Genomic DNA, 55221 nt, shown 5'->3' with positions numbered 1-55221 from the left:
GTGGTGTAGGCGAGGCCGCGCAGCGAAAGCACCGCGACTTCGGTCGTCCCGCCGCCGATGTCGACCACCATCGAGCCGACCGGCTCCGTCACCGGCATATCGGCGCCGATAGCGGCGGCCATGGGCTCGAGAATCAGATAGACCGCGCTCGCGCCGGCGTTGCTTGCCGCATCGCGGATCGCGCGGCGTTCGACCGAGGTCGAGCCCGAGGGGACGCAGATCGTGATCTCGGGATAGCGGAACAGGCTCCGCTTCCCATGCACCTTGCGGATGAAGTGCTTGATCATCTCTTCCGCGATTTCGATGTCCGCAATCACGCCGTCGCGGAGCGGACGGATCGCTTCGATGCTGTCGGGCGTCTTGCCCATCATCATCTTGGCGTCGTCGCCAACCGCCTTGACCCGCTTGATTCCGTTGATCGTCTCGATCGCGACCACCGAGGGTTCGTTCAAGACGATGCCCTGGTCCTGAACGTAGACCAATGTGTTCGCAGTTCCGAGGTCGATCGCCAGGTTGGGAGAGCCGAATTTGAACATGTTGGAAAAGAAGCTCATGCGGTTGCGTGTTTCCGTAAGTGTTTCGGGCCCTTGCCGCAGATGCCTGCGACTGCCGTAACCCGCATCTGACAGGGACGGCGGGTCCTTACCCAAAGCTGCGGAAAAAGGCCAAAAGAAATATGACGAAACTCGGGGGCAAATTTCACTGCCGGCCTCGAATTCATGGCGCTTCGCCGCTAGGCCATGGCATCCATGCCGCAGATACGCCGCCTGCCCGAGAATCTGGTCAACCGCATCGCCGCGGGCGAAGTGGTCGAGCGGCCTGCGGCCGCGCTCAAGGAACTGGTCGAGAACGCAATCGATTCCGGCGCCTCCCGGATCGCGGTGAAGATCGCCGATGGAGGCCTCGCCCGGATCGAGGTGACGGACGACGGGTGCGGCATGGCCCCGGATGAAATGGAGCTCGCTCTCGAGCGTCATGCCACCTCCAAGCTGCCCGACGATGCGATCGAGCAGGTCGCGACGCTCGGCTTCAGGGGGGAGGCGCTGCCCTCGATCGCCAGTGTCGCGCGCCTCACGCTGGAGAGCCGTCCGCAAGGCGTGGCGGATGGATGGCGGCGTGTGGTCGATCATGGCAAACTGCGCGAGGATGGCCCGGCAGCGCTGCCGCCCGGCACGCGAGTGCGAGTCGAGAACCTGTTCGGCAAGATTCCCGCACGGCGCAAGTTCCTGCGCACGGCGCGCAGCGAATACGGTGCCTGTCACGAAGTCGTGCGTCGTCTCGCGATGGCGCGGCCCGACATCGCCTTCACCTTCGAACATGGCGACCGGCGCATCCTCTCGCTTCAGTCCGGTCAACCGCTGGGTCAGCGAGTGGCGGAGATCGTGGCGCGCGAGCTGGCGGACAACGGCGTCGCTATCGATCTCGAACGCGGGGCCATGCGGCTAACCGGGATCGCGGGTCTGCCGACCTACAACCGCGGTGTTGCCGATCACCAGTATCTGTTCGTCAATGGACGCCCCGTGAAGGACCGGACGCTGACCGGCGCGGTGCGCGGCGCCTATGCCGACATGCTTGCACGTGACAGGCACGCGGTCCTCGCGCTGTTCCTCGAGCTGCCGCCGGAGGAAGTGGACGTGAACGTCCATCCGGCCAAGACCGAGGTGCGCTTCCGCGATGCGCCGGCAGTGCGCGGGTTCATCGTCTCCGGCCTGCGCCAGGCGCTCGCCACAGGCGACAAGCGCAGTGCGCAGACGCCCGACGCGGGCGCGATGGCGCGCTGGCAGGCTGAACCGACGGGAACACCGGAGCGGCCGAGCGCGCTCGAAACGATATTCTCGGGCCGCGACTGGTCTCGTCCGCAGAGCAGCGTGCGCGAGACCTCTGATGCCTGGCGCAGCTACGAAAGCCAGGTCATGGCTGCGCCGCAGGGCCGAGCGGAAGAAGCGGCTCCGCTGTCGGAGGAGGCGACCGAGTACCCGCTCGGGATCGCGCGCGGACAGGTTGCCAATACCTACATCGTGGCCGAGGCCGCAGACGGGCTGGTGATCGTGGATCAGCATGCGGCGCACGAACGGCTCGTGCTCGAACGGTTACGCGCGGCGGGGGCGGGGGACTCGGTCGCACGGGCGCAGGCGCTGCTCATTCCCGAAGTCGTCGAACTCGACGAGCCGGCCTGCGACCGACTCGAGGATGCGGCGGACAAGCTAGGCGCGCTGGGTCTCGCTATCGAGCGCTTCGGTCCCGGCGCGATGCTCGTGCGGAGCATCCCGCATGCGCTGGGCAAGTCCGATCCGCACAAGCTGCTGCAGGACATTGCCGACGATCTCGCCAACCACGGCGAGGCGCTGCTGCTCGGCGAAAAGCTCGATCTCGTGCTCGCGACCATGGCCTGCCACGGCTCGGTCCGCGCGGGGCGTACGCTCTCGGTCACCGAGATGAACGCGCTCCTGCGTGAAATGGAGCGCACGCCGCGATCGGGCCAGTGCAATCACGGCCGCCCGACATGGGTCAAGCTTAGGATGGAAGACGTCGAGAAGCTGTTCGGGAGACATTGAGATGAGAAAAGCGGTTCTCTTCCTCTCGTTCCTGCTCATGGCCTGCAGCGAGCCCGAACTGACGCCGGCGCAGCAGGAGGCGGCGGAAGAACGCGCCATCGCCGCGATCGAGGCAGCGCAGATCATCCCTCCCGAACCCGTGACGCCGGAACCGATCCTCTTCGCCGATGTCGAGCGATACGACCTGTTCGGGGCCGGTTGCAGCTTCATGCCGGGCGGCCAGCCCGCCGAGGCTCCGGACGGAGCGGGGGTGCTTGCTCTCGCCAGCGAGCGCGGCGCCTACATCAAGGTCGAAGGCGAACTCCACCGCCTCGCGCCCGACGCCGGCAGCCCGGAACTGCCGCTCGGAACGCGCGGCAAGTACGACGGAAGGGAGTTTGCCTTGATCCTCGACATCGCGGCCGAGGAAGGCACGCCGAGCGGAACCGAGACGATCGACTTTCCCGCGCGCCTGGTGCTGCGCAATGCGCGCGACCAGACCGTCTATACCGAAACGGGCATTGCGCAGTGCGGCTCGTGAGCCGCTAGTCCTCGATCGGAGCTTCCGGATCGCGCACACTGATCAGGCCGTTGGAGGTCATCTCCAGCACCGGCGTGTCATCCTGGTTGAAGACCCGAACGCGCGACTTGAACAGGCCCATGTCGCGCCGGGACTTGCTGCGCCGCTTCTCGATCACTTCGGTCTCGCACCGCAGCGTGTCGCCGGGGTAGACGGGCCGCAGCCATTTGAGCTGATCGACACCGGGCGAACCCAGCCCCGCCTGCGTTTGCGACTTCATGTTCTCGACCAGCATCGCCATGGTCATCGCGCAGGTGTGCCATCCGCTGGCGGAGAGCCGGCCGAAGTGCGTCTTCGCTGCAGCTTCGTCGTCGAGGTGAAAGGGCTGTGGATCGTACTTCGAGGCGAAATCGGTCACCTCCTCGCGCGTGACTTCATAGCGGCCGAAGCTCTGCTTCGCGCCGACTTGAATATCCTCGTAATAGTTCATCTCGTCCCCTCAAGCTGAATCGGGCACGGATCGTGTAACGCATCCGACGGTCAACGCCATAGAGCGCGATCACCTCACGGCATGAAGAGCATCCAGATCGCCATGCCGATCATGAACAGGTTTTCGGTCAGCGAGACGAAGCCCAGCGGCACATCGCTCGATCCGCCGACACAGGCACACTTGATCTCGCGCTTCTGCACATAGACGGCGTAGAACACGCTGACCGCACCGATGGTGCCGATGAACAGCGCCACGGGAATGGAGAGCCAGTCGAGCGCGTGCGCCGCCATCAGCACACCGGCGCCGGCCTCCAGGAACGGGTAGGCATAGGCGTAGGGCACGAAGCGCTTGGCAAGCAGGTCGTAGCCGAGGAACATCGTCGAGAACTGCTCGACGTCCTGCAGCTTGAGCATCGCGAGGATCGCCATGGTGAAGGCGACGAACCACTCTGCCGCACGAATGGTGAAGGGCGAGCCGAACATGAATTGGCTGACGGCCATTCCCAGCGCAGCCGCGATGACGAACACGGCAATCACCGGCGTGTAGCTGGTCGCGCCCTTCTCGGGCAGCGGCTTGCCGAGGAAGGCGCGCAACTCTGTGTAGCCGCCGATGCGCTTGCCATCGATGAAGGTCTGCGGGGTGGTCGCGACGTCGTGCTCGCGCTTGAACGCGTCGGTCTCCTCGCGAGTCGTCAGCCAGTTGTCATCTACCGTGTAGCCGTGGCGTTCGAGCAGCCACTTCGCTTTCACGCCGTAGGGGCAGATGTGTTTGTCCATCACCATGCGATGGAGGCGGGCGGTCTTGTTTCCAGTCATGAAGGCACCCATAACCTCCGTACTACGGTACGGAGTCAAGCATGAAAGCGATGCGCATCTCGGATCTCGCGAAGGCCGGCGGTGTCGGCGTGGAGACCGTGCGCTTCTACCAGCGCAAGGGATTGCTACAGGTTCCGCGCGGCGATGCGCCCGGTGGGCGGCACTACGGCCCCGACGACCTGCGCCGCCTGCGCTACGTCAAGCAGGCGCAGACGGCGGGGTTTACGCTGGCGGAGATCGCTGAACTGATCGATCTCGACCGCACCGACGACCGGCCGCGTGCCCGCGATATGGCCCGCGAGCGGATTGCGGCGCTCGATGCGCAAATTGCGCAGCTCACCGCTGCGCGCGCCTCGCTCTCGAAGCTTGCTGCGGACTGCGGGAAGGGCGGGGAGGGACCCTGTCCGATCCTCGCGGCGTTCGCCTAGGTGCGAAAGCTTGGCCGCAGTCCGCGCGGGCCGAGATCCGGGATGATCCGGTAGCGCGCCAGCACGAGACTGAACGCGCCGAACAGCATCAGACCCACGGCAACCAATGTGTAGAGCGCGCCCATGTCCCGCAGCGAGAGTATCGCTTCGCCAAGCCCCTTGATCTGGCTTTCCTGCGCGAACCAAGCGCCTTGCACCATTGACCACCCGATGATCGCGAACACGATCGCCCGCGCGGCGTGTCCGATGCGGCCGATGGTCCGCACTCCGGAAGGCGCGCGGCCGCTGATCCTGTGCATGAACTCGCAAGTCCAGGCTTTCTTGCCCTGCATGACGCCGGTCACCAGAAAGCCCAGCCCGACGGCGCCGATGACTACCGAACCGAGTTCCATCGATAGTACGGAGCCGGCCATCTCCTCGCCGCTCGAGCCGCCGTCCGAACTCCGCTGAGCGCCGCTGGCAAACTGATAGCAGGCATAGGCGAGAAAGCTGTGCGCTACACCGCTGGCGGCATCGCCGATGCGCTTCACAGCTCCCATGGTGTCGTTGCCGCGGTGCTGGATATCCGCGAAGGCGGAGAGGAACTTGAACGCTGCGTAACCGAGCAGGCCCAGGGCCATGATCCACAGCAACGGCGTGCCGAAGGGGACTTCCTGAATATAGTCGAACACCGCCGACTGGCCGTTCTGTGCCTCGCCTGCGGTGCCGAGCGCGATATAGCCGAGCAGGAGATAGACGATCCCCCGCGCCGCAAAGCCAAGGCGCACGAGCCAGCGAAACTTCTCGGACTTGTCTACCATCGCTCTCCCCTTTGAAATTCCTGGCGAAACGGACGGGGAGAGAATTGGTGCCCGGCGCCGGAGCCTTTATCGCTCCGGCGACAGCGCCCCGCGCACCGGCTCAAGCGAGCCGTCGGCCTCGGCAGCCTGCGGCAGCCCGATCAACTCGCGGACCAGCGGCATTATCGCGGTGTTGCGGAACGACGGCAGAGCCGCGCCGCTGCGGAAGGCGGGCCCATTGGCGATGAAGAGCGCGGCCATCTCCGGCGCGGCAGGGTCGTAGCCATGGCTGCCACCGCTCCACGCCTGCTCGGGCTGCGTCGGGGCGACCGTCCAACCCACCTCCGGAAGACAGAAGTAGGGCGGAATGCGGCGGTGCGTGCCGTAAGCGAAACGCTTTGGCATCTCGCCCTTGCGCCAGCATTGCATATGCTCGTGCTCGCGCAGGAGCGCCTCTTCGAGCGCGGCCGCATTGCCCTCGGTCGGCTCGAACGTGGCATAAGCGCCGCCCTCGACGAGCCGGTAGAGCGAGGCATCCAGCACCTGATCGAGTGCGATCACACGCTCGGAATTCGTCGCCGCCATGCCGTGGTCGGAGACGATCACGAGATTGGCCGGTTGACCGAGATCGTCCAGTCCCTCCACCAACCTGGCTATGTCACTATCGATGCCACGCAGCGCCTCGTTCAGCTCCTCGCTGTCGGGCCCGCCGCCATGGCCCGCCGTGTCGACCGTATCGAAATAGAGCGTGACGAATGCGGGGCGGATCTCCGCCGGGCGGCGCAGCCAGTCGAGCACGGTGTTGACACGCTGGACGTTCGTCACCTGCATGCTGAACTGCTGCCAATCCTGCGGCAGCGTTCCGTCGCTGACTGGTCCCCAGCCGCCCTCAGGCATGGTGCCGCCCCAGGCGACCGACGAACCCGGCCAGAACATCGCCGCGCTGCGGATGCCGGCTTTCTCGGCGGCGACCCAGACGGGTTTCGCTTCGTTCCACCACCAGGGGTCGAGCGTGGCCATGGTGAACACTTCGCCCGGACGCGCGGGGTCTTCGATCCGGTTGGCCACGATACCGTGATGATCGGGGACCATGCCGGTAACCAGGGTCCAGTGGTTGGGGAAAGTCTTGCTGGGAAAGGACGGCTGCATCGGCGCGCGCACGCCGTCGGCAGCGAGCGTGGAGAGCGTCGGTGTCAATCCGCGGTCGAGATAGTCGGCGCGAAAGCCGTCGATCGACACGAGGATGGTGACGGGTGCGCGCGGCTCGGCCTGCGCGGCGCTGGCGTTCGCGGGAGCGGTGCTTTGGGAAATCGGTGCGCAGGCGGCGAGCAGCGCCGCCGCCGTCAGGGTGAGGGCACTCGCAAGCCTGCGCATCTCGTCACTCCGCGTGTTCAGACGTTGAACTTGAACAGCAGGACGTCGCCGTCCTGGACGAGGTACTCCTTGCCTTCCTGCCGCAGCTTTCCGGCCTCGCGCGCACCCGTCTCGCCGCCGAGCGCGACGTAGTCATCGAAGGCAATTGTTTCAGCACGAATAAAGCCGCGCTCGAAATCGGAGTGGATCTCGCCGGCGGCCTGCGGCGCCTTGGCACCGGCGGGGAACGTCCAGGCGCGCGCCTCCTTTGGCCCCGCGGTGAAGAACGTCTGCAGGCCGAGCAGCTTGTAACCGGCACGGATCACCCGGCTGAGGCCGCTTTCGGTAAGGCCCAGCTCGGTCAGGTATTCGGCGCGCTCGTCCGCTTCCATCGCGACCAGTTCGCTCTCGATCGCTGCAGACACCACGACTGCTTCGGCGCCTTCAGCCTTGGCCTTCTCGAACACCTGTGCGCTCAGCGCATTCCCCTCGGCTGCGTCTTCCTCGGCGACGTTGCAGACATAGAGCACCGGCTTGGCGGTGAGGAGCTGCGCCTGTTCGAACAGGCGTGCTTCCTCGTCGTCCTTCGGCTCGGTCAGCCGGGCGGGCTTGCCGTCACGCAGCAGGTCCAGCGCCTGGCCGAGAACGCTCGCCATCGCCTTCGCCTCCTTGTCGCCGCCGGTCGCCTTCTTGGCCGCGGCGGGAACGCGCTTTTCGAGGCTTTCGAGATCGGCCAGCATCAGCTCGGTCTCGACCACCTCGGCGTCGGCGATCGGATCGACCTTGTTGGCGACATGCTGGATGTCGTCGTCCTCGAAGCAGCGCAGGACGTGGACGATTGCATCGACCTCGCGGATGTTGCCGAGGAACTGGTTGCCGAGGCCTTCGCCCTTGCTCGCGCCTTTGACGAGGCCCGCGATGTCGACGAAAGCGAGCTGGGTGGGAATGATCTTCGCCGACCCGGCGATCGCGGCGATCTTCTCGAGCCGATCGTCGGGCACGGCGACCTGGCCGACGTTCGGCTCGATCGTGCAGAACGGATAATTCGCCGCCTGCGCCGCCTGCGTCTCGGTCAGCGCGTTGAACAGGGTGGACTTGCCGACATTGGGCAGCCCGACGATTCCGCAACGGAAACCCATCGATAACTCCGGAAGAACTGGTTTGCCCGGCCCGATAGGCTTGGGCGAGGGGAAAAGCTAGGGTGGGGGATCAATCCAACTCTCGTCATCCCAGCGAAAGCTGGGATCGTGTGCGGCGAAGCCCGACCGGGTGATGCGAGGTCAATCCTGCATCCGCAGGGCCACGTCGCTCATGAAGCGCGCGTCCTCGCCTTTGGCGAGCCATCCCGCTTCGGCGCCCATCGCGGCGAGCATGTCGGTCAGGTCGTCCATTTCCGCTTTCGCGTAGTTGCCGAGGACATGGCCGGTCACGCGGTCCTTGTGCCCCGGGTGGCCGATGCCGATGCGGACGCGGCGGAAGTCCGGCCCGAGGTGCTTGTCGATGCTCCTGAGGCCGTTGTGCCCGGCGAGCCCGCCGCCGGTGCGGACCTTGACCTTGAATGGGGCGAGATCGAGCTCGTCGTGAAACACGGTCAGCGCCTCGATGCCGAGTTTGTAGAAGCGCAGCGCCTCTCCCACGCTGCGGCCGCTCTCGTTCATATAGGTTGCAGGCTTCAGGAGCAGGATCTTGTCGCCGCCGATGCGGCCTTCCTGCACCCAGCCGGAGAACTTCTTCTGCACCGGGCCGAAGTCGTGCATCTCCGCGATCACGTCGCAGGCCATGAAACCCACGTTGTGGCGGTGGAGCGCGTATTGCGGTCCGGGGTTACCGAGGCCTGCCCAAATCTGCATCCGCGCTCCCTAGCCGGCTTGGCGGGGGCGGCAAGCCCTACCGGTTCAGCCGCCCCTCGATCAGTCCGTCGACCAGCGTGGGATCGGCCAGCGTCGAGGTATCGCCGAGCGAGCCGTAGTCGTTCTCGGCGATCTTGCGCAGGATGCGGCGCATGATCTTGCCCGAGCGGGTCTTGGGCAGGGCGGGGGTGAAGTGCAGGTGGTCGGGTGTGGCGATCGGGCCGATCTCCTTGCGAACCTGCTGCCGCAGTTCGTCGGCAAGCGCGTCGGACGGCTCCTCGCCCGCGTTGAGCGTGACGTAGCAGTAGATCCCCTGGCCCTTGATGTCGTGCGGGAAGCCGACCACGGCCGCTTCTGCGACCTTGGGGTGCAGCACCAGTGCACTCTCGACTTCCGCCGTGCCCATGCGGTGGCCGGAGACGTTGATCACGTCGTCCACCCGGCCGGTGATCCAGTAGTATCCATCCTCGTCGCGGCGGCAGCCGTCGCCAGTGAAGTACTTGCCGGCATACGTGCTGAAATAGGTTTGTACGAAGCGCTCGTGATCGCCGTAGACGGTACGCGCCTGGCCCGGCCAGCTCCGCGTGATGCACAAGTTGCCCGAGCCTGCGCCCTTGATCGGTTCGCCGTCGCCGTCGACGATCTCCGGGCAGACGCCGAAGAAGGGCCGGCCCGCGCTGCCCGGCTTCATCGGGTGCGCGCCGGGCAGGGTGGTGATCATGATCCCGCCAGTTTCGGTCTGCCACCAAGTGTCGACGACCGGGATTTCGCCTTTGCCGACCGTATCGTGGTACCAGCGCCAAGCTTCGGGGTTGATCGGCTCGCCCACGGTACCGAGCAGCCGCAGGCTCGACAGGTCGTGCTTGGTCACATGCTCGGGGCCCTCGCGCATCAGCGCGCGGATTGCGGTCGGGGCGGTGTAGAAGATGTTGACCTTGTGCTTTTCGCACACGGCCCAGAAACGGTCGTGATCGGGCCAGTTGGGTACGCCTTCGAACATGAGCGCGATCGCCCCGGCCTGGAGCGGGCCGTAAACGATATAGCTGTGGCCGGTGACCCAGCCGATGTCCGCCGTGCACCAGTAGATCTCGCCCGGGCGGTAATCGAACACATGGCGGAAGGTCGATTCGACCCAGACGGCGTAGCCGCCGGTAGTATGCAGCAGCCCCTTGGGCTTGCCGGTCGAACCCGAGGTGTAGAGGATGAATAGCGGGTCCTCCGCGTTCATTTCCTCGCACGGGCATTCTTCCAAGACCCCCTCGGACAACTCGTGATACCAATGGTCGCGCCCGTTCTTCATCGGCACGCCGGCGCTGGTGTGGCGGACCACCAGCACCGCCTTGGCTGAGACTTTCTCCAGCGCCGCATCCACATTGGCCTTGAGCGGAATCGGTTTCGATCCGCGGAGGCCTTCGTCGGCGGTGATGACCCAGTCGCTTGCGCAATCCTCGATCCGGCCGGCGATGGCGTCGGGAGAAAAGCCGCCGAAGATCACCGAATGGACCGCGCCGATCCGCGCGCAGGCGAGCATGGCGATCGCGCCTTCGGGGATCATCGGCATGTAGATCGTGACGCGGTCGCCCTTCGCCACGCCCATCTTTTTGAGCGTGTTTGCCATGCGGATCGTCTCGCGCTGGAGATCGGCATAGGTCAGGCGCCGCACCGCGCCGTCGGGATCATCGGGCTCGAAGATCAGGGCAACGGTGTCGCCGTGGCCCGCGTCGACATGGCGGTCCACTGCGTTGTGGCAGATGTTGAGCGTGCCGTCGGTGAACCACTTGATCGAAACCGGATCGTAGCTCCAGTCGACGATCGTGGTCGGCGCGCGAAACCAGTCGAGCCGCCGCGCCTGCTCGGTCCAGAACGCGTCCGACGCCTCGATGCTGCGGCGATACATCGCCTCGTACTGTTCGAGCGTGCAACCGGTCCGCTCCTTTGCGGAAGCTGGGACGGGTACGGTTTCGGCGGTGGTAACGGTGTCGCTCAAGTCAGTATCTCCCGGGGCTCGCGATGCGAGTCAGCATCATCGTATCGCGGCGCGGTAGATAGACAAACGAGCGCGCAAAAACAAAGCGCCGGCCCATCGCTGGACCGGCGCTTCGAAAAAGCCGCAAAAGGAATGGCGGGATTATTCCTCGCCGCTTTCCTCTTCTTCGCCTTCGTCGCTCTGCTCGCTGGCAGGAACTTCGTCGGCCGCGGGTTCTTCGCCCTCGGCAGCCTCGGCGCGCTTGAGCGCGGACGGGGCGACGACGGTGGCGATGGTGAAGTCGCGGTCGGTGATCGCGCTTTCCGAACCTGCGGGCAGGTTGACGTGGCTGATGTGGATCGAATCGCCGACTTCGAGGCCGGTGACGTCGATCTCGATCTCGCTCGGAATCTTGTCCGCCTCGCAGACCAGCTCGAGCTCGTGACGCACGACGTTGAGCACGCCGCCCTTCTTGAGGCCGGGGCTCGCTTCTTCGTTCACGAACAGCACCGGCACGGCGACATCGACCTTGGCGCCCTTCGCGAGGCGCAGGAAGTCGACGTGAATCGGGCGGTCGGTGACCGGGTGGAGAGCGACGTCCTTCGGCAGCGTGCGCAGGGTCTTGCCGCCGAACTCGATCTCGACGATCGAATTCATGAAGTGGCCGGTGCCAAGCTGCTTCACCAGCAGGCGTTCCTCGACGTGGATCGGGGTGGGGGCTTCCTTGCCGCCGTAGATGACGGCGGGAACACGGCCTTCGCGACGCAGTGCACGGGAGGCTCCCTTGCCAGCCCGATCGCGCGTCTCGGCCGGCAGGGTCAGAGCGTCGCTCATGTCGCTTACCTTTCGAAATGCTTCTGAGTACAGGTTTCCGCCACGCCTCCAGGGATGACCATGGCCGGAAGCGCGCGCCTATAGCGGACCGGGGCGGGAATGCAAGCGCGCTACTGGATGCGTCGCACTGTGTAACCTCGTGCGGCGAGCAGTGCGGGCAGGCCATCCTCACCCGCGAGATGGGCCGACCCCACGGCGACCAGCGGGCGCGGCTCGCGTCCGAGCAGCGCCACGAGCCGATCCGCCCAGCGACGATTGCGGCCGGCGTAGAGCGCCTCGCGCAGCTCCGCATCGGCCAGGATCGCACTCGTCGCGGGATCGGCAAGGTGCTCGATCCGTCCTGCGTACCAATCGGCTGCATGGCGCATCGGATCCTGATCCTGCCGCGTCATATTGGCGATCACGGCTGCCAGAAGATCGCGTTGCTCCGCCTCGGGCAAGCGATCGAACACATCGAGCTGCCGTGCGGCGCCCTCCAGTTCGACCGTCTTCTCGCGCGGAATTCGCGCAAGCAGAGTACGATCGACACCGTTCGCCGCTTCTCCGGTTTCGGCATATTGTGCGAGCGTAAGTGCCGCCGCCCAGGTCTCCATATCCCCGAACCTGTCCGCGATGATATCGTGCTCGGCGAGCACTGCGAGCAGATCGCCGCGTATTGCGTCGGGGACTTTCTCAGCCAAGGGCGGTTGATCGGCCGTATAGGCGCGATCCGCGAAAGCCTTGCGCAGCCCCGACGCGTCATCCAGATCGCGCACTTCGACCACCAGCAGGTCTGCGCGCGAAAGCACGCCCTCAAGTGCCTCGGTTTCCCAGTCGACGCCGTCAGGCAATGAATGGATCGTGCCGAACATCCACCCTTCCACGGCGCCGCCAGGAGCGGAAACTTCGAACAGCGCGGGAGAAGGCGGGGTTTCGAAGCCCGGGGGCGGATCGGCCTTCCCGCAGGCGGCGAGCGCAAGCAGGGCTGCCCACGGGAAAGCCAGTCGCCGGATCACTGGATGTGCCCGATCACTGAACCCGAGCGGCCTCGATGCCAAGCTCGGCGAGCTTGTCCTGCACACTCTGCTCGCCCGCGAGGTGGCCCGCACCCACCGCGATGAACACCGCGCCCGGCGCATCGAGCCGTTCGTCGATCCATTTCGCCCAATTGGCGTTGCGGGCGTAGAGCAGACGCTCGGCCAGTATCGGATCGGTCATGCCTTCGTTCATCAGTCGCGCGAGCTCGGTCGCGTCGCCTTCGGCCCATTCCGCGACCATCGCGTCGAGCATTGCCTTGATCTCGTCGACCCCCTCGACCGTTTCCATCAGAAACGCGATCTGCGCGTCCTGCGGCAGGTTGTCGAAGATCGAGAGCTGTTCATCGACGGTCTCGAGCGCGCCACGCTCCATCCCGTCACCGGCCTTGGTTTCCAGCACCTTCTCGACCCCGGCATCGAGCGAATAGCCCTGCTTGAGCAGCGGCAGCATGGTCATCATCATGGCGCCGTACCACGGTTCGAACCGGTCGAAGGCGCCAGCCGGCAGGTCGACTTTGGCCAGCGCTGCCTCGTACGCGGCGCGCTGTTCTTCGGTCAGCAAGTCGCGCAGCGTCTGCCCCTCGGGCAGCACGCCCTTGGCCAACACGAGTTGCTGGGTCGCGGCCATCGCCTCCGGGTTCATCTCGATCTCGGTCACCAGGATTTCGGACGAACCGAGCGCTTTGGCGAGGGGGCCGTGATACCACTCGATGCCGTCGGGCAGCGCATGGACCGTGCCGAAAAGGTAGATGGTCGTGTCCTCGTCGGCCACCTTCCACAGCGCCGGCGTGGCGATCGCCGCTGCCGCCTCCTGCGTCTCCGCAGCCGCGGGCGCGACGTCCTGTGCCTGGACCGGGGCGACGAACGCGAAGGCGCCGGCCGAGGCGCCGAGCAGCAGCGCGCGGATATTCATGGAGATGCGGTTCAGTTTCATCGTTCCTGGATCCTTGTTGCAGGGAAAGTCTGTGGTGTCAGCGATATCGGTGCCACGCCCACCCGCCCAGCCAGGCGATCGTCGCCAGGATGAAGACGAGCATGTGCTGCGGCTCCGGCAGGAAGCCGCCGCGCCAGCCGATCCACCACGCAGGCGTGACGAAGTAATAGAAATAGAGCGCGACAACGGCGCCCGAGGTGTACGCCTGTGCCTCGTGCTCGTCGATATTGCGCCACCATATCCACGAGAGCACTGGGACGACCAAGAGCCACCCGGCGAGGATGACTGCCGCGGCCGCCGGTGCGAGCGGCGCGTTGCTGAAAGCGACGTCTATTCCCTCGTCGCCGAACATCCCGAGCGACAAGATAATGCCGAGGACACCGCCCAGGATTCCCGATAGTACGAGCATCGAACGGGCGCGGCGCTGGCTCGGCGCGACGGGCTCGTCACCTGCGGGCCAGGGCTTCAGCCGGAGCAGGCCCCACAGGCAGACGCCGCAGACCGCGAGCATTATCGCGATCGTCGCGAGCATGGGGCCGGTCGGGCCATCGGTCACTGCAACGACTGCCACGCCCAAGGTGACGCCCGCGGCAAAGATCGCGCCAAGCACCAGCGCCAGCCCGCCGAGAGCCTTGCCGAAAGTCATCCCGCCGCTGTCCGGCCCCCGGGATCGGTCGTCATGCGTGACCATCATCGAAAATCTCCTCGATCGGCATTCCGAACAAGCGGCCAATGCGAAAGGCCAGCGGCAGCGACGGATCGTGCTTGCCCGTCTCGATAGCATTGACGGCCTGGCGCGAGACATCGAGCCGGACGGCCAGTTCGGCCTGGCTCCAGTCGCGTTCCGCTCTCAACACTTTCAGCCGGTTGTTCATCGGCTTTGCAGCCGTTTGGCGTGAAAGCCGATGAAGAAGGCGGCGATTGCGACAACCCCCGTCATTCTCTCCGGCCAGTAGGGACCGCCGTCGACGCCGCCCAGCCCGTGCGCGACGCCTTCGGCGAGCAGGAACCAGGCGACGGCCGCGAGGAACGCCATCGACGCGCCAGCCTTCCACAGCTCGTTGAAGTATTCGTCACGCAGCCTGCGCCGCAGCAACATCAACAGGCTGACGAGCAGCAGGCCAATCGAAAATCCGCGCACAAAGTCCGGCCATCCGAATACGAGCGCGAGGATCAGCAGGCAGGTGGCAGCCGCGCCGAGATACGAAGCGACGAGGTAAAGCTTGGCACGTTGCAAAGCCGACATGGCGATCCTCTCCAAGTGTCAGGTATGCCTGACTATATGTCGCGATTCGCTGACTATGTCAATATAACCTGACATCATGTCGCGACTACCTGTCATTCCGCCTGAATGCCTGCCGCACCATTGACGGGTTTTGCCCGCTACGCCATGGCGCGGCGCGATGGACCGGAACCCTTCGAAAAGCTTCCAGGACATGATCCTCGCGCTCCACGATTTCTGGAGCGCGCAGGGGTGCCTGATTCTCCAGCCCTACGACATGCGGATGGGGGCCGGCACGTTCCACACGGCCACGACGCTACGCGCGCTCGGACCCGAGCCGTGGAATGCTGCTTTCGTTCAGCCCTGCCGCCGCCCCACCGACGGCCGCTACGGCGAGAACCCCAACCGGTTGCAGCACTACTATCAATATCAGGTGATTCTGAAGCCGAGCCCGGCGGACATTCAGGATCTCTACCTCGAAAGCCTGCGGGTGATCGGGATCGACCCATTGCTGCACGACATTCGGTTCGTGGAGGACGACTGGGAAAGTCCGACGCTCGGCGCCTGGGGGCTGGGCTGGGAAGTCTGGTGCGACGGGATGGAGGTGACGCAGTTCACCTACTTCCAGCAGATGGGCGGCTTCGATTGCAAGCCGGTCGCGGGCGAACTGACCTACGGCCTCGAACGCCTGGCGATGTACATCCAGGGCGTCGACAACGTTTACGATCTGAACTTCAACGGCCGCGGCGTCACTTATGGGGACGTGTTTCTCGAGAACGAGAAGCAGATGTCGAAGTGGAACTTCGAGGTTGCCGATACGGACGCGCTGTTCGATCTCTTCCGCAAGGCCGCGGCGGAATGCCGCAACTGTCTCGACAACAACGTACCGATCGCCGCTTACGAACAGGCGATCGAAGCCAGCCACGTGTTCAACCTGCTCCAGGCGCGCGGCGTCATCAGCGTGCAGGAACGGGCTAGCTACATGGCCCAGGTCCGCGACCTCGCCCGCGGTAGCTGCGAGGCCTACATGGCGAAGGAAGCCCCGCGCTGGGCCGAGAAATACCCGGAGTGGTCGAAATGAGCGACTTCCTCCTCGAACTTCGCTCCGAAGAAATTCCCGCTCGCATGCAGGCCGGCGCGCGCGCCGAGTTCGAAAAGCTGTTTCGCCGCGAGATGGACGCGGCTGGCGTCGAGGTCGGCGAGGTGACCGTCTGGTCGACTCCGCGCCGGCTTGCCCTCGTCGCGCAGGGTCTGCCCGAAAGCACCAGGGCCGTAAGCGAGGAAGCCAAGGGCCCGCCCGAAGGCGCGCCCGATGCGGCGATCGACGGCTTCTGCCGCAAGAACGGCGTCACTCGCGACCAGCTCGAACTGCGCGAGATCAAGGGGCGAGCGACCTGGTTCGCCGTGATCGAGAAGCCCGGACGCGCGACGCGCGACCTCCTTGCCGAAGCCATCCCTGCGATCGCACGCGATTTCGCCTGGCCCAAATCCATGCGCTGGGGTGCAGCCTCGGTCTCGACTGGATCGCTGCGCTGGGTGCGTCCGCTCTCGGGCATCGTTGCGATCCTCGGGGAGGAACTGGTGGAGTGCGCGGTAGACGGCGTTCGCTCCGGTTATGCCACGCTCGGCCACCGTTTCCATTGCCCGGGCGAGATCACCATCGGCGGCGCGCACGACTACGCCGAGAAGCTGCGTGCCTGCCATGTGATCGTCGACCAGGAGGAACGCGCCGCGCTGATCCGCGAGGGCGCGCAAAAGGCGGCGGCGAAGGCTGGGCTCACGCTGGTCGAGGACGAGGGACTGGTGATCGAGAACGCCGGCCTCACCGAATGGCCCGTGCCGCTGCTCGGCCGCTTCGACGAAGCTTTTCTCGATGTCCCGCCCGAGGTCATCCAGCTCACCGCGCGGACCAACCAGAAGTATTTCGTGTGCGAGGATGAGGGCGGCAAGCTCGCCAACGCCTTCGTCTGCACTGCCAATATCGAGGCGGCGGACGGCGGCGCGGCGATCGTCGACGGCAACCGCAAGGTCCTCGCCGCGCGCCTTTCCGACGCCCGTTTCTTCTGGGAACAGGACCGTAAGACCTCGCTCACCGAGCAGACGAAGAAGCTTGAGCGGATCACCTTCCACGAGAGGCTCGGCACCGTCGCCCACAAGGTCGAGCGTGTCGCGAAGCTGGCAAGGTGGCTGGTGGAAGAGGGCATCGTGAAGGGTGCGAACCCTGACCTCGCCGAGCAGGCGGCCCGGCTCGCCAAGGCAGACCTCGTCACCGAGATGGTCGGTGAATTCCCCGAACTCCAGGGTCTTATGGGCGGTTACTACGCCCGCGCCGAGGGCCTGTCAGACGAAGTCGCCGACGCCATCCGGGACCATTACAAGCCAGTCGGGCAGGGCGATCAGGTGCCAACCGCGCCGGTGACGGTGGCGGTGAGCTTGGCGGACAAGTTGGATACGCTCCGCAGCTTCTTCTCGATCGACGAGAAGCCGACGGGCTCGAAGGATCCCTTTGCTTTGCGTCGCGCAGCGCTCGGCGTGATCCAGCTGCTCGAAACCAATAGTCTGCGGTGCAACCTTTCCGCCATTCGGTCTGAGCCGGTTGACGGGATGCCGTGGCCCACAGGGGAGCCGGAGCGCGGACTCCTCGACTTCTTCGCCGATCGCCTCAAGGTCCAGCAGCGCGAAGCCGGCGTCCGTCACGATCTCATCGACGCCGTTTTCGCACTCGGGAACGAAGACGACCTCGTGCGGCTTCTTGCTCGTGTGAACGCACTGCAGGCCTTTATCGCGACCGAGGATGGCGCCAATCTGCTCGCCGCGTACAAGCGCGCCTCGAACATCCTCAAGAAGGAGGACTGGCGCGGGATCGAGGGCGAGATCGCGCAGACCGGCGAGGAAGATCCGCTGGCGATCGTCGACGATCCCGATCTCGCGGCCGTGGTTGCGGCCAAGATGGCGGAGCGGCACGCGAGCGGGCTGTCCTACACGCCCGAGCCGGCCGAGAAGGCACTGATCGACGCGTTGCACGCCGCCGAGCCGGAAGCCGCGCGCGCCGTAGAGCAGGAGGACTTCGCCGCCGCCATGGCCGCGCTCGCCTCGCTGCGTGCGCCGATCGACCGCTTCTTCGACGAAGTGACGGTAAACGCGGATGAAGAAAAGAAGCGTGCCGCGCGGCTCGATCTGCTTGCACGCTTCCGTGCTGCAGTGCACAAAGTGGCTGACTTCTCGCGCATCGAGGGGTGAGGGCGCGCTCCGCATGGGTTGGCCTGGCGGCGAAATATCGCCTGGGACAACCGGTTGGATCGCGTAGTTAGGATGGGGGCGGCATCGTCTCGGTAACTTTTCCGGCAGGGAGCGCAATGGAACAGACGGTCTTCACCTTCGGCGGCGATACGCCGCATACGAATGCGCGACAGAAGGACAAGACCGTCACCGGCGGCAAGGGCGCCAACCTCGCCGAGATGGCGTCGATCGGCCTGCCGGTGCCGCCCGGGTTCACGATCACGACCGAGGAATGCGTCCGCTACCTGAAGCACGGCGGCGATTTTTCGAACGAGCTACGAGCCGAAGTCGCCAAGGCCCTGGAGCATATCGAGAAAACTGTCGGCAAGCGCTTCGGCGACGCGGCCGATCCGCTGCTGGTCTCGGTCCGTTCGGGCGCGCGGGTTTCGATGCCGGGCATGATGGACACCGTGCTCAACCTGGGGCTCAACGACGACACGGTGGAGGGGCTCGCTGCCGCCTCGGGCGACCCGCGCTTCGCCTGGGATTCCTATCGCCGCTTCATCCAGATGTATTCCGACGTCGTGCTCGGGCTCGATCACGGCCTGTTCGAGGAAGCTCTCGAAATCGCAAAGGAAGACAAGGGATTCTACAACGACACAGAGATGGAATGTGAGGACTGGCAGGCGCTGGTCGGCGAATACAAGCGGATTGTCGCTGATGCGCTGGGAGAACCATTCCCGCAGGATGTGTCACGCCAGCTCTGGGGCGCCATCCGGGCGGTTTTCGATAGCTGGGATTCCGAACGCGCCAAGGTCTACCGCCGCCTGAACGACATTCCCGGCGACTGGGGCACCGCGGTCAATGTGCAGGCAATGGTGTTCGGCAACATGGGCGACACGTCCGCCACCGGCGTTGCCTTCACCCGCGACCCCGCCACGGGGGAGAAGGTCTACTACGGCGAATACCTGATCAACGCGCAGGGCGAGGACGTCGTGGCCGGCATTCGCACCCCGCAGTATCTGACGAAAACCGCGCGCGAGGCGGCGGGCGCAAAGCCGCTCTCGATGGAAGAGGCGATGCCCGAGGCCTATGCCGAACTCGCCCGCGTGTTCGATCTGCTCGAACGCCATTACCGCGACATGCAGGACATCGAATTCACCGTCGAGCGCGGCAAGCTCTGGATGCTGCAGACGCGCAGCGGCAAGCGCACCGCCACGGCCGCGCTCAAGATGGCCGTGGACATGGTGGGTGAGGGCTTGATCAGCGAAGAAGAGGCGGTGTTGCGCGTCGATCCGATGGCGCTCGACCAGCTTCTTCACCCCACGCTTGATCCAGATGCCCCGCGTGACGTGCTGACCACGGGCCTGCCGGCCTCTCCAGGCGCCGCCTCGGGCCGCATCGTACTCGACGCCGACACTGCCGAGCAGTGGTCGCAGCGGGGCGAGAAAGTCATCCTTGTCCGGGTCGAGACCAGCCCCGAGGACATCCACGGGATGCATGCCGCACAGGGTATCCTGACGGCCCGCGGTGGCATGACGTCACACGCCGCCGTGGTCGCCCGTGGTATGGGGCGGCCCTGCGTATCGGGAGCGCCCGGTGTGTCGATCGATCTCAAGACCCGCACGCTGCGCATCGGGGAGCGGGAACTGGCCGAGGGTGACACGCTCACGCTCGATGGCAGCAAGGGCCAGGTCATGGCGGGTGAGGTCGCGACGGTCGAGCCGGAACTGGCGGGCGACTTCGGCACGCTGATGGAGTGGGCCGACCGCCATCGGCGGATGAAGGTGCGCACCAATGCCGAGACGCCGGCGGATTGCCGCATGGCACGCCAGTTCGGCGCCGAAGGTATCGGCCTCTGCCGCACCGAGCACATGTTCTTCGACGCCGGCCGGATCAGCGCCGTGCGCGAGATGATCCTCGCCGAAAACGAGCAGGGGCGCCGGGCGGCGCTCGCCAAACTCCTGCCCGAGCAGCGTGCCGACTTCCGCGAGATCTTCGCCGTTATGGCGGGCCTGCCATGCACCATCCGCCTGCTCGACCCGCCACTGCACGAGTTCCTGCCGCACGGCGATGCCGAGTTCGCCGAGCTCGCGGAAGTGACCGGCGTCGGCGTCGATCGTCTCAGGCGCCGTGCGGACGAGCTGCACGAGTTCAATCCCATGCTTGGCCATCGCGGCTGTCGCCTCGGTATTACCTATCCCGAGATCTACGAGATGCAGGCGCGCGCGATCTTCGAAGCGGCCTGCGAAGTCGCCGAGCGATCGGGTGAAGCTCCGGTGCCCGAAGTCATGATTCCCCTGATCGCCACCCGACGCGAGCTCGAGCTCCTGCGGGCGCTGGTCGATCGGGTCGCCGGCGAAGTGTTCGCCGAGAAGGCGCGCACGCTCGAGTATCTCGTCGGCACCATGATCGAGCTTCCGCGCGCCGCTCTTATGGCGGGTGAGATCGCGGAAGAGGCGACATTCTTCTCGTTCGGAACCAATGACCTGACGCAGACCACTCTCGGTGTTTCGAGGGACGATTCGGCGCGCTTCCTCGCACCGTATGTGGAGAAGGGCATCTTCGCGCGCGATCCGTTCGTAAGCCTCGATATCGAGGGGGTGGGGCAGCTTGTGGAGCTCGCTGCGGAGCGGGGCAGGGCGGCACGGCCCGACATCAAGCTCGGCATTTGCGGGGAACATGGCGGCGATCCCGCCAGCATCGCCTTCTGCGACACGGTCGGGCTGGATTACGTCAGCGCATCGCCGTACCGCGTGCCGATCGCCAGGTTGGCCGCAGCGCAGGCCGCGCTTCGCTAGCTCTTCCAGCCAGTTAGGATGACAATCTCGAAGGTCTCGGTAACGCGGCCGTCTGCATCCGCCGTCTCGAGAAAGGCCTCCCGCGCACGCTGAAGCGCGGCGCGGGACAGCGGCGGCGGTGCGGCTGCGAGGACGTTCGTCAGCGCCTGGCTGCGCAAATCCTCGACCAGGCGGTCGAGCGCGCCGTAGCGGACCCGCAAGGGGTAGCTATCGGCCACCTGGCGGCCGAAGCCTGCGCGCTGCATGAGTGCCGAGCCGGCCTGGACGTCGATCATCGGATGCATGCGCGCCGCCGGCCTGTCGGGCTCTGCTGCCAGCAGGGCGCGCCGGAGATTGGCCAGACTCCCGGCGCCCACGAAACTCACCATTGCGATGCCGCCGGGAGAGAGAGCATTACGCAGATGGATCAGCGCGCCGGGCACGTCGTTGACGGTGTCGATCGCGCCAAGGCTGGCGATCAGATCGAACGTGCCGTCGATCGCCTTCTCCTCGTCATGCTCGAGCGGATCCACCGTGCGGACCGTCTCGGCGCTTTCCGCCAGCGCTGTACGTGCCAGCCCGGTCGGATCTCCCGACAGCAGCGCGGTACCGGGGCGGAAGTTCATGAAGGCAAGCCGCTCCTCCAACTCTTCGGCCATCGACCGGAACACGAAATCGGCCGCACCCTCCCGGCGCTGTTCGGCAATGGAACGGCGCCAGCGTGCGCGTCGCCGATGAGGTGAGAAGATCTGCGGAACCCGGGCTGCCGTCATGCGACCGCCCTGCCGGGCTTGCCTTCGCCATGCAAGAGCGACAGCATCGCCCGGTGAGTGCCGCCACAGCCTTGCGCGAATCGATCGCTCCGCTGGTCGATCTGATCTTCCCGCCGCGCTGTCCCGTCTGCGGTGCGGGAATCGCACAACAGGCCGGGCTCTGCGCATCGTGCTGGAGCGAACTCGTTATTCCCGGTGAACCCGCATGTGCGGCGTGCCAGCGCCCGTTCGCGAGCGAGTCGATGGCTGGCGATGCCATCTGCGCGCCTTGCATGGCGCAGCCTCCGCGACACGACGGGATCGCCGCCGGGACGCTCTATAACGACACCGCGCGCAAGCTCGTGCTCGCCTTCAAGCACGGCAGGCGCATCGCGCTCGCTCCTATGCTGGCGCGCTTGATCGCAGCCCGGCTGCCGGCGATGGAGGGGCCGTGGCTGGTGATGCCGGTACCGCTCCACCGGTGGCGGCTGTGGCATCGCGGCTTCAATCAGGCCGCTCTCATCGCGGCCGAGATCGCGCGTCTGACGGGGACGGAGTTGATGGTTGACGCTCTCGAGCGGCGTAAACGCACTCCGGCGTTGGGCGGGCTCGGGCGCAAGGCGCGGATGCGGACGCTTCAAGGTGCGATCGCGGTCGATCCCCACCGCGGCACGCGCGTTCGCGGCGCGCAGGTCCTCCTGGTGGACGATGTGCTGACAAGCGGGGCGACGAGCGATGCCTGCGTGGCCGCTCTCAAGCGTGCAGGCGCCACACGAGTGGTTATCGCATGTTTTGCCCGGGTTCTGGAGGATGACAGCGCAAGCGGCGCCGTGGCGGCGCCCGAGAACTAGACATCTCATAAACGAAACGCCCGAAGCCGAAGCTCCGGGCGCCACGTGACGAAAATCGTCGGTCTCGCTTAAAGCTGCGCAGTCACCCCCATCGACTGCGGGCACGAGACCCGATCCCTCAACGTTGCGGGGGCGCCATCACCGTGCGGCTGGCTGCGTCCCCAATTCCCCCTGAACCTGGCGCTCTTGTGGCACCGAACGGTCGGTGGGCGGCTCTTGCGAGCTGCATCCACTTCTTCCCATCTGGTGGCCGTTCATCAAAGTGACATGTGTGGCGGGTGCGGATTTTGAGCCGCCCCTGTGGTTATCGTGCAACAAATCAATTAACGGGCAGGGCCGCGCGACTGTTTAGCCTGATGGAGAACACCTTGATCGACCGATTCGAACCCAAGTTCGACAGCAGCGGATTACTCACTGCAGTGGCGGTCGACAGCGCCAGCGGTGCGGTGCGCATGGTGGCGTTCATGGATCGCGAAGCCCTGGCAAAAACGCGCGAGACCGGTCTGGCGCACTTCCATTCGCGCTCGCGCGGCGCGCTCTGGCTGAAGGGGGAGACTTCGGGCAACACCTTGCAGGTTGAAGAAATCCTCGTCGATTGCGATCAGGACGCGGTAGTGCTTCGCTGCCGTCCACAGGGGCCGACCTGCCACACCGGGGCGGAGAGCTGCTTCTTCCGCAAGCTCGACGGCGACCGCCTGATCCCGGCCGAAGATTGACGTTTACGTAAAGGGTATTATTCTGCGGCCATGCCTGATCCCGCCCGCAAGCTCCCCGAACCGCATTCCGGCGCCCATCTCGAGCGCCCCGACAAGCATTCGCGCGAGCAATATTCCATCTCCGACCTGACCTCGGAGTTCGGCTGCACCGCTCGCGCACTGCGCTTCTATGAAGACGAAGGGCTGATCGGCCCCAAGCGCCTCGGTCTAACGCGAGTCTACTCGAAACGCGACCGCGCGCGACTTGCGTGGATCATGCGTGCGAAGAACGTCGGGTTCTCGCTATCCGAGATCCGCGAAATGATCGACCTCTACGATCTCGGCGACGGGCGGGTCGAGCAGCGGCGCGTAACGGTCGAGAAATGCCGCGCGCACGTCGCCAAGCTCAAACGCCAGAAGGCGGATATCGATTCTTCCATCAAGGAACTGAGCGCCTTCATCAAGCTGGTCGAATCGATCGACTGACCAGAACTCTTTTTCTTAGGACCAACGCATGCCGATCTATACCGCCCCGACCCGCGACACGCGCTTCGTCGTCAACGAACTCCTCGACCTCGCGAGCTACGGCGATCTGCCGGGTTTCGAGAGCGCCACGCCGGATATGATCGACACCGTGATCAATGAGGCGGGCAAGTTCTGCTCCGAAGTCCTCGCGCCCCTCAATCAGGCCGGCGACGAACACGGATGCACCCGGAACGAGGACGGCTCGGTCACCACGCCGCCGGGATTCAAGCAGGCGTTCGAGCAATTTCGCGAGGCCGGTTGGGGTACGATCTCCGCGCCCGAAGAGTTCGGCGGGCAGGGCATGCCGCACGTGCTCGGCTTCGTGATCGAAGAGTTCATCTCCTCGGCCAACCAGGCGTTCGGCATGTATCCGGGTCTGACCAACGGCGCGGTGTCGGCGCTGCTTGCCAAGGGATCGCCCGAGCAGCAGGCGAAGTACGTGCCGAAGATGATCGCCAACGAATGGCTCGGCACCATGAACCTGACTGAGCCGCAGTGCGGCACCGATCTCGGCCTGATCCGCACCAAGGCGGAGCCACAGGCCGACGGCAGCTACGCGATCACCGGTACCAAGATCTTCATCTCTGCCGGCGAGCACGATCTGACCGAGAACATCATCCACCTGGCGCTGGCCAAGACCCCCGGCGCACCGGATTCGACGAAGGGCATATCGCTGTTCGTGGTTCCCAAGCTGTTGGTGAACGATGATGGCTCGCTGGGTGAGCGGAACGGCGTCACCTGCGGCTCGATCGAGCACAAGATGGGCATCCATGGCAACTCGACCTGCGTGCTCAACTATGACGGCGCGAAGGGCTGGATGGTCGGCGAGGAAAACAAGGGGCTCGCCGCGATGTTCATCATGATGAACGCGGCGCGACTCGGGGTCGGCATCCAGGGCTTCAGCCAGGCGGAAGCCGCCTATCAGAACGCAGTGGCCTACGCGCTCGACCGGCGGCAGGGCAGGGCGCTGGCCGGCCCGGCCGAGCCGGAGGAAAAGGCCGATCCGATCATCGTCCATCCCGATGTGCGCCGTATGCTGATGGATGCGAAGGCCTTTACCGAAGGCTTCCGGGCGCTCGCACTGTGGGGCGCACTGCTGGCCGACCTGTCGCACAAGGCCGCGAGCGAAGAAGAGCGCGCCGAGGCCGACATGCTACTCAGCCTGATGACCCCGGTGATCAAGGGCTACGGCACGGACAAGGGGTTCGAGACCGCGGTCAACATGCAGCAGGTCTTTGGTGGGCATGGCTACATCAAGGAATGGGGCATGGAGCAGTTCGTGCGCGATGCCCGTATCACCCAGATCTACGAAGGTACCAACGGCATCCAGGCAATGGATCTGTGTGGGCGCAAGCTGGCGCAGAACGGGGGCGCCGCGATCCAGGTGTTCTTCAAGCTGGTCGGCGAGGAAGCCGCGGCGGTCAAGGGCGACGAGACGCTGGGGCCGCTCGCCGGACGGCTCGAGAAGGCGCTGAACGAACAACAGGCCGCGACCATGTGGTTCATGCAGAATGCGATGCAGAACCCGAACGACCTTGGCGCGGGCGCGCACCACTACATGCATATCATGGGGCTGGTGACGCTCGGCCTGATGTGGCTGCGCATGGCGAAAGTCGCGCAAGAGAAGCTCGCTGCCGGAGCGGAGGACAAGGCGTTCTACGAGGCCAAGCTCGTCACCGCCTGCTACTACGCCGAACGTTTCCTGCCGGATGCCGGTGCGCTGCGGCGCAAGCTCGAAGCGGGGAGCGAAGCGATGATGGCGCTCGGCGAGGATGGGTTCGCCACGGCTGTTTAAACGGCGGCCATCCAGCCACCGTCATCGTTTTTCGAACGTCGCTCACGGCTGCCGAGTGCCGCCCCGCGTGCTCTGCGCGGGGCGGCGCGTACCAGGTCACGCCCGCTCGGCATCTCCGCCGATGTGGTCCAGGGTCTCTCCCGGCATCAACAGGAAGCGCCAGATCAGCGCACCCAGCGCCCCGCCGACCAGTGGTGCAAGCCAGAAGAGCCATAGCTGACCCATGGCCGCGGTGTCCGCGAACAGAGCCACGCCGGTCGAGCGTGCCGGATTGACCGAAGTGTTGGTCACCGGGATCGAGACGAGGTGGATCAACGTAAGAGCCAGGCCGATCGCGAGCGGCGCGAAACCTGCCGGCGCGACCCGGGACGTCGATCCCAGGATCACGATCAGGAAGCCGGCAGTCAGAATCACCTCGATCAGCAGGGCCGCCTTCATGGAATAGCCGCCCGGCGACAACTCGCCGAACCCGTTGGTGGCAAATCCGCCGGCCTCGAAGCCGGTTTGCCCGGAAGCGATCGCCAGCAGCGCAGCGCCCGCGACGATCGCCGCCACGACCTGAGCGATCCAGTATGGGATCACCTCTTTCCATGAGATGCGGTTGGCGACCGCAAGGCCCAGTGTTACCGCAGGATTGAAATGCGCTCCGGAAATTCCTCCGACCGCGTAAGCCATCGTCAGGACCGTAAGACCAAAGGCAAATGCGACACCGGCGAAGCCGATGCCAAGGTCAGGAAATCCCGCCGCGAGAACCGCCGCGCCGCAGCCACCGAAAACGAGCCAGAACGTGCCGAAAAATTCGGCCCCTAGTTTGCGGACCATGTCTTTGTCCTCCCTCTCCGTTGTTCTTCGTCTCCCCAGAACAAGTTAAGACACAATCGCAGAAAAGAGAAAAGTTAAAGAATGTGTCTTGCCGATCCAACGCGTAAATGTGCGCGCGAGACTAGCCGAGAACTTCGGACAACAATTCCAGCATTGCGGCCCAGCTTTGCCGGTCGGCGCTGGCGTCGTAGTCGACCGCAGCACTGGCCGGAGGTGGAGCGGGATTGGTGAAGCCGTGCTTCACGCCGCCGTAGCTGTGGAAATGCCAGTTCGCGTCGGCGCGATCCATCTCCTTCCAGAACGCCAGCACGTGTTCGCGCGGAACGAGCGGGTCGGCATCGCCATGGCAAACGAGTACGCGCGCTCTGACCGCGCCAGGTTCGGCGGGAGCCTGCGTGTCCAGCAGGCCGTGAAAACTCGCCACCAACGCCAGATCGGTCCCGTCGCGGGCAAGTTCGAGCGCGGCCTGTCCGCCCATGCAGAAGCCGATCGCCGCCATCCGCAGATCTGGTGCAGCCTCACGCAGTGCAGCGAGCGCGGCATGAAGCCGGGCGCGGTAGGCGCGCAGATCTGCGCGCAGGTCATTCGCCCATTCGTTCGCTTGCACGAGGTCGCCGGGCGAGGCGCCGTAGAAGTCGCAGATCATCGCCAAATAGCCCACCTCCGCCAACGCGCGAGCCTTCGCCTCGACGGCGGCGGTGGGGTTCATGATCGTCGGGAAGACAGCGATCGCGGCGCGAGGCTCGCCCTTCGGGCGAACAAGGCGGCCGGCGAGCGCACGATCACCATCGGTGTAGGTGACTGCTTGGAAAGGTGCCACGATCGCTATCCCGCCTAGGTCGCGTAAACCTGCCGCAAGATCGCCAGCGCGCGTTCCGTTTCGGCCCGATCGACCGTCTCGTTCGGGTCGCCGTAACCGAAGTCCTCATTCGGGCCATAATACTGGATGACGACACCGTCGCGCCGCGAGATCGCGTTCACGCCGCCGTAGTAGAGCGAATAGCGCGACTCCGGCTGCGGGATCAGCCATCCGATCTGGCCGCGGACCGGCACCATGCCGGCGTCGCTCCAGATCGCCTTTGCGCCGTAGCCCATGCAGTTCACTATCACCGCTTCCGGCAATGCGAGCACCGCGGTGCGGTCGGGAAAGCTGCGCCGAATCATCCGTCCACCGCGCAGCATGAAGAGCCGTGCGAGCCGGTCAGCGTAGCTGGCGACGTTGAACACCATTCCGTTGCCGGTTGCGGTTTCGCGCGGTGCGAAAGGGTTCTCCTCCGCGGCCATTTGCCGCCAGGGCGGCTGCAGGTCGCGTACCCGGCGGTGGATGTGGAGGAAATCGTGCGCGGCCGGCGGACCGCCTCCCGGTTCGCCGTCGCTCACCTCGTACTGGGGGAGGAACTCGACCGGATCTCCGAGAAGGCCGACCATCCGCAGATGCGTGGCATAGGAGGCGCGGGCCCAGCCTTCCCAACGTTCCGCGAATCCGGTCGGCGCAGCGTCCGCCAGAGCGATCCGGCTGCTCGGTGACCACACGCCCGTGGCGCGTGCGGAGCGGGTTTCGGCAGGGAACTCCTCAGCGTAGATCGTTACCTTCGCGCCCGTTTCGATCAGGCGCAGCGCGGTCGTGAGGCCGATCACGCCTGCGCCTACCACGGCGAATTCACTTGCCCCACCCGAACGCGCGAGCGCCGCGGCCTCCGCCGCGCAGCCCCACCCGAGCGACCAGCCCGCACCACCATGGCCGTAGTTGTGGACCACGGTTGTCTCGCCAAACCGCTCGGCCTCGAGGCGAGGGCCGGCCGGACGGAACGGGCGCAGGCAGACGGTGACCTTCATCACATGGCCGGCATCGAGGCGGAGCGGCACCAGGCGCGGGCTGGCGGATGTCGATGAAATCCGCGCGCCGGTGGGGGTGCAGCCTGCCAGAAGAGTGGCAGCGCCTCCAGCCAGCACAGTGCGACGCCTGACGTGCATTAGCGACCTCCCAAACCGTTCATGCCGAGCTCGTCGGAGCACCGCGCTGGGCAACGCTAGAAGGAAATGCGGTCCTTCGACAAGATGGGAGCGAGGGGCAGAAGAGCGTGAGTCCGGCTCCGTACCCGGAGGAGCTTACTCCTCCGGCAGGAAATCAGGCACCGAGAGATAACGTTCGCCGGTGTCGTAGTTGAAGCCGAGGACGCGGGCGCCCGTATCGAGTTCAGGCAGCTTCTGCGCGATCGCGGCGAGAGTCGCGCCGCTGGATATACCGACCAGCAGCCCTTCCTCTCGCGCGCAGCGGCGAGCCATTTCCCTGGCATCGTCGGCCGAAACCTGGATCGCGCCGTCGATCGCCTGAGTATGCAGGTTCCCCGGAATAAAGCCCGCTCCGATGCCTTGGATCGGATGCGGCCCAGGCTGGCCACCCGAAATAACGGGCGAGAGTTCGGGCTCCACGGCGTAGGCCTTCATTCCGCTCCAGCGCTGCTTCAGTTCTTCGGCACAGCCGGTGAGATGGCCCCCGGTTCCAACCCCGGTAACGAGCACGTCGACCGGGCTGTCCGCGAAATCTTCGAGAATTTCTTTCGCGGTAGTGGCGACGTGAACCTTCCAATTCGCCTCGTTGTCGAACTGGCTCGGGATCCAAGCGCCTTCGGTTTCCGCCGCCAGTTCGCTCGCGCGCTCGATCGCGCCTTTCATGCCCTTTTCCTTGGGGGTGAGATCGAACTTCGCGCCGTAGGCCAGCATCAGGCGGCGGCGCTCGATGCTCATGCTCTCCGGCATGACGAGGATTAGTTCATATCCCTTGACCGCGGCGACCATCGCGAGGCCGATGCCAGTGTTGCCGCTGGTCGGCTCGATGATCGTGCCGCCCGGCTTGAGCGCGCCGGATTTCTCGGCATCCTCAACCATGGCGAGCGCGATGCGGTCCTTGATCGAACCGCCGGGGTTGGCCCGCTCGCTCTTCACCCAGACCTCATGGTCGGGGAACATGCGCGCGAGGCGAATGTGCGGCGTGCGGCCGATCGTTTCGAGGACGCTGGCAGCTTTCATGGGATGTGCTCCTGCAACTTTTCTTCCGGTGTATGATCGTCCAATTCTTCGGGCGGGTCAAAGGTCCGGGTCGTGCGCAGGACCGGGAATATCTTCGCCCACAGCGCAACGGTGACGATCGCGCCGATCCCGCCGCTCACCACGGCGAGCACCGGGCCGATCAGCCACGCAAGCGTGCCGGAGAAGAAGTCGCCGAATTCATTGGAGGCGGAGATCGTCAGCAGTGAAACCGAAGATACCCGGCCGCGCTTGTCGTCGGGCGTGTGCAGCTGGATCAGCGACTGGCGGATATAGACCGAGAACATATCCGCCGCGCCGACGATGAACAGCATCGCGAGGCTGAGCGGCATCCAGGTCGAGACGCCGAAGATCACGGTCGCAAGGCCGAAAATCGCGACCGCGAACAGCATTTTGGGTCCGACATTGCTTTTCAGCGGGCGGAACGAGAACCACAGAGCGGTGAGCGCGGCCCCGGTCGCAGGTGCCATGGCGAGCTGCGCCAGGCCGGTCTCGCCGACCTTGAGGATATCGCGGGCATAGACCGGGAAGAGCGCGGTCGCACCGGCCAGGAACACTGCAAACAGATCGAGCGTGATGGCGCCGAGCACCATCTTGTTGCGCACAACGTAGTGCAGCCCGTCGATCATCTGCCCGATCGGGCGCGTCGCCCCGGGGATCGGCGGTTGCGGTACTTTGCCGATGGTGCTGAGCGCCACTATGGAGATCATGAGCAACCCGGCCGCGACGGCATAGGGAAGAGCCGGAACGATGGCGTAGAAATATCCGCCGATCGCGGGACCGACGATCATCCCGGTCTGCCAGGCGATCGAGCTCAGCGCGATCGCGTTGGGCAGGATGGCCTTGGGCACGAGGTTCGGCGCGAGCGCGGAAAGCGCAGGACCGTTGAAGGCGCGCACCACGCCGAGCACCACGGCAATCGAGAACAGCCAGTGCAGCCGCACTGCCTCGTTCCACGTGAGCAGTGCCAGCGTCGCGGCGCAGGCAAGTTGGAGCACTATCGTCAGCCGCGCGAGGTTGCGCCTGTCGAACCGGTCGGCCGCCAGGCCGGAAAACGGCGTCAGCAGGAACAGCGGAACGAACTGCAGCAGACCAATCAGCGCCAGCTGGCCCGATGCGCCGGCGACGCTCATTCCTGCGTCGCGCGCGATGTTATAGGTTTGCCACCCGATGATGAGCATCATCGCGTATTGCGCCAGCGTCATCGTCAGACGCGCTACCCAGTAGGCGCGAAAATTGGCGATGCGGAAGGGGGATCGTGGTTCGCTCACGAGCGAGCCCATGGCATTGCACGCGGGGCAAGCCAAGCAATCAGATCGAGCAATTGGAGAAGCGGCGCTTGCCGCAGGTCGCTCAGCGCCGGCGGCGCAGGCGCGGATTGGGCTGGAGCGTGTCGATCAGGCTCATGAAGTCGTCGAGCCGAATGATGCGTTCGAACTGGAAACCAGCGCGCGTGTCGCGGGTCCAGATCACATAAGCTTCGATCAGGCCGATCACAGGCAGGCGAATCATCAAGCGGTCGCCGCGAGCGAGATCCTGGGCATCGTCGACCATGAAGCCATGCGACGAAATGTTGCAGATATGAAGCGGCATGTCGCCGCGAACCTGATGTTCGGCAATTACCGGATGATCCACCGGATGGCGCGCCGCGCGGCGCATATCGGTAACACTGAGATTCGCTCCAGCAGACACTGACGACAACCCTTTGTTCTCCTTGTGCGGTCGTCCCTAGTGTTCTCAAAAACCTGACAATTGGTAAAGCGAGCGGTCGTTCAATCTATACCGAAACCGGAACGGTGCGTCGCGATCAGCGGGTCAGTACGCCGTGCTTCTTCTTGCCCAGGCTGAGCCGCACTTCCTGCCCCTCGGCGGGCAGAACGAGCTGTGCCGGATCGGTCACCGCTTCGCCATCGAGCTTGACCGCACCTTCGGCGATCTTGCGTTTCGCTTCGCCGTTGGAGGCGGTGAAGCCGATGGCGGTCAGCACCGCACCGATCCGCATGCCTTCGGTGCCGAGTGCGAGCGTGGGGAGATCTTCGCCCGAGCCGCCGGCGAAGGTTTCCGCCGCGGTCGCCTCGGCTGAGCGCGCCGCTTCCTCCCCTCGCACCAGTCCTGTCACCTCATTCGCGAGCACGACCTTGGCGGCATTGATTTTGCTCCCCTCGAGCGCCTCGAGCCGCGCGATCTCCTCGAGTGGAAGATCTGTGAAAAGCCGGAGGAAGCGCCCGACGTCGCGATCGTCGACATTGCGCCAGTATTGCCAGAAATCGTAGGCGGGCAGTTGCTCCTCGTTGAGCCACACCGCGCCGCCTGCCGTCTTGCCCATCTTCGCCCCATCGGCCGTGGTCAGCAGTGGCGTGGTGAGGCCGAAGAGCTCCGTGCCGTCCATTCGGCGGCCCAGCTCGACGCCATTGACGATGTTCCCCCACTGGTCGCTGCCGCCCATCTGCAGCCGCGCGCCCATCTCCTGAGCCAGGTGCCGGAAATCGTAACCCTGGAGGATCATGTAGTTGAATTCGAGGAAGGTCATCGGCTGCTCACGCTCGAGCCGCAGGCGCACCGAGTCGAACGTCAGCATCCGGTTGACGGTGAAGTGGGTGCCAACCTTCTGCAACATCTCGATATAACCGAGCTGGCCGAGCCAGTCCTGGTTGTCGACCATCACCGCGTCGGTCGGGCCGTCGCCGAAGACGAGCAGCTTTTCGAACACCTTGCGGATGCCGGCAACGTTCGCGGCGATCGCCTCGTCGGTCAGCATCTTGCGGCTTTCGTCGCGGCCCGTTGGATCGCCGATCCGCGTGGTGCCGCCACCCATCAGCACGATCGGCTTGTGGCCGGTCTGCTGCATGCGGCGCAGCATCATGATTTGCACGAGGCTGCCGACGTGGAGTGAGGGTGCGGTGGCATCGAACCCGATATACCCCGGCACGACCTGCCGCGCGGCGAGGGCGTCCAGACCCTTCGCGTCGGTCGCCTGATGGACATAGCCGCGCTCGTCGAGCACGCGCAGCAATTCGGATTCGTACGTCGTCATGGGGCCCTCTGATGCGGGGCGGCGCGTAGCACGAGGAGTACCGCTTGCAAACGCATGAACTCATCGCCCATCCGGCCTTTCCGCCGCTGGCCGTGACCCGGGTCGAGGCGCGAATCCTCACCGCAGATCGCGAGTGGCTGCGGTTGCGCTGGCGGATCGAGGGGATCGGCAAGCTGGTCGTCCCACCCTTCGCCGGCCGTGGCCGTGCGGACGAGCTGTGGCGGACCACCTGTTTCGAACTGTTCCTGAGGCCCGAGGGCGGCACGGCCTACTGCGAGATCAATCTCTCACCCTCGGAGCGATGGGCGGCCTACGATTTCACCGGCTACCGCGAGGGGATGAGCGAGCGCCCGTTCCCGCGCGAGCCGGACTGCGCAATGCGCCTGGGCAGCGCGATGGCGATTTTCGACGCCACCGTGCCGCGTGCCGGGCTTCCCAGCACCGAGTGCACAGCCGGGCTCTCCGCGGTTATCGAGGAACAGGGCGACGTGAAGAGCTACTGGGCGATCGCCCATCCGGAGCGCGGACCCGATTTCCACGACGACGCTTGCTTCGCAGCCAGGCTTGCGGCACCCGCACCGGCATGAAATTCGGCATCGACCGGCTGTTGGCCAACCCCGACCTGAGGAAGCCGCTCGAGGGGCGGCGTGTGGCGCTCGTTGCCCATCCGGCGTCTGTCACCGAGAATCTCACGCACAGTCTCGACGCGCTGATTGGCGCGGGGGTCAACGTGACCAGTGCTTTTGGTCCGCAGCACGGGCTGAAGGGCGACAAGCAGGACAACATGGTCGAAACCGCGGACGAGACCGATCCGCGCTACGGCATTCCGGTGTTCAGCCTCTACGGCGAGGTGCGCCGCCCGACGCCTGAGATGATGGCAAGCGCCGACGTGTTTTTGTTCGATTTGCAGGACCTCGGCTGCCGGATCTACACCTTCGTCACCACGCTGCTCTACCTGCTTGAGGAAGCGGCGAAGCACGGCAAGAGCGTGTGGGTGCTCGACCGGCCCAATCCGGCCGGGCGCCCGGTCGAAGGCACACTGCTGGTGCCGGGTCAGGAGAGCTTCGTCGGCGCCGCGCCGATGCCGATGCGCCACGGGCTGACGCTGGGTGAAATGGGCCACTGGTTCGTGCGGCATTTCGGTCTCGATGTCGATTATCGCGTAATCGAAATGGACGGGTGGCAACCCCGCGGGTCGGGGCATGGCTGGCCACCCGAGCGCGTGTGGATCAATCCGAGCCCCAATGCCGCGAACGTGAACATGGCACGCGCCTATGCCGGGACGGTCATGCTCGAAGGCACGACGCTGAGCGAGGGGAGGGGGACGACGCGGCCGCTCGAGGTCCTGTTCGGCGCGCCGGATATCGATGCGAGTGCTGTTCTCTCCGAGATGGAGCGACTTGCACCTGATTGGCTGGCCGGCTGTGCCCTGCGCGAATGCTGGTTCGAGCCGACCTTCCACAAGCACGCCGGCAAGCTCTGCAATGCGCTGATGATTCATGCCGAAGGGCCGTTCTATGCGCACGACGCGTTCCGCCCGTGGCGTCTGCAGGCGCTCGCCTTCAAGGCGATCCGTCGACTTTACCCCGACTACGACCTCTGGCGCGACTTCCCTTACGAGTACGAACTGGAACGCCTCGCGATCGACGTGATCAACGGCGGCCCCGCCTTGCGCGAATGGGTCGACGATCCGTCGGCTCGCCCCGAGGACTTCGACCGGCTCGCTGATGCGGACGAGGCGCAATGGCGGAAAGAGATCGCACCCATTCTTCTATATTCGTGATTCACGCTTGACGAAGCGCCCGGTATAAAGAAGGTTCGGCTCTCGCGACGGGCATACCCGCGCTTCGGAGAGGGTCGAATATGGCATCAGCAGCACAGGCTGAGAAGAACACGTCGCGCTCGGTACGCGTGACGCTCTGGATCCTGCTGACCGTCTACATCTTCAATTTTATCGATCGCCAGATCGTCAATATTCTGGCGGAACCGATCGCGATCGATCTCGGCCTCAGCGACACGCAGATCGGTTTGATGACGGGTCTCGCATTCGCGTTGTTTTACACCGCGCTCGGACTGCCGATTGCGCGTTATGCCGACCGGCCGACGACCAACCGTCCGCGGCTGATCGCGATCGCACTCGCCACTTGGTCCGCGATGACTGCGCTGTGCGGCATGGCCAACAACTTCGTGCAGCTCCTGCTGGCGCGGATCGGCGTGGGCGTGGGCGAGGCCGGATGTACACCGCCGGCGCATTCCCTGATCAGCGATATCGTTCCGCCCGAACGGCGCAGCTCGGCGCTCGCGTTCTACGCTCTCGGCATTCCCGTCGGCACGCTGCTTGGCATGATGATCGGCGGCTTCCTCGCCGATCTGGTCGGATGGCGCACGGCTTTCCTGATCGTCGGGCTGCCGGGAGTCATGCTGGCCTTGGTGGTTCATTTCGTGCTGCGCGAGCCGCGGCAGCAGATTGCCGGAACCATGCAGGAAAGTGCATCCAGCGGAGAGGCGTTATCGACTTGGACTGCGGTGCGCATGGTGATGGGATCGAAGGCATTCCTCTTCCTGCTCGCGGCGAGCTCGACCGCGGCCTTCCTTGCTTACGGCAAGGTGACCTGGACGACGATCTTCTTCCAGCGCACGCATGAGCTGTCGCCCGGCGAGGTGGGGTTCTGGTTCGGTGTGGTGAACGGCGCGGCGGGCATATTCGGCACTTGGCTCGGAGGTTACGTTGCGGACAAGTTCGGTTCGAAGGACCGGCGCCACGTATTGACCGCGCCCGCGATCGGAATGGCGATTGCAGTGCCGTTCGCGTTCTTCGCCTATCAATCGACCAACTGGCTCGTGGCGCTTCTGCTCCTCGTCGTCCCGACGATCTGCAACTCGCTCTACTACGGCCCGACCTATTCCGCCGCACAAGGTCTCGTGCCGGTGCGCGCTCGCGCGATTGCAGCGGCGATGGTGCTCTTCTTCCAGAACCTCATCGGGCTGGGCCTGGGGCCGCTGTTCTTCGGTATGCTGTCCGACCTTCTGCAGCCGGCTTACGGAGAAGAAAGCGTGCGCTACGTGCTCTACGGCGCAGCGTTCCTGGGCCTTCTTCCGGCGTTCTTCTTCTGGCGCTGCAGTCTGAGGCTCAATGCGGAGCTCGACCGGAAAGGTTAGGTCTTGTCGGTCGGCCGTACAGGCTGCACCAGCGCGACCAGCACGAAGCTGATCAGCATCAGAAGATACCAGCTTCCGAGCTTTGCGGGCGAGACCATCTCCCACCCGTCCTCTTGCCCTGGATAGTGCCAAGCGTTGGCGAACGTGGCGATGTTCTCGGCGAACCAGATGAACAGCGCCACGAGACCGAAACCGAGCAGCAAGGGCATCCAGCGGTGCACCTGCCAGTTGCGGAAATGAATCCGCGTTCGCCAGAAGAGCAGGGCCGTCGCGGCGAACAGCAGATAGCGGATGTCGACCGTCCAGTGGTGCGCGAAGAAGTTGACGTAGATCGCCGCCGCCAGCAGCCATGTTGTCCAGTGGGGGGGATAATGGCTGAAGCGAAAGTCGAATATCCGCCACACGCGCGCAATGTAGCTGCCGACGGCGGCGTACATGAACCCCGAGAACAGCGGCACCGCGCCGATATGCAGCATGCTGGCTTCGGGATAGACCCATGATCCGGCTGCGGTCTTGAACAGTTCCATCACCGTGCCGACAACGTGGAAGATCAGGATCACCGATGCCTCGCGCGGCGTTTCAAGACGAAGGGCCAGCAGCGCAAGCTGGATACCGATCGCCGCCAGCGTGAGGAAATCATAGCGATGGAGCGGCGCATCGTCCGGGTAGAAGAGATGCGTCCCCAGAAGCAGCGCGAGCAGCAGGGCGCCGAACAGGCAGGCCCAGGCCTGCTTGAAGCCGAACAGCAGGAACTCGTAGAGCCAGAGGCGCCAACCCGTGCCCGGATCGAACGTCTCGAGACGGCGGCGGACCGCCTCGAAGCGAGTGTGTCTCAAACGCCTAGCCCTGCTTGCGGCTCAGTTCGCGCATGGCATCGTCGAGCCCGTCGAGAGTGAGCGGATACATGCGGTCGTTCACGAGCTGCTTCATCAGCTTGGTCGACTGCGAATAGCCCCACTGCTTCTCCGACACCGGATTAAGCCAGACGGTCGCAGGGTAGGTGTTGGCGACCCGCTGCATCCACACCGCGCCGGCTTCCTCGTTCATATGCTCGACGCTGCCGCCTGGGTGGGTAATTTCGTAGGGACTCATCGCCGCATCGCCGACGAAGATCACTTTGTAGTCGTGGCCATACTTGTGGAGCACGTCCCAGGTCTTGGTCCGCTCCTGCCAACGGCGGCGATTGTCCTTCCACACCCCTTCGTAGAGGCAGTTGTGGAAGTAGAAGAACTCCAGGTTCTTGAACTCGCTCGTGGCCGCGCTGAACAGTTCCTCGCAGAGCTTGATGAACGGATCCATCGATCCGCCGACATCGAGGAAAAGCAGCAGCTTCACCGCATTGTGCCGTTCCGGCCGCATGCGAATATCGAGCCAGCCTTGCTTCGCGGTCCCTTCGATCGTGGCATCCAGATCGAGCTCGTCCGCAGCCCCTTCGCGCGCGAACCGACGCAGACGGCGCAGTGCCATCTTGATGTTGCGGGTGCCGAGCTCCTTCGTATTGTCGAGGTTCCTGAATTCGCGCTTGTCCCACACCTTGATCGCGCGCTTGTGCTTGCTCTCGCCGCCGATCCGCACGCCTTCCGGGTTGTAGCCCGAGTTACCGAACGGAGAGGTGCCCCCCGTGCCGATCCACTTGTTACCGCTCTGGTGGCGCTTTTCCTGCTCCTCGAGCCGCTTCTTGAGCGTCTCCATGATCTCGTCCCAGTCGCCCAGGGACTTGATCTTTTCCATCTCCTCGGGGGTGAGGAATTTCTCCGCGACCGCCTTGAGCCAATCTTCCGGAATGTCGGTCGGATTCTGCCCGTAATCGGTCAGGATGCCTTTGAAGACTTTCTGGAATACCTGGTCGAAGCGGTCGAGCAGGCCTTCATCCTTCACGAACGTCGCCCGCGAGAGATAATAGAACGCCTCGGGCGTCTGCTCGATCACGTCCCGGTCGAGCGCCTCGAGCAGCGTAAGGTGCTCCTTGAAGCTTGCCGGTATTCCCGCGGCGCGCAGCTCGTCGACGAAGTTGAAGAACATGGGCGTGTCCTATCCGCTCCGCGGCCCTACCGCCAGTGTGACGTTGCGTAAGCCATCGGCGCTTAAACGTTCGCTAACCATGGAGCGGTATGTCCTGCGCCACCAAGCGTTGGGGAGAACGATTTCCATGGAAGAGCTCAAGATCGGCACCGACACGAATGAGCCGATCAACCGCATTCCGGAAAGCTGCGGCGAAGTCACCGTCGGCTGCACCGACGTTGCGGGCATCGTCGAAGCGGTGATCAAATCCTCCGAGACCCTCCGCGCCGAGCACACCGCCCTGCGCGGTACGGTCGAGGAACTGGAGGAGGATCAGCGCAAGGTCTCGCAGGCGAGCGACGAGGCGCGCATGCTTTCCGAGCGCGCGATCGACCGCCTGGGGCAGGGCACCGATCTGATCCAGTCCTCCCTTGGTCAGATCACCGACCTGCTCGAACTGGTCGACACGCTCACCCAGCATGTGACGGGCTTCGCGGCCGCGATGGATCAGGTGCGGCGCTGCTCGCAGGATATCGAGCAGATCGCCGAGACCACGAATATCCTCGCTCTCAACGCCACGATCGAAGCGATGCGCGCAGGCGATGCAGGCCGCACCTTCGCCGTCGTCGCGAACGAGGTGAAGAGCCTCGCCGGCGACACCCGCCGCGCGACCGAGGAGATCGCGCGGACGATCGATACGCTCGGCGGCGAGGCCAACTCCGTCATCGCGCAGATCGAAAGCGGCGCAGAGGCGAGCAAGGAAGCCAAGGCCTCGGTCTTCCAGATCGAGCAGACGATCCAGGGCGTCGCCGAACTGGTCGAGGAAGTCGATCGCCAAAACGACGAGATCGCCCGCGCGACGGGCACCATCAGCGGGCACGTAGGGCGGGTCCAGCGTGTGCTCGACAACTTTGACGCCGCGGCGATCGAAAACGAAAACAAGCTCCAGAGCGCTCATCGCCGCATGGTCGATCTCGAGATGACAGCGAGCGAGATGTTCGATTCGATCGTCAAGGCCGGCCTCTCACCGCAGGACAGCGCTATGGTCGAACGTGCGCAAGAGAACGCGCGCGAGGCCCAGCGCATAGCGGAAGAAGCGATCGCAGCCGGCAACTTGAACCCGGAGCAGTTGTTCGATCAAGATTATTGCGAGATCGAAAACAGCAATCCCAAACGCTTCCGCACTTCGCTGATGGATTGGGCCCACGAAAACTGGCGCGCCTTGCTCGATAGCGCGGAGGAAGGGGACGCCGCGGTCATGGGCGCCGCCTGCACCGACATGAACGGCTATCTCCCAACGCATCTGACCAAGCATTCACAGGCCCCGACCGGCGACCTGGCCCACGACACCCACTCATGCCGCAACGGCCGCATCATCTTCGACCCGATCGACCAGAAGGCCAAGCGCAGCAGCGACCCGTACATGATGGCGGTCTATCGCCAGGAAGGCGACGGCAAGACCTACCGCGTGGTGCGCAACGTCTACGTCCCGATCTACATCGCCGGCCGCCGCTGGGGCGACTTCGAACTGGCCTACAGCTTCGATTGAACCACCGCTACGACTGCCGGCGGGCCATGAACGCCAGTCGCTCGAACAGCATGACGTCCTGCTCGTTCTTGAGCAATGCGCCGTGGAGCGGGGGGATGGCGGTGTTGGGGTTGGAGTCCTGCAGGACGTCCAGCGGCATGTCCTCGTTCAGCAGCAGCTTGAGCCAGTCGAGCAGTTCGCTGGTCGAGGGCTTTTTCTTCAGGCCGGGCACGTCGCGGATTTCGTAGAAAATCTCCATCGCCTTGGTGACGAGGGTTTTCTGGATGCCGGGGAAGTGGACCTCGATGATCTCGCGCATCGTGTCACGGTCGGGAAACTTGATGTAGTGGAAGAAGCAGCGGCGCAGGAAGGCGTCGGGTAGCTCCTTCTCGTTGTTCGATGTGATGACGACGATCGGTCGCTCCTTCGCCGCGATACGCTCCTGCGTCTCGTAGACGTCAAAGCTCATCCGATCGAGTTCCTGCAGCAGGTCGTTGGGGAACTCGATGTCGGCCTTGTCGATCTCGTCGATCAGCAGGACGGGAAGCTCGGGCGCAGTGAACGCTTCCCACAGCTTGCCGCGCTTGATGTAGTTGCGGATGTCGTGGACGCGCTCTTCGCCAAGTTGGCCGTCGCGCAGGCGAGCGACGGCGTCGTACTCGTAGAGGCCCTGGTGTGCCTTGGTGGTGGACTTCACGTTCCACTCGATCAGCGGCGCATCGATCGCCTTGGCCACCTCGTGCGCGAGCACCGTCTTGCCCGTGCCCGGCTCGCCTTTGACCAGCAGGGGGCGGCGCAGGGTAACGGCGGCGTTGACCGCCACCTTCAGGTCCTCGGTCGCGATGTAGGAGCTCGTGCCTTCGAAGCGCTGGGTCATTCGGTTTCCTCTTGCCACTTTACGTTCGCGTTAAGCGGCGAGGTCCGCAGGGGCAAGGGAAAGATCACTGCGACAGCGATAGAATGCGCTGAGCCAGGAGCTCGAAGGCAGCCGGCTCTACCGGCGCATCGGGATTGTTCCAGCTCATCGTAAGGATGCGCCACTCGCCGGCCTTGTCTTGCAGAAGCCAGGTGAGATTGAGCACGCCCGGCTCCGAACCGCCCTTGTAACCGATGTAGGACCAGTCGGCGCGCTTTGGCTCCGGCACTGCGGGCGTTACCGCCATGATTTCGCGCGCAGTCGGATCCTCGAGTGCAGCGATGCGGCGCAGCAAGGCGGCGAGATCGTGCCCGCTGGCGAACCATTCGAGGCTGTCGATCGCGGTGGGCTGCGTGAAAGTCGGCTTGACGATCTTGTCGGGGTTGCCCGTGATCTCGCTCGCGAAAGCTTCGAGCAAGCGTGTCTGCTCGTTCTCGCTTGCAGCTGCGTAGGCCTGCCCGCGATCGAGATCGCCTTTGAGGCCGAACAGTTCGAGCGTGCTCAGGAAAGGCAGGGTCTTGTCCGGCGCGGAATGGCCGCTGGCTCGCAGCTCCTCCGCCACGGCATCGCGCCCGACGATCGCGAGCAATTGATCGGTCGCTGTGTTGTCGCTGATCGAAATCATCAGCGTTGCCAGCGTGTGGAGCGTCACCGGCGCGCCGTGGGGCCAATTCTGCATAACGCCGCTCGGCAGCGAATGCCGATCAAGCAGAACGACCTCATCCCACGAGTGCTCGCCTGCCGCAATCTGCCGCGCGAGGGCAGAGAGGATATAGAGCTTGAACGTGGATCCGATCGCGAACTGCCGCTCGTCGTTCACCGACAGGATGGGCGTGGCACGCTCTGCAAGCGGAGCATAGTAAACGCTTGCCTCGCCAGGGAGCGCCGCGATGTCGGCCCCGATCTTCTCCGCGCTGTCGTCGATCGGCTCGAACTGGTTGATCAGCAGCCCGGCGACCAGTCCGCTCGCGTCGAGCTGCATCGTTCCCCGAGCGATCGCCCGCTCGAACCGCAGTGACACGATGGCCCTATCCGGTCCCTGTGGTTCGATGCCTTCCAGCCCCTGGAGCGCGCCAAACTGCGCCGAAAGCTGCCGATGCAGAGCCTCGAGCTGCGCTTCCGGCACCGCTGCCAGGAAGCTTGGCGAGAAAACCTCGGCAGGAAGCCGCTCGCCCCGCAGCACGGCGACGACGCCCTCCGCGCTGGCTTCGAGCGAACTGGGCGCGGTATCCTCCTGTGTTTCCGGCCCCTGCGCGGCGAGTTCGACGGGGACCGCGGCGAGGGCAAGCGCTAGGGCGATCGGGCGTAGCATCGTGGCATTCTCCTCGGCAGCAGGTTCTATCGGTCGCAGGACAACCCCGCAATTCGGGACCGGCCCGGAGCTTCCTCCGAACGCGCCCGCGTTGCTAAGGGCTTGTGTCACAGAAGGAGAGCCGATGCCTGCCGAACGCCAGACGATCCCCACTAGCCGAGGCTACGGCCTTGCGAGCTCGCTCGAACTGCCTGCAGGACCGGCGTGGGGAGCGGCAGTCTTCGCCCACTGCTTCACATGCACGCAGCAGAGCAAGGCGGCGGTGGAGATCACGCGCAGGCTTGCCCGTGCGGGAATCGCGAGCTTGCGGTTCGATTTCACAGGCCTTGGCAAAAGCGAGGGCGAGTTCGGCCGCGCGGGTTTTGCGATAGACGTCGCCGATCTGGTCGACGCGGGGCGGTTCATGATCGGGCGTTGCGGTGGACCGCTGCTGCTCGTCGGGCACAGTCTTGGGGGAGCGGCGGTGCTGGCTGCGGCCGACGATCTCGGTTTCGATGCCATCGCCGGCATCGCCACGATCGGCGCACCGGCGGATGTTTCGCATGTGCTCGAACGGATCGAGGGCGATCTCGAAGCCATCCGCACAACGGGTGAGGGCGATGTCTCGATCGGCGGACGCGCGTTCAGGCTGGCGCGCGAATTCCTAGAGCGGATCGAGCATATCGATCTCCTCGCCGAAGTCGCCCGGCTGCGCGTGCCGCTCCTGTTCATGCATTCGCCCACCGACAATCTCGTCAGCGTAGAGAATGCCGGTGCGCTGTTCGCTGCGGCCATGCACCCGAAGAGCTTCGTCAGCCTTGAGGGCGCCGGCCACCTTCTGCTGGACGGCGACGATGCCGCCTATGCGGCCGGAATCATCGCCGCCTGGGCCAGCAGGTATCTCGGTGAAGGCGAGTTTCCGCCGGGTCGCTAGCGTAGCACTTCCGCGACATTGGCCAGGCGCATCTCGCTCAGCATGTCGAGATAGCGCTCGTAATACGGCTTGTGCGACGCGCCCACGATCGCGAGCACGCGGATGCCCGGATGCGGCCCCGCGGCTTCGCGGATGTTCGCGACCATGCGGAGATTTCGTGTCTCCCAGTACGCCAGATAGCGGCGGCCCACGCGGGCAACGCCCCTATCGCCCGCCGCAGCGCCGAAGTCGCCGCGGACCACCAGTTCAGCCGTCTCGAGCGAGTTGTAGTCGATATAGGAGTTGATCACCGTAGCGGGTGAGGGCGTGCTGCTCAGCCGTGCGACCCAGTCGTCTCCGAGCTTGCGGTTCGCTTTGGCCCATTCGTTGTCCCAGATGCGCGGCATCGCCTCGGCAAAGGCATCGGTATCGGGGCCGCTGGCGCGGTCGCCGGTATGGTCGTCCACCAAATGCACGCGTTCGAGACCCAATCTCGCCGCAAGCCGGGCGCCGACGACGTAGTTCTCGTTGAGCCGAGCCCGCGGCGCGAGCGCCTTGGCGAGTTCCTCGGTAAGAACTGCATCGGCGCGGCGCTCCTCCGCAGGAAGGCGAAGCCACTGCACCATTGCGGAAGCGCGATCTCCCGCGGCCAGGAAGAGTGCCGCCAAGCGCCGTCGCTCTGCGGGAAGACGCTGTTCCACGGCCTCCGCCAGAATCTGCTCGATGGATGCCTCGGCTCCCGCCTGGTCGAGCCCGAGCGCCTTGCGCGCAGGCTCGGCGTCAAAGCAATAGGCATCGGCCGTTCCGTCGTAGGCGAACGCAAATTCGCGAAGGTAATCGCACTGGGCGCCGCCGATGCCTTCAAGCGCGATCAGTTGCGGCTGCCACGCCGCCAGCTTGTCGAGCAGGGGATCGAATAGCGACGGGTCGGTCCCTTCGGGGAGGGTCGAGAGGTGCGGCGTGCCCAGTACGAGCACTTCGGTCTTCGGCTCGCGAACCGCCGCGTCCGCGATCACGACTGCCTGCGCCGCACGTGTTGGCTCGGCCCTCGCCGTGCCCGGAATCGTCATCGCCAGGACGGTGAGGCATGAAAGGGCGGCAAGACGAGCAGACATCACGAGCTCCTGAAGTGAAGTAGTGTATTACCTCACTACTTCACTCGAAACTCCGCGGCAAGTCGGCTCAGGCGTCTATCAGTTCTCGGTCGAATTCGCCTGCGCGATTCTGGATGAAGTTGAAGCGGTGCTCGGGATTGCGACCCATGAGCTGGTCCACCAGTTCCTTCACCGCGTGCCGCTGCTCGTGCTCGGCGGGCAGGGTGATGCGGATCAGGCTGCGCGATGCCGGGTTCATCGTCGTTTCGCGGAGCTGCTGCGGATTCATCTCGCCGAGGCCCTTGAAGCGCCCGACTTCGACTTTCTTGCCCTTGAACACCGTCGCCTCGAGTTCGGCCCGGTGTGCGTCGTCGCGGGCGTAAACGCTCTCCTTGCCTGCAGTGAGACGGTAGAGCGGCGGCTGGGCGAGGAACAGGTGCCCGCGGCGGACGACCTCGGGCATTTCCTGGAAGAAGAATGTCATCAGCAGGGTCGCGATATGCGCGCCATCGACATCCGCGTCGGTCATGATGACGATGCGGTCGTAGCGGAGCGCCTCCGGGTCGCAATCCTTGCGCGTACCGCAGCCGAGTGCGAGGATCAGGTCGGCGATCTCGCTATTGGCGCGGATCTTGTCGGCGCTGGCGGAAGCGACGTTGAGGATCTTGCCGCGGATCGGCAGGATCGCCTGCGTCTTGCGGTTGCGCGCCTGTTTGGCGCTGCCGCCGGCGCTGTCGCCCTCGACGATGAACAGCTCGGTCTCGCCGTCGCCTTCACCCGAGCAATCCGTCAGCTTACCGGGCAGGCGCAGCTTCTTGGCATTGGTTGCGGTCTTGCGCTTGACCTCGCGTTCCGCCTTGCGGCGCAGGCGCTCGTCCATCCGCTCCATCACCGCGCCGAGCAGCGCTCGTCCGCGCTCCATGTTGTCGGCGAGGAAATGGTCGAAGTGGTCGCGCACCGCGTTCTCGACTAGGCGTGCGGCTTCGGGGCTGGTCAGCCGATCCTTGGTCTGGCTCTGGAACTGCGGGTCGCGGATGAAGACGCTGAGCATGACCTCGGCGCCGGTCATCACGTCATCCGCCGATAGATCCTTCGCCTTCTTCTGCCCGGTCAATTCGCCGAACGCGCGCAGACTCTTCGTCAGCGCGGCGCGCAGGCCCTGCTCGTGCGTGCCGCCATCGGGGGTGGGCACGGTGTTGCAGTACCAGCTCCCGGCGCCGTCGGACCAGAGCGGCCAGGCGATCGCCCATTCGACGCGACCCTGCTCGTCCGGGAACTCCTGCGTTCCCGTGAAAGGGCGGGAGGTGACGCACTCGCGCTCGCTGATCTGCTCGGCAAGGTGATCGGCGAGGCCACCGGGAAATTTGAACACCGCCTCCGCGGGCACATCGTCGCTTGCGAGCGAGGCGGCGCACTTCCAGCGAATCTCGACCCCGGCGAAGAGATAGGCCTTGGAGCGGGCGAGCTTAAACAGCCGCTTGGGGCTGAACTTGCGGTCGCCGAAGATCTCGGTGTCGGGCGTGAAGCTGACGGTGGTGCCGCGGCGGTTGGGGGTAGGGCCTAGTTCCTGCAGCGGCCCCAGCGTTTCTCCGCGTGCAAACTCCTGCGCGTAGAGCTGCCGGTCGCGTGCCACCTCGATCCGCGTGTGGCTGGACAGCGCGTTCACCACCGAAACGCCGACACCGTGCAGGCCGCCGCTGGTGGCATAGGCCTTGCCCGAGAACTTGCCCCCCGAGTGCAGCATGGAAAGGATCACTTCGAGCGTCGATTTGCCCGGAAACTTGGGGTGCTCGGCCACCGGCATCCCGCGGCCGTTGTCCGTGATCGTCAGGCGATTGCCTTCCTCCAGACTGACTTCGATCCGCGTAGCATGACCCGCGACGGCCTCGTCCATCGCGTTGTCGAGCACTTCGGCGGCGAGGTGGTGTAGGGCACGGTCGTCGGTTCCGCCGATGTACATGCCCGGCCGGCGGCGTACCGGCTCGAGCCCTTCGAGCACCTCGATCGAAGAAGCATCATAGTCACCGCTCGATGCGGGCGTGTTCGCGAACAGGTCGTCGGGCATGGTTCGGCCTATAGGCCGCGATTTCGCGCGGCTTCAAGCGGGCGGTGGCGCGTTATCGTCAACCTCAGAAGCCGCTGGGGGCGGGAGAAACGATCACGACCTGCCCGTCGCGCACCTCGCGCACTTCCATCGCCCGCTCGATCACGCCGTTGCGTTGGAAACGGAACGGACCGTCGAGGCCGAGGAAACCGCCTTCCTCACGCAGACGCGCGACCGGGAAGCTGCGCCCGACCTGCCAGTCCTCAGCGACGCGCAGGGCCAGCAGGACACCGTCATAGCCGAGCGTCGAGATGCGATAAGGCTGCGATCCGAAGCGGCCGTTGTAGCTGTCCGAAAAGCGTTTGAACCGCGCGTCGGACACTGCCGCGAATAGCGCGCCGCGCAGCGCAGCAGCGCTGGTTACTGCGCTTTCGCCGCTCCACAATTCGGTCCCGAGGATCTGCATCTTGCCGCCGCCCGAGCGCAGCTCGCGTGCGGCGAGCGAAGCCAACCGTGCGCCATCGGCGAGCAGGACGGTGTCGAAGCCGCCTTCTTCCGCTATCCGCTGTGCGGCGCTGACCACTGAGGTATTGCTGCGCGTGTAGGTTTCGGTCGCGACCACCCGAGCGCCCGAATCGACGACGGCGGCCGAAAGCGCCGCCTCCGCGCGCCGTCCGTACTCGCCGTCGGGCACGATCGCCGCGAAGTTGGCCGAGCCGCGCTGACGCGCATAGGCGACGCTGCGTGCGATCGATTGTTCGGGGATATGGCCCATCAGGAAGACCCCGGCGCCGGCAACGCTGGTATCGTTGGAAAACGAGATCAGCGGCACGTCGGCCGGGCGTGCCTCGGCCAGGACCTGTCCGACGTTGCTGCCCAGCAGCGGGCCGAGGATTAGTTTGTTGCCGTCCGCGATGGCGCGCCGGGCCGCGTCGCGTGGGTTGGTCGACGTGTCATAGGTGGTGATGCGCAGATTGTCGGCATTGGTGTCGAGCAGGGCCATCGTCGTGGCATTTGCAATCGACTGGCCGACCGCGCCGTTGGTGCCCGACATCGGCACGAGCAAGGCGACCCGGTGACGCGCCTCGTCATCGGGCAGGCCGGACTCGCTCGGTGTAGGAGTCGGTCTTGGCTCGGGAGCGGTGGAAGTGGTCGGCCCCTTCGGTATCACCTGGCAACCCGCCAAAATGGCGCTTGCCCCGGCGATGACCAGCATTCGCCGATCCAGTTTCCAACGCTTCATGCTTGCGGCTCCCCGTCGTCGTGTCCATGGATGAGGGAGTGGCCCACCAACCTCTCCAACCCGGTCTCTATATAGTCGCGACCCCGATTGGCAATCTCGGCGACATCACCGTGCGGGCAACCGAGACGCTCGCGCGGTGCGATGGAGTGGCCTGCGAGGATACGCGGGTCACCGGCAAGCTCATGAAACACCTCGGCTTGTCGAAGCCCCTCTGGCGCTACGACGACCATGCCGGTGAGAAGGATCGTGCACGCCTGGTCGCTGCTATGCAGGAGAAGGCGGTGGCGCTGGTGAGCGATGCCGGGACGCCGCTCGTCTCCGATCCGGGCTACCGCCTCGTGCGCGATGCGCGGGCGGCGGGGGTGCCTGTGACGACGCTGCCGGGTGCCTGCGCGGCGATCGCCGGGCTGACCCTCTCGGGCCTTCCAAACGACCGTTTCCTGTTCGCGGGCTTCCTCCCGAACAAGGACAAGGCCCGGCGCGAGGCATTGGAGGCGGCGGCGAAGGCAGATGCAACCGCGATCTTCTACGAAACCGCACCCAGACTAGTGAAATCGCTCGAGACGCTCGACCAGTTGATGCCCGACCGCGAAATCGCCGTCGCCCGCGAGCTGACCAAGCTGCACGAGGAATGCCGAACGGGCACGGCCGCCGAGCTCGCGGCTTATTTTGCCGGCCATCCGGCGAAGGGCGAGATCGTGCTGCTGGTTGGGCCGGCTACGGATGAACCTGTGGGCGAGCACGATGTCGACGCCCTCCTGAGCGAAGCCCTGCAATCGGCCAAGCCGTCGCAAGCGGCGGCCCTTGTCGCGAAGGCGACGGGGCAGGACCGAAGGGCGCTCTACGCCCGCGCGCTCGAGCTGCGAGGCGTATGAAGCGCCAACGGGCGGAACGCGACGGTCGGGCCGGGGAAGGTCGGGCAGCGCTCTGGCTGCAGATGAAAGGCTGGCGCGTGCTCGACCGCCGCCGAAAGACGCCGCTCGGCGAGATCGATCTCGTGTGCAAACGCGGCAATGTCGTCGCTTTTATCGAGGTCAAGTGGCGCAAGTCCGCGATCGAGCTCGACTACGCGATCGACGAATATCGCTTGAGCCGCGTCGCCGCTGCGGTGGAAGCGGTGGCGCACGAGTATGCGACCGATGGCGAAGACGTGCGCGTCGACGTGATCCTCCTTGCGCCGAACAGTTTCCCCCGCCACATCGTCAACGCCTGGCAGCCTTAGGGGACCCCAATGAGCTTACGCGTCGCCATCCAGATGGACCCTATCGAAAGCGTCAAGATCGCAGGCGATTCCTCGTTCGCCTTGATGCTTGCCGCGCAGGCGCGTGGGCATCGTCTGTGGCACTACGACGTTTCCACGCTGGCGTGGGAGGAAGGGCGCGTAACCGCCTGGGCGCGCGAGGTTTCGGTCCAGCGTGTCGAAGGTGATCACTTCCGCTGGGAAAGCGAGCTGCGCCGAATCGATCTGGGACGCGAGATCGACGTCGTGCTCATGCGGCAGGACCCGCCGTTCCATCTCGGTTATATCAGCGCCGCCTTCCTGCTCGACCGGCTCAAGGGCGAGACGCTGGTCGTCAACGACCCGCGCGAGGTGGTGAACGCGCCCGAGAAGATGTTCGTGCTCGACTATGCGCGCTTCATGCCGCCGACGCTCGTCGCGCGCAGGCTAGAGGATATTCGCGCCTTCCAGAAGAAGCACGGCGCAGTGGTGGTGAAGCCGCTGCACGGCAACGGCGGCAAGGCGATCTTCCGCATCGATGCGGACGGGACGAACCTTTCGGCTCTGTCCGAAGTGTTCAACCAGACCTGGCCCGAGCCGCATATGGTCCAGCCCTTCCTTCCGGAAGTGGCGGAGGGGGACAAGCGGATCGTGCTTGTCGACGGCGAATTCACAGGTGCGATCAACCGCTTCCCGGGCGAAGGGGAGTTTCGTTCGAACCTTGCGCAGGGCGGCCATGCCGAGGCGGCGACCCTGACGGCGCGCGAGGAGGAGATCTGCGCCGCGATGGGGCCGGAGCTCAAGCGCCGCGGGCTCGTGTTCGTCGGCATCGATGTGATTGGCGGCAAATGGCTGACCGAGATCAACGTCACCAGCCCGACCGGGATCGTCGCCATCGACACGTTCAACGGCACCGACACCGGTGCCCTGATCTGGGATGCGATAGAGGCGCGGCTCGCGAACCGTTAGCGGCTTCGTCCGTTCTCCCCGCCAATGAACGACATTATCATCGAAGCGATCGCCCGCGGCGGCTATCTCGGCATTGCGCTGCTGATGGCGATCGAAAACATCTTCCCGCCGATCCCGTCGGAAGTCATCATGGGCATAGGCGGCGTGCTGGTCGCCCGCGGCGAGATGGCGTTCTGGCCACTCATGCTCGCCGGCACGGTGGGCTCCACCGCGGGCAACTACGCTTGGTTCTGGCTTGGCGACAAGTGGGGCTACGAGCGTCTGAAGCCGTTTGTGGATCGATGGGGGCGGTGGCTGACGCTCGACTGGAATGAGATCGAGAAGGGATCGCAATTCTTCCGCCGTCACGGCCAATGGGTCGTGCTGGTGCTGCGCTGCACCCCGATCTTTCGCACGATCATTTCGCTGCCCGCCGGTCTTGCGCATATGAGCGTGTGGCGTTTTTTCGCCTTCACTTTCGTCGGGACCGCCGCCTGGAATGCGTTGCTCGTACTCGGCGGGCAGGCGCTCGCACGATATCTTAAGGAATACGAGCATGTCGTCGGATGGATCGTACTCGGCCTCATCGTGCTTACGCTCGGAGCTTATCTCTGGCGCGTAATCACCTGGACGCCGCCGAGCGAACGGAGCGACTAGCTCCTCCCGCGCGGGTGCGCCGCCCGGTAGGTATCGAGCAGGGTCGCCGCGTCGACTTTCGTATAGATCTGCGTCGAACCCAAGCTCGCATGGCCGAGCAATTCCTGCAGGCTGCGCAGGTCCGCCCCCGCGCCGAGCAGGTGAGTGGCGAACGAATGCCGCAAGGCATGCGGGGTCGCACTGTCCGGCAGGCCAAGTGCGATGCGCGCGCGAGCCACGGCCTTCTGCACCATGCCCTGGTTGAGCGGTCCGCCCTTGGCGCCGCGAAACAGCGGCTCGTCTTTCGCCAGAGGCCAGGGGCACTGCCGCGCATAGTCGCTGGCCGCCTCGCGAACGAGCGGCAGGATCGGGACCACGCGCTGCTTGCCGCCCTTTCCGGTGACCGAGAGCGTTTCGCCCAGCGGCAGATCGCCGCCGGTCAGCGACAGGGCCTCGGCGATCCGCAGGCCGGCGCCATAGAGCAGCAGCAGAACCGCCCGATCGCGAGCGCCGATCCAGGGCTCCGCGGCATCGGCCGCGACCAGGTCGGCGAGATTTCCTGCATCGTCGGGCGTGACGGGGCGAGGCAGGCCCTTCTTGATCCGGGGGCCGCGCAGGCGCGGGGCGACGGTGTCCGCGTGGCCTGCACGTTCGCGAGCATGCTTTACGAACGCCTTGAGCGCGGAAAGCTCGCGTGCCGCGGAAGCATTGCCAAGGCCGTCGGCACGCCGGCGGGCGAGCTGCGCGCGCAGCCCCACGCCTTCGACCTTTGCGACCGTCTGCCAGTCCTCGGCGCCGAGCGCTTGCAGAAAGTTCCTGGCCGCCGCGAGATATGCGCGCACCGTATGCGGCGATCGGCGGCGATTCTTCGCGAGATGGTCATGCCAGTCGGCGAGCAGGTCGGCTGCGCTCATGCCGCGACGAGTTCCGGATGGACCAACTCACCCAGCACCGCGTCGAGCACCGGCATTCCCTTGTCGGTTACGACGAGACGTCCGCTTGCATGCTGCACGAAGCCGAGCCGCTCCAGCATTTCGCGGCCCGAACGGTCGATCAGGCGGTCGGCATCGAGCCCGAAACGCCAGGCAATGTCCGGCAGCGAAACGCCTTCGGAAAGGCGCAGGCCCATCAGCAAGGCCTCCGATGCCCGGGTGGCAGGTGACAGGGCGGTGTCCTCGCGGATGCCGTGTCCCTGCTCGGCCACGGCGGCGAGCCAGTTCTCGGGCTTCTTGTGCCGCAGGGTCGCGACGCCGCCGCGCCGTCCGTGCGCGCCGGGGCCGATCCCGCAATAGTCGCGGTAGCGCCAGTAGGTGAGATTGTGGCGGCTTTCCTGCCCCGGCTGGGCGTGGTTGCTGACTTCGTAGGCGGGCAGCCCCGCTTCGGCGGTGATCGCGCGGGTGAGCTCGAACAGCTCGGCCGCCGGATCGTCGTCGAGCGGTGTGAAATGGCCCAGCCTGACATCGGTCGCGAAGCGCGTGTTGGCCTCGATGGTCAACTGGTAGAGCGAGAGGTGATCGGTGCCGAAAGTCAGCGCACGTTCGAGTTCCGCCTGCCATTCCCTGGTGCTCTGTCCGGGGCGGGCATAGATCAAGTCAAAGCTGACCCGGGCGAAATGCCGTTGCGCGATCTCCAGCGCGGCAAGCCCTTCTCCGACGTCATGCAGCCGGCCGAGGAACCGCAATGCCTCGTCGTCGAGCGCCTGCAGGCCGAGCGAGACGCGATTGATCCCTGCCGTGGCAAGATCGCCGAACGCCGCCGCCTCGACCGATGATGGATTCGCTTCGAGTGTGACCTCGATCCCGTCCGCGAAACCCCACAGCCGCTCGGCCTCTGCCAACAAGTGAGCGACGAGCGCGGGTGGCATCAGCGATGGGGTGCCGCCGCCGAAGAAGATCGACGTGAGCGGTTCACCGCCCGCGAGCACGGCTTCGTGCCGCATGTCCGCCATCAGCGCACGCTGCCATGCCGCGTGGTCGACGCCATCGCGGACATGGCTGTTGAAGTCGCAGTAAGGGCACTTCTTCAGACAGAAGGGCCAATGGATGTAGAGTGCGCGTGCCACGGGAATTCCTTAGCATACACCTGTTCCCCCGCGAAGGCGGGGCCTTCGTGCCGCTGGCACAGCGCCGGTCGTCTGAGGTCTCCGCCTTCGGGGGGATTCAGCTCTTGCCGAACTGCTCGGCAACGAGCTTCGCGAAGGCGTCTGCGCGGTGGCTGATGCGGTGCTTTTCCTCGGGTGCGATCTCGGCGAAAGTTTGCTCGTAACCCCGCGGCACGAACACGGGATCGTAGCCGAAACCGAGCGTTCCCCGGGGCGGCCACGTGAGCGCGCCCGGCGCGGTTCCTTCATAGACCGCATGTTCTCCGTCGGGCCAGGCGATGGCGAGCACGCAGTGGAATGCGGCGTCGCGGGGCGCGTCCGGCCCCTGCTGGGCGAGCATTCCCTCGACTTTGCCCATTGCCATGTACCAGTCGCGGCCCGGCTCGCCTTCGAACCACTGCCGTTCGGCCCAGTCGGCGGTGTAGACACCCGGCCTTCCTCCGAGTGCCGTGACCGAGAGCCCGCTGTCGTCGGCAAGCGCGACAATGCCGGAGGCCTCGGCCGCCGCGCGCGCCTTGATCAGCGCGTTCTCGACGAAGGTCGTGCCCGTTTCGGCCGGCTCCGGCAGGCCGAGCGATCCCGCACTGAGGCACTTGATCCCGTAAGGGTCGAGCAGAGCCTGGATTTCCTTGAGCTTGCCCGCATTGTGCGTGGCAATCACGAGGCTGCCGGAACTAAGACGACGAGTCACTTCTTCACCGCATCCAACTGCGCCGCGAAGATCCGGTCGCAGCCGATCCGCGCCAGGCGCAGGAGGCGCAGCAAGCCCTCCTCGTCGTAGCAGGCACCCTCGGCTGTCGCCTGGGCCTCGGCAATCTTTCCGCCCGAGATCAGGACGAAATTCGCATCGGCATCGGCAGTGCTGTCCTCGTCATAGTCGAGGTCAAGCACCGGCGTTTCCCGATAGATGCCGCAGCTTACTGCCGCGACCTGCGCTTCGATCGGGTCCTCTGAAAGCGCGCCGCTCTTGATGAGACCATCCACTGCGAGGCGCAGTGCAATCCACGCGCCGGAGATCGCCGCGGTGCGCGTGCCGCCGTCCGCCTGAATGACGTCGCAGTCGAGCGTGATCTGGCGCTCGCCAAGCTTCTTGAGATCGACCACGGCGCGTAAGCTGCGCCCGATAAGACGCTGAATTTCCTGCGTACGCCCGGACTGCCGGCCCTTCGCCGCCTCGCGCTGGCCACGCGTGTGCGTCGCGCGCGGCAGCATCGAGTATTCGGCCGTGACCCATCCTTCGCCCTTGCCGCGCAGCCACGGCGGCGTGCGTTCTTCCACGCTCGCCGTGCACAGGACGCGCGTGTCGCCGAAGCCGATCAGGCAAGAGCCTTCCGCATGACGGGTGAAGCCGGTCTCAATGGTGATAGCGCGCATTTCGTCGGGCGCGCGTCCGGAAGGTCGCATGAAAATCTCCGTATCTCTCGATTGCGGATCGCCCTAGCGATCTTGCACGTTGGTGACCAGCATCGACGAAGGAGCGATTCGATCATGTTCAGATATGCGGCCGCGCTTGCGGCGCTTACGCTTGTGGCTTGCACTCCGGTATCCGCACCCGAGACCACCGCGCACGGAGCAGGTGCGGTCGAATCCATCGCATTCTCCACCGGCCCGTGTTTCGGCGCCTGCCCGGTTTTCAATGTCGAAGTTGGGCGGTCGGGCGAGGGAACCTTTCGCGGTGAGCGGTTCGTCGCCGTGAAGGGCGAGCGTCCGTTCACCGCCAGCCCGACCGAGTGGGACGCCTTTACCGAGCGGCTCGCGCCCTTCCGTCCGGAAACCAGCCAGAAGTACGGCTTCGAGAATTGCGACGGTCCGACGGCGACCGACCACGCGAGCGTGGTCGTCACCTGGCGCTATACTGACGGCACGGAGACCACGCTCGACTGGTACATGGGTTGCCGTCAGCCCGGTCTGGCCGAGAACGCCGAGCGCCTCTATGAAGCATGGGAGGAACTGCCGCTCGACGATCTCGTCGGCACCTTGGAAGATCGGTTCCGCTACGAACAGGATCAGGCTGCCGGCGGCTGACGCCGGGATCGAACACGCGATGCCGACACCTCCCGTCACCGAACTCACCGATCGCGCCCGGGCTATATTCCGCCTGGTGGTCGAGGGTTATCTCGACAGCGGACAGCCGGTCGGATCCAAAGCGCTCGCGGGCGAAGGCGGGCTCAACCTCTCGCCGGCGTCGATCCGGTCCGTACTGGCGGACCTGGAGGGACTGGGACTGCTTGCGGCGCCGCACACCAGCGCAGGGCGGATGCCGACCGAAAGCGGCCTGCGTCTCTTCGTGGATGGCATGATGCAAGTTGCCGAGCCCACGCGCGAGGAACGCAAGGCGATCGAACGGCGCCTCGCCGAACCGGGCCCGATCGAACAGGCGCTCGAACAGACGAGCGCGATCCTCTCGGATATTTCCGGCGCGGCCGGCATGGTCATGGTGCCGCGGTTGGAGCCACGCCTCGCACAGCTCAGCCTCGTCAACCTGGGTCAGGGACGGGTGCTCGCGGTGCTCGTCGGCGAAGACGGAGCGATCGAGAACCGCGTGATCGAGCTGGGTGAGGGGGTCTCACCGCAATTGCTCGAACAGGCGAGCAACTACATCACGGCGCGCCTTGCAGGGCGCACACTGCCTGAGTCCGTGGCAGCGATGCGCAGCGAGATCGCCTCCGGCCGCTCGCAACTCGACGAAGCGAGCCGAAGCCTGGTGGAACGCGGGCTCGCGGTATGGAGCGAGGACGCGGCGCAGCGTCCGGTCCTGATCGTCCGCGGGCAGGCGAAGCTGCTCGACGAGGCCGCGCTCTCGGACCTGGAACGGGTCCGCTCCCTGCTCGATGACCTGGAGAACAAGCAGTCGGTCGCGGAATTGCTCGAAAGCGCGCGCGAGGCTGAGGCGACGCGCATTTTCATCGGCAGCGAGAACCGGCTGTTCGCGCTCAGCGGTTCATCGGTCATCGCCTCGCCCTATCGCGACCGCGAAGGCAGGGTGGTGGGCGTGCTGGGCGTGATCGGCCCGACTCGGTTGAATTACGCGCGGGTCGTCCCCATGGTGGACTTCACCGCCCGATCCCTGGGTAAACTCATCGGATAGACACGAAAAATCATGAGCGACAACGACAAGCGGCCGCACGACGAAGCCGTTGAAAAGGAACTCGAAGGCGTGCCCGAGGACTTCCTCGACAATGGCGACGGCGAAGACGGCGATGACGCAGGCGGCGTCGAAGAAGCGCTCGCCGCGCTGCGTGCCGATCTGGATGCTGCCAAGCAGGACGTGCTCTACGCGCGCGCCGAGACGCAAAATGTCCGGCGGCGGCTGGAGAAGGACGTGCAGGACGCGCGCAACTACGCCGCCACGGGCTTTGCGCGCGACATCCTTTCGGTCGCGGATAATCTCGCCCGTGCGCTCGAATCGGTGCCCGCCGAATATCGCGAAGACGAGAAGATGAGCCGGTTTCTCGCCGGAATCGAGGCGACGCAGCGCGAGATCGAGAAGGTTTTTGGGCAGCACGGCATTACGCGTATCGCCGCGACCGGCCTGCCGCTGGACCCGAACGTCCATCAGGCGATGATGGAAGTTCCGGCCAGCGAGGGGCAGGAGCCCGGCACGATCGTGCAGGAGTTGCAGTCCGGCTACATGATCAAGGATCGCCTGCTGCGGCCCGCCATGGTGAGCGTCGCCAAGTAACGAGAACTTCGAAGGGAGGATCGATGAGGTTTACGTTTCCGGCGGCAGTTGTTGCCGCCTGCGTTGTCGTTGCGCCGTTGCAGGCGCAGGAAACGGCCGACGATCGGCTCTCCGCCCTGACCGGTGAGTACTACGCCTATCAATTGGCGCAGTACAAGCAGATCGAGGAAGGCAACGGCAGCAC

Annotated in this window: 56 protein-coding genes (2 of these 56 running past the window's edge); 23 read left to right on the top strand and 33 right to left on the bottom strand. The window is 65.2% G+C overall.

The genetic code is table 11. The features are described from left to right. A protein-coding gene (locus tag D2V04_RS05485; protein WP_119512275.1) for a rod shape-determining protein crosses the window boundary here: on the bottom strand, window positions 1-554 show its 5' portion. 490 nt of this gene lie to the left of the window's left edge; the window shows 554 of its 1044 coding nt (coding positions 1-554); it begins with the start codon at window positions 552-554; its stop codon lies off the left edge, out of view. 195 nt (window positions 555-749) lie between these two features. Here D2V04_RS05485 and mutL point away from each other — a divergent pair, with 195 nt between their 5' ends. Together mutL and D2V04_RS05475 are read left to right on the top strand one after the other, a co-directional pair. Continuing rightward, window positions 750-2555, top strand: a complete 1806-nt coding sequence (mutL, locus tag D2V04_RS05480; protein ID WP_119512274.1) for a DNA mismatch repair endonuclease MutL — start codon at window positions 750-752, stop codon at window positions 2553-2555. Between the two features lies 1 nt (window position 2556). Then, window positions 2557-3075 carry a hypothetical protein gene (locus D2V04_RS05475; protein WP_119512273.1) on the top strand — a complete coding sequence of 173 codons (519 nt, stop codon included), beginning with the start codon at window positions 2557-2559 and terminating at the stop codon, window positions 3073-3075. Between the two features lie 4 nt (window positions 3076-3079). On the opposite strand, the gene D2V04_RS05470 is transcribed toward D2V04_RS05475, so the two are convergent. Together D2V04_RS05470 and D2V04_RS05465 are read right to left on the bottom strand one after the other, a co-directional pair. Beyond that, window positions 3080-3544: a MaoC family dehydratase gene (locus D2V04_RS05470; RefSeq protein WP_119512272.1), complete on the bottom strand. Its 465-nt coding sequence runs from the start codon at window positions 3542-3544 to the stop codon at window positions 3080-3082. 74 nt (window positions 3545-3618) lie between these two features. Continuing rightward, window positions 3619-4359 (bottom strand): MauE/DoxX family redox-associated membrane protein, encoded by a 741-nt coding sequence (locus D2V04_RS05465; RefSeq protein ID WP_119512602.1) that lies wholly within the window; start codon window positions 4357-4359, stop codon window positions 3619-3621. A 41-nt stretch (window positions 4360-4400) separates the two neighbouring features. Here D2V04_RS05465 and D2V04_RS05460 point away from each other — a divergent pair, with 41 nt between their 5' ends. Continuing rightward, window positions 4401-4787, top strand: coding sequence for a MerR family transcriptional regulator (locus D2V04_RS05460; protein ID WP_228766276.1), 387 nt, complete (start codon window positions 4401-4403; stop codon window positions 4785-4787). On the opposite strand, the gene D2V04_RS05455 is transcribed toward D2V04_RS05460, so the two are convergent. The 11 genes from D2V04_RS05455 to D2V04_RS05405 form a co-directional block, all read right to left on the bottom strand. Next, window positions 4784-5587: a DUF1206 domain-containing protein gene (locus D2V04_RS05455; protein WP_119512270.1), complete on the bottom strand. Its 804-nt coding sequence runs from the start codon at window positions 5585-5587 to the stop codon at window positions 4784-4786. The two genes, D2V04_RS05460 and D2V04_RS05455, sit on opposite strands and share 4 nt — an antisense overlap. A gap of 66 nt (window positions 5588-5653) precedes the next feature. Beyond that, complete coding sequence (locus D2V04_RS05450) at window positions 5654-6940, bottom strand: alkaline phosphatase family protein (RefSeq protein WP_119512269.1); 1287 nt, start codon at window positions 6938-6940, stop codon at window positions 5654-5656. A 17-nt stretch (window positions 6941-6957) separates the two neighbouring features. Next, on the bottom strand, window positions 6958-8058 hold the full coding sequence (ychF, locus tag D2V04_RS05445) for a redox-regulated ATPase YchF (protein WP_119512268.1): 1101 nt from the start codon (window positions 8056-8058) through the stop codon (window positions 6958-6960). A 141-nt stretch (window positions 8059-8199) separates the two neighbouring features. Continuing rightward, window positions 8200-8769 carry an aminoacyl-tRNA hydrolase gene (gene pth, locus D2V04_RS05440; RefSeq protein ID WP_119512267.1) on the bottom strand — a complete coding sequence of 190 codons (570 nt, stop codon included), beginning with the start codon at window positions 8767-8769 and terminating at the stop codon, window positions 8200-8202. A 37-nt stretch (window positions 8770-8806) separates the two neighbouring features. Then, entirely contained in the window at window positions 8807-10756 is a 1950-nt protein-coding gene (gene acs, locus D2V04_RS05435) for an acetate--CoA ligase (protein WP_119512266.1), read from the bottom strand. A gap of 141 nt (window positions 10757-10897) precedes the next feature. Next, on the bottom strand, window positions 10898-11569 hold the full coding sequence (locus D2V04_RS05430) for a 50S ribosomal protein L25/general stress protein Ctc (RefSeq protein ID WP_119512265.1): 672 nt from the start codon (window positions 11567-11569) through the stop codon (window positions 10898-10900). Between the two features lie 110 nt (window positions 11570-11679). Next, window positions 11680-12564, bottom strand: a complete 885-nt coding sequence (locus D2V04_RS05425; RefSeq protein WP_182849671.1) for a TraB/GumN family protein — start codon at window positions 12562-12564, stop codon at window positions 11680-11682. A 13-nt stretch (window positions 12565-12577) separates the two neighbouring features. Further along, window positions 12578-13519, bottom strand: a complete 942-nt coding sequence (locus D2V04_RS05420; RefSeq protein WP_228766275.1) for a TraB/GumN family protein — start codon at window positions 13517-13519, stop codon at window positions 12578-12580. 37 nt (window positions 13520-13556) lie between these two features. Then, window positions 13557-14213 (bottom strand): hypothetical protein, encoded by a 657-nt coding sequence (locus D2V04_RS05415; protein WP_119512263.1) that lies wholly within the window; start codon window positions 14211-14213, stop codon window positions 13557-13559. After that, window positions 14197-14394 (bottom strand): helix-turn-helix transcriptional regulator, encoded by a 198-nt coding sequence (locus tag D2V04_RS05410; RefSeq protein ID WP_119512262.1) that lies wholly within the window; start codon window positions 14392-14394, stop codon window positions 14197-14199. The genes D2V04_RS05415 and D2V04_RS05410 overlap by 17 nt, the downstream gene beginning before the upstream one ends. Next, window positions 14391-14765, bottom strand: a complete 375-nt coding sequence (locus D2V04_RS05405) for a hypothetical protein (RefSeq protein ID WP_119512261.1) — start codon at window positions 14763-14765, stop codon at window positions 14391-14393. The genes D2V04_RS05410 and D2V04_RS05405 overlap by 4 nt, the downstream gene beginning before the upstream one ends. Before the next feature lie 157 nt (window positions 14766-14922). Here D2V04_RS05405 and D2V04_RS05400 point away from each other — a divergent pair, with 157 nt between their 5' ends. The 3 genes from D2V04_RS05400 to ppdK all read left to right on the top strand — a co-directional run bounded on the left by D2V04_RS05400 (window position 14923) and on the right by ppdK (window position 20761). Next, window positions 14923-15822, top strand: a complete 900-nt coding sequence (locus tag D2V04_RS05400) for a glycine--tRNA ligase subunit alpha (RefSeq protein WP_119512260.1) — start codon at window positions 14923-14925, stop codon at window positions 15820-15822. Next, a complete protein-coding gene (gene glyS / locus D2V04_RS05395; protein WP_119512259.1) occupies window positions 15819-17981 on the top strand; it encodes a glycine--tRNA ligase subunit beta in 2163 nt (720 codons plus the stop codon). Before D2V04_RS05400 ends, glyS begins: the two co-directional genes overlap by 4 nt. Window positions 17982-18097: 116 nt before the next feature. Next, window positions 18098-20761 (top strand): pyruvate, phosphate dikinase, encoded by a 2664-nt coding sequence (ppdK, locus tag D2V04_RS05390; RefSeq protein ID WP_119512258.1) that lies wholly within the window; start codon window positions 18098-18100, stop codon window positions 20759-20761. Here ppdK and D2V04_RS05385 read toward each other — a convergent pair. Beyond that, window positions 20758-21513 (bottom strand): methyltransferase domain-containing protein, encoded by a 756-nt coding sequence (locus tag D2V04_RS05385; protein ID WP_119512257.1) that lies wholly within the window; start codon window positions 21511-21513, stop codon window positions 20758-20760. The two genes, ppdK and D2V04_RS05385, sit on opposite strands and share 4 nt — an antisense overlap. Window positions 21514-21542: 29 nt before the next feature. On the opposite strand from D2V04_RS05385, the gene D2V04_RS05380 reads away from it, so the two are divergent. From D2V04_RS05380 to D2V04_RS05365, 4 genes are all read left to right on the top strand, one after another. After that, on the top strand, window positions 21543-22343 hold the full coding sequence (locus tag D2V04_RS05380) for a ComF family protein (protein WP_119512256.1): 801 nt from the start codon (window positions 21543-21545) through the stop codon (window positions 22341-22343). A 356-nt stretch (window positions 22344-22699) separates the two neighbouring features. Beyond that, window positions 22700-23059: a phosphoribosyl-AMP cyclohydrolase gene (hisI, locus tag D2V04_RS05375; RefSeq protein ID WP_119512255.1), complete on the top strand. Its 360-nt coding sequence runs from the start codon at window positions 22700-22702 to the stop codon at window positions 23057-23059. 30 nt (window positions 23060-23089) lie between these two features. Continuing rightward, complete coding sequence (locus D2V04_RS05370) at window positions 23090-23524, top strand: MerR family transcriptional regulator (RefSeq protein ID WP_119512254.1); 435 nt, start codon at window positions 23090-23092, stop codon at window positions 23522-23524. A 28-nt stretch (window positions 23525-23552) separates the two neighbouring features. Continuing rightward, on the top strand, window positions 23553-25358 hold the full coding sequence (locus tag D2V04_RS05365; protein WP_119512253.1) for an acyl-CoA dehydrogenase C-terminal domain-containing protein: 1806 nt from the start codon (window positions 23553-23555) through the stop codon (window positions 25356-25358). 96 nt (window positions 25359-25454) lie between these two features. On the opposite strand, the gene aqpZ is transcribed toward D2V04_RS05365, so the two are convergent. From aqpZ to tyrS, 7 genes are all read right to left on the bottom strand, one after another. Continuing rightward, window positions 25455-26180: an aquaporin Z gene (gene aqpZ, locus D2V04_RS05360; protein ID WP_119512252.1), complete on the bottom strand. Its 726-nt coding sequence runs from the start codon at window positions 26178-26180 to the stop codon at window positions 25455-25457. A gap of 121 nt (window positions 26181-26301) precedes the next feature. Continuing rightward, entirely contained in the window at window positions 26302-27000 is a 699-nt protein-coding gene (locus D2V04_RS05355) for a dienelactone hydrolase family protein (RefSeq protein WP_119512251.1), read from the bottom strand. Between the two features lie 14 nt (window positions 27001-27014). Beyond that, complete coding sequence (locus tag D2V04_RS05350; protein WP_119512250.1) at window positions 27015-28154, bottom strand: FAD-dependent oxidoreductase; 1140 nt, start codon at window positions 28152-28154, stop codon at window positions 27015-27017. A 135-nt stretch (window positions 28155-28289) separates the two neighbouring features. After that, on the bottom strand, window positions 28290-29210 hold the full coding sequence (cysK, locus tag D2V04_RS05345) for a cysteine synthase A (RefSeq protein WP_119512249.1): 921 nt from the start codon (window positions 29208-29210) through the stop codon (window positions 28290-28292). Next, window positions 29207-30511, bottom strand: coding sequence for an MFS transporter (locus tag D2V04_RS05340; protein ID WP_119512248.1), 1305 nt, complete (start codon window positions 30509-30511; stop codon window positions 29207-29209). The genes cysK and D2V04_RS05340 overlap by 4 nt, the downstream gene beginning before the upstream one ends. Before the next feature lie 70 nt (window positions 30512-30581). After that, entirely contained in the window at window positions 30582-30920 is a 339-nt protein-coding gene (locus D2V04_RS05335; RefSeq protein ID WP_182849670.1) for a PilZ domain-containing protein, read from the bottom strand. 115 nt (window positions 30921-31035) lie between these two features. After that, the gene (gene tyrS / locus D2V04_RS05330; RefSeq protein ID WP_119512246.1) at window positions 31036-32262 is read right to left on the bottom strand and encodes a tyrosine--tRNA ligase; all 1227 of its coding nucleotides are present in this window, start codon (window positions 32260-32262) and stop codon (window positions 31036-31038) included. Window positions 32263-32306: 44 nt separating this feature from the next. Between tyrS and D2V04_RS05325 the strand changes: the two genes are divergently transcribed. The 3 genes from D2V04_RS05325 to D2V04_RS05315 all read left to right on the top strand — a co-directional run bounded on the left by D2V04_RS05325 (window position 32307) and on the right by D2V04_RS05315 (window position 35421). Beyond that, window positions 32307-32849 (top strand): DOMON-like domain-containing protein, encoded by a 543-nt coding sequence (locus D2V04_RS05325; protein WP_119512245.1) that lies wholly within the window; start codon window positions 32307-32309, stop codon window positions 32847-32849. Next, a complete protein-coding gene (locus D2V04_RS05320; RefSeq protein ID WP_119512244.1) occupies window positions 32846-34045 on the top strand; it encodes an exo-beta-N-acetylmuramidase NamZ family protein in 1200 nt (399 codons plus the stop codon). Before D2V04_RS05325 ends, D2V04_RS05320 begins: the two co-directional genes overlap by 4 nt. Before the next feature lie 80 nt (window positions 34046-34125). Next, complete coding sequence (locus tag D2V04_RS05315; RefSeq protein WP_119512243.1) at window positions 34126-35421, top strand: spinster family MFS transporter; 1296 nt, start codon at window positions 34126-34128, stop codon at window positions 35419-35421. Here D2V04_RS05315 and D2V04_RS05310 read toward each other — a convergent pair. After that, a complete protein-coding gene (locus tag D2V04_RS05310) occupies window positions 35418-36257 on the bottom strand; it encodes a DUF817 domain-containing protein (RefSeq protein ID WP_119512242.1) in 840 nt (279 codons plus the stop codon). The genes D2V04_RS05315 and D2V04_RS05310 overlap by 4 nt on opposite strands. 4 nt (window positions 36258-36261) lie before the next feature. Continuing rightward, window positions 36262-37443, bottom strand: coding sequence for a vWA domain-containing protein (locus D2V04_RS05305; RefSeq protein ID WP_119512241.1), 1182 nt, complete (start codon window positions 37441-37443; stop codon window positions 36262-36264). Between the two features lie 127 nt (window positions 37444-37570). Here D2V04_RS05305 and D2V04_RS05300 point away from each other — a divergent pair, with 127 nt between their 5' ends. Further along, window positions 37571-38971, top strand: coding sequence for a methyl-accepting chemotaxis protein (locus D2V04_RS05300; RefSeq protein WP_119512240.1), 1401 nt, complete (start codon window positions 37571-37573; stop codon window positions 38969-38971). 7 nt (window positions 38972-38978) lie between these two features. Here the strand turns inward: D2V04_RS05300 and D2V04_RS05295 are convergent, their stop codons facing one another. Beyond that, window positions 38979-39827 (bottom strand): AAA family ATPase, encoded by an 849-nt coding sequence (locus D2V04_RS05295; protein ID WP_119512239.1) that lies wholly within the window; start codon window positions 39825-39827, stop codon window positions 38979-38981. Between the two features lie 64 nt (window positions 39828-39891). Then, complete coding sequence (locus D2V04_RS05290; protein WP_119512238.1) at window positions 39892-41178, bottom strand: serine hydrolase; 1287 nt, start codon at window positions 41176-41178, stop codon at window positions 39892-39894. A 124-nt stretch (window positions 41179-41302) separates the two neighbouring features. On the opposite strand from D2V04_RS05290, the gene D2V04_RS05285 reads away from it, so the two are divergent. Beyond that, window positions 41303-42091, top strand: a complete 789-nt coding sequence (locus tag D2V04_RS05285) for an alpha/beta hydrolase family protein (RefSeq protein ID WP_119512237.1) — start codon at window positions 41303-41305, stop codon at window positions 42089-42091. On the opposite strand, the gene D2V04_RS05280 is transcribed toward D2V04_RS05285, so the two are convergent. From D2V04_RS05280 to D2V04_RS05270, 3 genes are all read right to left on the bottom strand, one after another. Continuing rightward, window positions 42088-43185 carry a DUF5694 domain-containing protein gene (locus D2V04_RS05280; RefSeq protein ID WP_147391773.1) on the bottom strand — a complete coding sequence of 366 codons (1098 nt, stop codon included), beginning with the start codon at window positions 43183-43185 and terminating at the stop codon, window positions 42088-42090. The two genes, D2V04_RS05285 and D2V04_RS05280, sit on opposite strands and share 4 nt — an antisense overlap. A gap of 67 nt (window positions 43186-43252) precedes the next feature. Further along, window positions 43253-45229, bottom strand: a complete 1977-nt coding sequence (gene parE, locus D2V04_RS05275) for a DNA topoisomerase IV subunit B (protein WP_119512235.1) — start codon at window positions 45227-45229, stop codon at window positions 43253-43255. A 64-nt stretch (window positions 45230-45293) separates the two neighbouring features. Beyond that, complete coding sequence (locus D2V04_RS05270; RefSeq protein ID WP_119512234.1) at window positions 45294-46451, bottom strand: penicillin-binding protein activator; 1158 nt, start codon at window positions 46449-46451, stop codon at window positions 45294-45296. 26 nt (window positions 46452-46477) lie between these two features. Here D2V04_RS05270 and rsmI point away from each other — a divergent pair, with 26 nt between their 5' ends. The 4 genes from rsmI to D2V04_RS05250 are packed head-to-tail and all read left to right on the top strand — an operon-like array spanning window position 46478 to window position 49275. Continuing rightward, window positions 46478-47326: a 16S rRNA (cytidine(1402)-2'-O)-methyltransferase gene (gene rsmI, locus D2V04_RS05265; protein WP_119512233.1), complete on the top strand. Its 849-nt coding sequence runs from the start codon at window positions 46478-46480 to the stop codon at window positions 47324-47326. Continuing rightward, entirely contained in the window at window positions 47323-47673 is a 351-nt protein-coding gene (locus tag D2V04_RS05260) for a YraN family protein (protein WP_119512232.1), read from the top strand. The genes rsmI and D2V04_RS05260 overlap by 4 nt, the downstream gene beginning before the upstream one ends. A 9-nt stretch (window positions 47674-47682) precedes the next feature. Beyond that, window positions 47683-48639 carry a glutathione synthase gene (gene gshB / locus D2V04_RS05255; RefSeq protein ID WP_119512231.1) on the top strand — a complete coding sequence of 319 codons (957 nt, stop codon included), beginning with the start codon at window positions 47683-47685 and terminating at the stop codon, window positions 48637-48639. 24 nt (window positions 48640-48663) lie between these two features. Further along, window positions 48664-49275, top strand: coding sequence for a DedA family protein (locus D2V04_RS05250; RefSeq protein ID WP_119512230.1), 612 nt, complete (start codon window positions 48664-48666; stop codon window positions 49273-49275). Here the strand turns inward: D2V04_RS05250 and D2V04_RS05245 are convergent. From D2V04_RS05245 to rph, 4 genes are all read right to left on the bottom strand, one after another. Next, a complete protein-coding gene (locus D2V04_RS05245; RefSeq protein ID WP_119512229.1) occupies window positions 49272-50168 on the bottom strand; it encodes a tyrosine recombinase XerC in 897 nt (298 codons plus the stop codon). The genes D2V04_RS05250 and D2V04_RS05245 overlap by 4 nt on opposite strands. Then, window positions 50165-51316 (bottom strand): radical SAM family heme chaperone HemW, encoded by a 1152-nt coding sequence (gene hemW / locus D2V04_RS05240; protein ID WP_119512228.1) that lies wholly within the window; start codon window positions 51314-51316, stop codon window positions 50165-50167. The genes D2V04_RS05245 and hemW overlap by 4 nt, the downstream gene beginning before the upstream one ends. Before the next feature lie 97 nt (window positions 51317-51413). Continuing rightward, window positions 51414-52046, bottom strand: coding sequence for an RdgB/HAM1 family non-canonical purine NTP pyrophosphatase (gene rdgB, locus D2V04_RS05235; RefSeq protein WP_119512227.1), 633 nt, complete (start codon window positions 52044-52046; stop codon window positions 51414-51416). Further along, entirely contained in the window at window positions 52043-52759 is a 717-nt protein-coding gene (gene rph, locus D2V04_RS05230; RefSeq protein ID WP_119512226.1) for a ribonuclease PH, read from the bottom strand. Before rph ends, rdgB begins: the two co-directional genes overlap by 4 nt. An 84-nt stretch (window positions 52760-52843) precedes the next feature. Here rph and D2V04_RS05225 point away from each other — a divergent pair, with 84 nt between their 5' ends. The 4 genes in view from D2V04_RS05225 to D2V04_RS05210 are tightly spaced (at most 23 nt apart) and all read left to right on the top strand, a layout consistent with a single transcriptional unit that may run on beyond the window. Continuing rightward, window positions 52844-53380: a DUF6438 domain-containing protein gene (locus D2V04_RS05225; RefSeq protein WP_119512225.1), complete on the top strand. Its 537-nt coding sequence runs from the start codon at window positions 52844-52846 to the stop codon at window positions 53378-53380. Window positions 53381-53399: 19 nt separating this feature from the next. Beyond that, window positions 53400-54443, top strand: coding sequence for a heat-inducible transcriptional repressor HrcA (gene hrcA, locus D2V04_RS05220; protein WP_119512224.1), 1044 nt, complete (start codon window positions 53400-53402; stop codon window positions 54441-54443). Window positions 54444-54455: 12 nt separating this feature from the next. After that, a complete protein-coding gene (locus tag D2V04_RS05215) occupies window positions 54456-55037 on the top strand; it encodes a nucleotide exchange factor GrpE (RefSeq protein ID WP_119512223.1) in 582 nt (193 codons plus the stop codon). A 23-nt stretch (window positions 55038-55060) separates the two neighbouring features. Then, a protein-coding gene (locus tag D2V04_RS05210) for a DUF885 domain-containing protein (RefSeq protein WP_119512222.1) crosses the window boundary here: on the top strand, window positions 55061-55221 show its 5' portion. 1588 nt of this gene lie beyond the right edge of the window; the window shows 161 of its 1749 coding nt (coding positions 1-161); its start codon is at window positions 55061-55063; its stop codon lies off the right edge, out of view.

Source organism: Pelagerythrobacter aerophilus (assembly GCF_003581645.1).
In the GTDB taxonomy this organism is placed as follows: domain Bacteria; phylum Pseudomonadota; class Alphaproteobacteria; order Sphingomonadales; family Sphingomonadaceae; genus Pelagerythrobacter; species Pelagerythrobacter aerophilus.
Note: the sequence above shows the minus strand (reverse complement) of the source record. Positions and strands in the feature narration are given on the sequence as shown.

What these genes read in the sequence shown, in the direction of transcription:
- mutL (WP_119512274.1), top strand. Translation starts at nt 750, where the DNA reads ATGCCGCAGATACGCCGCCTGCCCGAGAATCTGGTCAACCGCATCGCC.
- D2V04_RS05475 (WP_119512273.1), top strand. Translation starts at nt 2,557, where the DNA reads ATGAGAAAAGCGGTTCTCTTCCTCTCGTTCCTGCTCATGGCCTGCAGC.
- D2V04_RS05470 (WP_119512272.1), bottom strand. Translation starts at nt 3,544, where the DNA reads ATGAACTATTACGAGGATATTCAAGTCGGCGCGAAGCAGAGCTTCGGC.
- D2V04_RS05465 (WP_119512602.1), bottom strand. Translation starts at nt 4,359, where the DNA reads ATGACTGGAAACAAGACCGCCCGCCTCCATCGCATGGTGATGGACAAA.
- D2V04_RS05460 (WP_228766276.1), top strand. Translation starts at nt 4,401, where the DNA reads ATGAAAGCGATGCGCATCTCGGATCTCGCGAAGGCCGGCGGTGTCGGC.
- D2V04_RS05455 (WP_119512270.1), bottom strand. Translation starts at nt 5,587, where the DNA reads ATGGTAGACAAGTCCGAGAAGTTTCGCTGGCTCGTGCGCCTTGGCTTT.
- D2V04_RS05450 (WP_119512269.1), bottom strand. Translation starts at nt 6,940, where the DNA reads ATGCGCAGGCTTGCGAGTGCCCTCACCCTGACGGCGGCGGCGCTGCTC.
- ychF (WP_119512268.1), bottom strand. Translation starts at nt 8,058, where the DNA reads ATGGGTTTCCGTTGCGGAATCGTCGGGCTGCCCAATGTCGGCAAGTCC.
- pth (WP_119512267.1), bottom strand. Translation starts at nt 8,769, where the DNA reads ATGCAGATTTGGGCAGGCCTCGGTAACCCCGGACCGCAATACGCGCTC.
- D2V04_RS05430 (WP_119512265.1), bottom strand. Translation starts at nt 11,569, where the DNA reads ATGAGCGACGCTCTGACCCTGCCGGCCGAGACGCGCGATCGGGCTGGC.
- D2V04_RS05420 (WP_228766275.1), bottom strand. Translation starts at nt 13,519, where the DNA reads ATGAAACTGAACCGCATCTCCATGAATATCCGCGCGCTGCTGCTCGGC.
- D2V04_RS05415 (WP_119512263.1), bottom strand. Translation starts at nt 14,213, where the DNA reads ATGATGGTCACGCATGACGACCGATCCCGGGGGCCGGACAGCGGCGGG.
- D2V04_RS05410 (WP_119512262.1), bottom strand. Translation starts at nt 14,394, where the DNA reads ATGAACAACCGGCTGAAAGTGTTGAGAGCGGAACGCGACTGGAGCCAG.
- D2V04_RS05405 (WP_119512261.1), bottom strand. Translation starts at nt 14,765, where the DNA reads ATGTCGGCTTTGCAACGTGCCAAGCTTTACCTCGTCGCTTCGTATCTC.
- D2V04_RS05400 (WP_119512260.1), top strand. Translation starts at nt 14,923, where the DNA reads ATGGACCGGAACCCTTCGAAAAGCTTCCAGGACATGATCCTCGCGCTC.
- glyS (WP_119512259.1), top strand. Translation starts at nt 15,819, where the DNA reads ATGAGCGACTTCCTCCTCGAACTTCGCTCCGAAGAAATTCCCGCTCGC.
- ppdK (WP_119512258.1), top strand. Translation starts at nt 18,098, where the DNA reads ATGGAACAGACGGTCTTCACCTTCGGCGGCGATACGCCGCATACGAAT.
- D2V04_RS05385 (WP_119512257.1), bottom strand. Translation starts at nt 21,513, where the DNA reads ATGACGGCAGCCCGGGTTCCGCAGATCTTCTCACCTCATCGGCGACGC.
- D2V04_RS05380 (WP_119512256.1), top strand. Translation starts at nt 21,543, where the DNA reads ATGCAAGAGCGACAGCATCGCCCGGTGAGTGCCGCCACAGCCTTGCGC.
- hisI (WP_119512255.1), top strand. Translation starts at nt 22,700, where the DNA reads ATGGAGAACACCTTGATCGACCGATTCGAACCCAAGTTCGACAGCAGC.
- D2V04_RS05370 (WP_119512254.1), top strand. Translation starts at nt 23,090, where the DNA reads ATGCCTGATCCCGCCCGCAAGCTCCCCGAACCGCATTCCGGCGCCCAT.
- D2V04_RS05365 (WP_119512253.1), top strand. Translation starts at nt 23,553, where the DNA reads ATGCCGATCTATACCGCCCCGACCCGCGACACGCGCTTCGTCGTCAAC.
- aqpZ (WP_119512252.1), bottom strand. Translation starts at nt 26,180, where the DNA reads ATGGTCCGCAAACTAGGGGCCGAATTTTTCGGCACGTTCTGGCTCGTT.
- D2V04_RS05350 (WP_119512250.1), bottom strand. Translation starts at nt 28,154, where the DNA reads ATGCACGTCAGGCGTCGCACTGTGCTGGCTGGAGGCGCTGCCACTCTT.
- cysK (WP_119512249.1), bottom strand. Translation starts at nt 29,210, where the DNA reads ATGAAAGCTGCCAGCGTCCTCGAAACGATCGGCCGCACGCCGCACATT.
- D2V04_RS05340 (WP_119512248.1), bottom strand. Translation starts at nt 30,511, where the DNA reads ATGGGCTCGCTCGTGAGCGAACCACGATCCCCCTTCCGCATCGCCAAT.
- tyrS (WP_119512246.1), bottom strand. Translation starts at nt 32,262, where the DNA reads ATGACGACGTACGAATCCGAATTGCTGCGCGTGCTCGACGAGCGCGGC.
- D2V04_RS05320 (WP_119512244.1), top strand. Translation starts at nt 32,846, where the DNA reads ATGAAATTCGGCATCGACCGGCTGTTGGCCAACCCCGACCTGAGGAAG.
- D2V04_RS05315 (WP_119512243.1), top strand. Translation starts at nt 34,126, where the DNA reads ATGGCATCAGCAGCACAGGCTGAGAAGAACACGTCGCGCTCGGTACGC.
- D2V04_RS05305 (WP_119512241.1), bottom strand. Translation starts at nt 37,443, where the DNA reads ATGTTCTTCAACTTCGTCGACGAGCTGCGCGCCGCGGGAATACCGGCA.
- D2V04_RS05300 (WP_119512240.1), top strand. Translation starts at nt 37,571, where the DNA reads ATGGAAGAGCTCAAGATCGGCACCGACACGAATGAGCCGATCAACCGC.
- D2V04_RS05295 (WP_119512239.1), bottom strand. Translation starts at nt 39,827, where the DNA reads ATGACCCAGCGCTTCGAAGGCACGAGCTCCTACATCGCGACCGAGGAC.
- D2V04_RS05290 (WP_119512238.1), bottom strand. Translation starts at nt 41,178, where the DNA reads ATGCTACGCCCGATCGCCCTAGCGCTTGCCCTCGCCGCGGTCCCCGTC.
- D2V04_RS05285 (WP_119512237.1), top strand. Translation starts at nt 41,303, where the DNA reads ATGCCTGCCGAACGCCAGACGATCCCCACTAGCCGAGGCTACGGCCTT.
- D2V04_RS05280 (WP_147391773.1), bottom strand. Translation starts at nt 43,185, where the DNA reads ATGTCTGCTCGTCTTGCCGCCCTTTCATGCCTCACCGTCCTGGCGATG.
- parE (WP_119512235.1), bottom strand. Translation starts at nt 45,229, where the DNA reads ATGCCCGACGACCTGTTCGCGAACACGCCCGCATCGAGCGGTGACTAT.
- D2V04_RS05270 (WP_119512234.1), bottom strand. Translation starts at nt 46,451, where the DNA reads ATGAAGCGTTGGAAACTGGATCGGCGAATGCTGGTCATCGCCGGGGCA.
- rsmI (WP_119512233.1), top strand. Translation starts at nt 46,478, where the DNA reads ATGGATGAGGGAGTGGCCCACCAACCTCTCCAACCCGGTCTCTATATA.
- D2V04_RS05260 (WP_119512232.1), top strand. Translation starts at nt 47,323, where the DNA reads ATGAAGCGCCAACGGGCGGAACGCGACGGTCGGGCCGGGGAAGGTCGG.
- gshB (WP_119512231.1), top strand. Translation starts at nt 47,683, where the DNA reads ATGAGCTTACGCGTCGCCATCCAGATGGACCCTATCGAAAGCGTCAAG.
- D2V04_RS05250 (WP_119512230.1), top strand. Translation starts at nt 48,664, where the DNA reads ATGAACGACATTATCATCGAAGCGATCGCCCGCGGCGGCTATCTCGGC.
- D2V04_RS05245 (WP_119512229.1), bottom strand. Translation starts at nt 50,168, where the DNA reads ATGAGCGCAGCCGACCTGCTCGCCGACTGGCATGACCATCTCGCGAAG.
- rph (WP_119512226.1), bottom strand. Translation starts at nt 52,759, where the DNA reads ATGCGACCTTCCGGACGCGCGCCCGACGAAATGCGCGCTATCACCATT.
- D2V04_RS05225 (WP_119512225.1), top strand. Translation starts at nt 52,844, where the DNA reads ATGTTCAGATATGCGGCCGCGCTTGCGGCGCTTACGCTTGTGGCTTGC.
- hrcA (WP_119512224.1), top strand. Translation starts at nt 53,400, where the DNA reads ATGCCGACACCTCCCGTCACCGAACTCACCGATCGCGCCCGGGCTATA.
- D2V04_RS05215 (WP_119512223.1), top strand. Translation starts at nt 54,456, where the DNA reads ATGAGCGACAACGACAAGCGGCCGCACGACGAAGCCGTTGAAAAGGAA.